Origin of the sequence: Pseudomonas sp. TWR1-1-4, from assembly GCF_049897165.1 — a bacterium.
GTDB lineage: Bacteria > Pseudomonadota > Gammaproteobacteria > Pseudomonadales > Pseudomonadaceae > Aquipseudomonas > Aquipseudomonas canadensis.
In genome coordinates, this window is the sequence record NZ_JAFCVS010000007.1 from 168666 (window position 1) to 225779 (window position 57114).

52 protein-coding genes (2 of these 52 running past the window's edge) are annotated in these 57114 nt (G+C 59.3%); 34 read left to right on the forward strand and 18 right to left on the reverse strand.

The features are described from left to right. From ACP7C6_RS22800 to ACP7C6_RS22820, 5 genes are all read right to left on the reverse strand, one after another. Nucleotides 1–247 carry the start of an ABC transporter substrate-binding protein gene (locus tag ACP7C6_RS22800; protein WP_028618825.1) on the reverse strand. The gene continues 1358 nt to the left of window position 1, outside the view, so 247 of the gene's 1605 nt are visible here — the first part of the coding sequence; the start codon lies at nt 245–247; its stop codon lies beyond the left edge, outside the window. 304 nt (nt 248–551) lie between these two features. After that, nucleotides 552–2180 (reverse strand): ABC transporter substrate-binding protein, encoded by a 1629-nt coding sequence (locus ACP7C6_RS22805; protein WP_028618826.1) that lies wholly within the window; start codon nt 2178–2180, stop codon nt 552–554. A gap of 258 nt (nt 2181–2438) precedes the next feature. Beyond that, on the reverse strand, nt 2439–4040 hold the full coding sequence (locus tag ACP7C6_RS22810) for an ABC transporter substrate-binding protein (protein WP_028618827.1): 1602 nt from the start codon (nt 4038–4040) through the stop codon (nt 2439–2441). 145 nt (nt 4041–4185) lie between these two features. Further along, nucleotides 4186–6882, reverse strand: coding sequence for a hypothetical protein (locus ACP7C6_RS22815; protein WP_426109283.1), 2697 nt, complete (start codon nt 6880–6882; stop codon nt 4186–4188). Between the two features lie 1145 nt (nt 6883–8027). After that, nucleotides 8028–8738 (reverse strand): SIMPL domain-containing protein, encoded by a 711-nt coding sequence (locus tag ACP7C6_RS22820; protein ID WP_028618829.1) that lies wholly within the window; start codon nt 8736–8738, stop codon nt 8028–8030. A gap of 205 nt (nt 8739–8943) precedes the next feature. Between ACP7C6_RS22820 and ACP7C6_RS22825 the strand changes: the two genes are divergently transcribed. The 3 genes from ACP7C6_RS22825 (at nt 8944) to ACP7C6_RS22835 (ending at nt 12594) form a co-directional block, all read left to right on the forward strand. Then, nucleotides 8944–10206 carry an ATP-binding protein gene (locus tag ACP7C6_RS22825; protein ID WP_016976240.1) on the forward strand — a complete coding sequence of 421 codons (1263 nt, stop codon included), beginning with the start codon at nt 8944–8946 and terminating at the stop codon, nt 10204–10206. Then, nucleotides 10199–10759 (forward strand): response regulator transcription factor, encoded by a 561-nt coding sequence (locus tag ACP7C6_RS22830; protein WP_003171731.1) that lies wholly within the window; start codon nt 10199–10201, stop codon nt 10757–10759. Before ACP7C6_RS22825 ends, ACP7C6_RS22830 begins: the two co-directional genes overlap by 8 nt. 110 nt (nt 10760–10869) lie before the next feature. Beyond that, nucleotides 10870–12594, forward strand: coding sequence for an ABC transporter ATP-binding protein/permease (locus ACP7C6_RS22835; RefSeq protein WP_028618830.1), 1725 nt, complete (start codon nt 10870–10872; stop codon nt 12592–12594). Nucleotides 12595–12698: 104 nt separating this feature from the next. Here ACP7C6_RS22835 and ACP7C6_RS22840 read toward each other — a convergent pair whose 3' ends face one another. Continuing rightward, nucleotides 12699–13136 (reverse strand): YhcB family protein, encoded by a 438-nt coding sequence (locus ACP7C6_RS22840; RefSeq protein ID WP_003171734.1) that lies wholly within the window; start codon nt 13134–13136, stop codon nt 12699–12701. Between the two features lie 147 nt (nt 13137–13283). Here ACP7C6_RS22840 and ACP7C6_RS22845 point away from each other — a divergent pair, with 147 nt between their 5' ends. From ACP7C6_RS22845 to zapE, 3 genes are all read left to right on the forward strand, one after another. Continuing rightward, on the forward strand, nt 13284–13913 hold the full coding sequence (locus ACP7C6_RS22845; RefSeq protein WP_122554843.1) for an alpha/beta hydrolase: 630 nt from the start codon (nt 13284–13286) through the stop codon (nt 13911–13913). A 24-nt stretch (nt 13914–13937) separates the two neighbouring features. Continuing rightward, nucleotides 13938–15293 (forward strand): tryptophan--tRNA ligase, encoded by a 1356-nt coding sequence (locus ACP7C6_RS22850; protein ID WP_028618832.1) that lies wholly within the window; start codon nt 13938–13940, stop codon nt 15291–15293. A 79-nt stretch (nt 15294–15372) separates the two neighbouring features. Beyond that, the gene (zapE, locus tag ACP7C6_RS22855; protein ID WP_016976236.1) at nt 15373–16467 is read left to right on the forward strand and encodes a cell division protein ZapE; all 1095 of its coding nucleotides are present in this window, start codon (nt 15373–15375) and stop codon (nt 16465–16467) included. Nucleotides 16468–16535: 68 nt separating this feature from the next. Here zapE and ACP7C6_RS22860 read toward each other — a convergent pair whose 3' ends face one another. Then, a complete protein-coding gene (locus ACP7C6_RS22860; protein ID WP_174890977.1) occupies nt 16536–17456 on the reverse strand; it encodes a GlxA family transcriptional regulator in 921 nt (306 codons plus the stop codon). Between the two features lie 220 nt (nt 17457–17676). Between ACP7C6_RS22860 and ACP7C6_RS22865 the strand changes: the two genes are divergently transcribed. Next, nucleotides 17677–18813, forward strand: a complete 1137-nt coding sequence (locus tag ACP7C6_RS22865) for an acyl-CoA dehydrogenase family protein (RefSeq protein WP_068932276.1) — start codon at nt 17677–17679, stop codon at nt 18811–18813. A 123-nt stretch (nt 18814–18936) separates the two neighbouring features. On the opposite strand, the gene ACP7C6_RS22870 is transcribed toward ACP7C6_RS22865, so the two are convergent. Continuing rightward, nucleotides 18937–19977, reverse strand: a complete 1041-nt coding sequence (locus ACP7C6_RS22870) for an NADP(H)-dependent aldo-keto reductase (RefSeq protein ID WP_305383537.1) — start codon at nt 19975–19977, stop codon at nt 18937–18939. 248 nt (nt 19978–20225) lie between these two features. On the opposite strand from ACP7C6_RS22870, the gene rplM reads away from it, so the two are divergent. The 8 genes from rplM to ACP7C6_RS22910 all read left to right on the forward strand — a co-directional run bounded on the left by rplM (nt 20226) and on the right by ACP7C6_RS22910 (nt 26023). Further along, on the forward strand, nt 20226–20654 hold the full coding sequence (rplM, locus tag ACP7C6_RS22875) for a 50S ribosomal protein L13 (protein ID WP_003188508.1): 429 nt from the start codon (nt 20226–20228) through the stop codon (nt 20652–20654). A 14-nt stretch (nt 20655–20668) separates the two neighbouring features. Then, nucleotides 20669–21061, forward strand: a complete 393-nt coding sequence (rpsI, locus tag ACP7C6_RS22880; RefSeq protein WP_002555064.1) for a 30S ribosomal protein S9 — start codon at nt 20669–20671, stop codon at nt 21059–21061. A 266-nt stretch (nt 21062–21327) separates the two neighbouring features. Continuing rightward, nucleotides 21328–21921 (forward strand): ubiquinol-cytochrome c reductase iron-sulfur subunit, encoded by a 594-nt coding sequence (gene petA / locus ACP7C6_RS22885; protein WP_016976232.1) that lies wholly within the window; start codon nt 21328–21330, stop codon nt 21919–21921. After that, nucleotides 21921–23132, forward strand: coding sequence for a cytochrome b (locus tag ACP7C6_RS22890; RefSeq protein WP_003171746.1), 1212 nt, complete (start codon nt 21921–21923; stop codon nt 23130–23132). The genes petA and ACP7C6_RS22890 overlap by 1 nt, the downstream gene beginning before the upstream one ends. Then, nucleotides 23132–23911 carry a cytochrome c1 gene (locus ACP7C6_RS22895; protein WP_010213166.1) on the forward strand — a complete coding sequence of 260 codons (780 nt, stop codon included), beginning with the start codon at nt 23132–23134 and terminating at the stop codon, nt 23909–23911. Before ACP7C6_RS22890 ends, ACP7C6_RS22895 begins: the two co-directional genes overlap by 1 nt. 149 nt (nt 23912–24060) lie before the next feature. Next, nucleotides 24061–24678 (forward strand): glutathione S-transferase N-terminal domain-containing protein, encoded by a 618-nt coding sequence (locus ACP7C6_RS22900; protein WP_016971566.1) that lies wholly within the window; start codon nt 24061–24063, stop codon nt 24676–24678. Nucleotides 24679–24695: 17 nt separating this feature from the next. Beyond that, nucleotides 24696–25115, forward strand: a complete 420-nt coding sequence (locus ACP7C6_RS22905) for a ClpXP protease specificity-enhancing factor (protein ID WP_016976231.1) — start codon at nt 24696–24698, stop codon at nt 25113–25115. 158 nt (nt 25116–25273) lie between these two features. Then, nucleotides 25274–26023 (forward strand): FadR/GntR family transcriptional regulator, encoded by a 750-nt coding sequence (locus tag ACP7C6_RS22910; RefSeq protein ID WP_016976230.1) that lies wholly within the window; start codon nt 25274–25276, stop codon nt 26021–26023. A gap of 86 nt (nt 26024–26109) precedes the next feature. Here the strand turns inward: ACP7C6_RS22910 and ACP7C6_RS22915 are convergent, their stop codons facing one another. Next, entirely contained in the window at nt 26110–27267 is a 1158-nt protein-coding gene (locus ACP7C6_RS22915) for a phosphatidylcholine-hydrolyzing phospholipase (RefSeq protein ID WP_028618836.1), read from the reverse strand. A gap of 234 nt (nt 27268–27501) precedes the next feature. On the opposite strand from ACP7C6_RS22915, the gene kdgD reads away from it, so the two are divergent. The 5 genes from kdgD (at nt 27502) to ACP7C6_RS22940 (ending at nt 34103) form a co-directional block, all read left to right on the forward strand. Further along, a complete protein-coding gene (gene kdgD, locus ACP7C6_RS22920) occupies nt 27502–28413 on the forward strand; it encodes a 5-dehydro-4-deoxyglucarate dehydratase (RefSeq protein ID WP_016976228.1) in 912 nt (303 codons plus the stop codon). A 54-nt stretch (nt 28414–28467) separates the two neighbouring features. Further along, nucleotides 28468–29913, forward strand: a complete 1446-nt coding sequence (locus tag ACP7C6_RS22925) for an aldehyde dehydrogenase family protein (RefSeq protein ID WP_049710003.1) — start codon at nt 28468–28470, stop codon at nt 29911–29913. Between the two features lie 167 nt (nt 29914–30080). Further along, nucleotides 30081–31445: an MFS transporter gene (locus ACP7C6_RS22930; RefSeq protein ID WP_028618838.1), complete on the forward strand. Its 1365-nt coding sequence runs from the start codon at nt 30081–30083 to the stop codon at nt 31443–31445. A gap of 11 nt (nt 31446–31456) precedes the next feature. After that, nucleotides 31457–33010, forward strand: coding sequence for a galactarate dehydratase (garD, locus tag ACP7C6_RS22935; RefSeq protein WP_028618839.1), 1554 nt, complete (start codon nt 31457–31459; stop codon nt 33008–33010). A 151-nt stretch (nt 33011–33161) separates the two neighbouring features. Further along, nucleotides 33162–34103: an AEC family transporter gene (locus ACP7C6_RS22940; protein ID WP_028618840.1), complete on the forward strand. Its 942-nt coding sequence runs from the start codon at nt 33162–33164 to the stop codon at nt 34101–34103. A gap of 43 nt (nt 34104–34146) precedes the next feature. Here ACP7C6_RS22940 and ACP7C6_RS22945 read toward each other — a convergent pair whose 3' ends face one another. From ACP7C6_RS22945 to gatC, 6 genes are all read right to left on the reverse strand, one after another. Further along, nucleotides 34147–34524, reverse strand: coding sequence for a carboxymuconolactone decarboxylase family protein (locus tag ACP7C6_RS22945; RefSeq protein WP_028618841.1), 378 nt, complete (start codon nt 34522–34524; stop codon nt 34147–34149). After that, nucleotides 34521–35567 (reverse strand): calcium/sodium antiporter, encoded by a 1047-nt coding sequence (locus ACP7C6_RS22950; RefSeq protein WP_028618842.1) that lies wholly within the window; start codon nt 35565–35567, stop codon nt 34521–34523. Before ACP7C6_RS22950 ends, ACP7C6_RS22945 begins: the two co-directional genes overlap by 4 nt. 58 nt (nt 35568–35625) lie before the next feature. After that, on the reverse strand, nt 35626–35997 hold the full coding sequence (locus ACP7C6_RS22955) for a septal ring lytic transglycosylase RlpA family protein (protein ID WP_028618843.1): 372 nt from the start codon (nt 35995–35997) through the stop codon (nt 35626–35628). Nucleotides 35998–36141: 144 nt separating this feature from the next. Continuing rightward, nucleotides 36142–37587 (reverse strand): Asp-tRNA(Asn)/Glu-tRNA(Gln) amidotransferase subunit GatB, encoded by a 1446-nt coding sequence (gene gatB, locus ACP7C6_RS22960; protein WP_028618844.1) that lies wholly within the window; start codon nt 37585–37587, stop codon nt 36142–36144. 10 nt (nt 37588–37597) lie between these two features. Then, complete coding sequence (gatA, locus tag ACP7C6_RS22965; RefSeq protein ID WP_033899331.1) at nt 37598–39049, reverse strand: Asp-tRNA(Asn)/Glu-tRNA(Gln) amidotransferase subunit GatA; 1452 nt, start codon at nt 39047–39049, stop codon at nt 37598–37600. A gap of 16 nt (nt 39050–39065) precedes the next feature. After that, nucleotides 39066–39353 (reverse strand): Asp-tRNA(Asn)/Glu-tRNA(Gln) amidotransferase subunit GatC, encoded by a 288-nt coding sequence (gene gatC / locus ACP7C6_RS22970; protein ID WP_010213142.1) that lies wholly within the window; start codon nt 39351–39353, stop codon nt 39066–39068. A gap of 210 nt (nt 39354–39563) precedes the next feature. Between gatC and mreB the strand changes: the two genes are divergently transcribed. From mreB to tldD, 8 genes are all read left to right on the forward strand, one after another. Continuing rightward, nucleotides 39564–40601: a rod shape-determining protein MreB gene (gene mreB / locus ACP7C6_RS22975; RefSeq protein WP_002555108.1), complete on the forward strand. Its 1038-nt coding sequence runs from the start codon at nt 39564–39566 to the stop codon at nt 40599–40601. 140 nt (nt 40602–40741) lie between these two features. Beyond that, complete coding sequence (gene mreC / locus ACP7C6_RS22980; protein ID WP_308908873.1) at nt 40742–41842, forward strand: rod shape-determining protein MreC; 1101 nt, start codon at nt 40742–40744, stop codon at nt 41840–41842. Next, complete coding sequence (gene mreD / locus ACP7C6_RS22985; protein ID WP_016976217.1) at nt 41842–42330, forward strand: rod shape-determining protein MreD; 489 nt, start codon at nt 41842–41844, stop codon at nt 42328–42330. Before mreC ends, mreD begins: the two co-directional genes overlap by 1 nt. A gap of 50 nt (nt 42331–42380) precedes the next feature. After that, nucleotides 42381–42977 carry a Maf family protein gene (locus tag ACP7C6_RS22990; protein WP_311894567.1) on the forward strand — a complete coding sequence of 199 codons (597 nt, stop codon included), beginning with the start codon at nt 42381–42383 and terminating at the stop codon, nt 42975–42977. 70 nt (nt 42978–43047) lie between these two features. Continuing rightward, complete coding sequence (gene rng, locus ACP7C6_RS22995) at nt 43048–44505, forward strand: ribonuclease G (RefSeq protein WP_010213134.1); 1458 nt, start codon at nt 43048–43050, stop codon at nt 44503–44505. A gap of 76 nt (nt 44506–44581) precedes the next feature. Next, the gene (locus tag ACP7C6_RS23000) at nt 44582–48397 is read left to right on the forward strand and encodes a YhdP family protein (RefSeq protein WP_311894569.1); all 3816 of its coding nucleotides are present in this window, start codon (nt 44582–44584) and stop codon (nt 48395–48397) included. A 48-nt stretch (nt 48398–48445) separates the two neighbouring features. Further along, entirely contained in the window at nt 48446–49294 is an 849-nt protein-coding gene (locus tag ACP7C6_RS23005; RefSeq protein ID WP_426109284.1) for a carbon-nitrogen hydrolase family protein, read from the forward strand. 16 nt (nt 49295–49310) lie between these two features. Continuing rightward, nucleotides 49311–50753 (forward strand): metalloprotease TldD, encoded by a 1443-nt coding sequence (gene tldD, locus ACP7C6_RS23010; RefSeq protein ID WP_010213129.1) that lies wholly within the window; start codon nt 49311–49313, stop codon nt 50751–50753. Between the two features lie 47 nt (nt 50754–50800). On the opposite strand, the gene yjgA is transcribed toward tldD, so the two are convergent. After that, on the reverse strand, nt 50801–51322 hold the full coding sequence (yjgA, locus tag ACP7C6_RS23015) for a ribosome biogenesis factor YjgA (RefSeq protein ID WP_005784816.1): 522 nt from the start codon (nt 51320–51322) through the stop codon (nt 50801–50803). A gap of 108 nt (nt 51323–51430) precedes the next feature. Between yjgA and pmbA the strand changes: the two genes are divergently transcribed. The 6 genes from pmbA (at nt 51431) to ACP7C6_RS23045 (ending at nt 56688) form a co-directional block, all read left to right on the forward strand. Then, nucleotides 51431–52777 carry a metalloprotease PmbA gene (pmbA, locus tag ACP7C6_RS23020; RefSeq protein ID WP_028618850.1) on the forward strand — a complete coding sequence of 449 codons (1347 nt, stop codon included), beginning with the start codon at nt 51431–51433 and terminating at the stop codon, nt 52775–52777. A 150-nt stretch (nt 52778–52927) separates the two neighbouring features. Continuing rightward, nucleotides 52928–53323: a hypothetical protein gene (locus tag ACP7C6_RS23025; RefSeq protein ID WP_028618851.1), complete on the forward strand. Its 396-nt coding sequence runs from the start codon at nt 52928–52930 to the stop codon at nt 53321–53323. Beyond that, a complete protein-coding gene (locus ACP7C6_RS23030; RefSeq protein WP_068936530.1) occupies nt 53316–54692 on the forward strand; it encodes a class II fumarate hydratase in 1377 nt (458 codons plus the stop codon). The genes ACP7C6_RS23025 and ACP7C6_RS23030 overlap by 8 nt, the downstream gene beginning before the upstream one ends. Before the next feature lie 27 nt (nt 54693–54719). Further along, nucleotides 54720–55148 (forward strand): hypothetical protein, encoded by a 429-nt coding sequence (locus ACP7C6_RS23035; protein WP_028618853.1) that lies wholly within the window; start codon nt 54720–54722, stop codon nt 55146–55148. A gap of 1 nt (nt 55149) precedes the next feature. Next, nucleotides 55150–55761: a superoxide dismutase gene (locus ACP7C6_RS23040; protein ID WP_028618854.1), complete on the forward strand. Its 612-nt coding sequence runs from the start codon at nt 55150–55152 to the stop codon at nt 55759–55761. A gap of 33 nt (nt 55762–55794) precedes the next feature. Continuing rightward, nucleotides 55795–56688 (forward strand): ZIP family metal transporter, encoded by an 894-nt coding sequence (locus ACP7C6_RS23045; RefSeq protein ID WP_426109285.1) that lies wholly within the window; start codon nt 55795–55797, stop codon nt 56686–56688. 98 nt (nt 56689–56786) lie between these two features. On the opposite strand, the gene ACP7C6_RS23050 is transcribed toward ACP7C6_RS23045, so the two are convergent. Together ACP7C6_RS23050 and rapZ are read right to left on the reverse strand one after the other, a co-directional pair. Beyond that, nucleotides 56787–57059, reverse strand: coding sequence for an HPr family phosphocarrier protein (locus ACP7C6_RS23050; RefSeq protein WP_305383565.1), 273 nt, complete (start codon nt 57057–57059; stop codon nt 56787–56789). 16 nt (nt 57060–57075) lie between these two features. Then, a protein-coding gene (gene rapZ / locus ACP7C6_RS23055; RefSeq protein ID WP_028618857.1) for an RNase adapter RapZ crosses the window boundary here: on the reverse strand, nt 57076–57114 show its end. Its footprint extends 819 nt past the window's final position; only the last 39 of its 858 coding nucleotides appear in the window; its start codon lies off the right edge, out of view — the gene reads right to left on this strand; its stop codon occupies nt 57076–57078.

Consider the following 57114-nt stretch of genomic DNA (forward strand, 5'->3'; position numbering starts at 1 on the left):
AAATATCCCACTTGGTTGCCAGCGCAGGTACGACACCGGTCTCGCCCTTTTCAAACTCAACCAGGCGGTTGTACAGCGGTTCGGCCGCATCGTTATCGGTGGCGGTGGTGTATTGCGCGGTGTCAAAGCCTGCCGGGCTGCCTTCCGAGCAGAACACCAGGCTCTTTTTGTCGGCGGCATAGCCCATCGTGGCCGCAGCCAACAGGCTGGTGCCAAAAATTGCGGATAGAACGGTGGTATGGCGCATGACGATCCCGATCCTTGTTTGTAATTGTCATCAGCGAGCAACCCCCCTGGCGTACGGCCAGGGGAACATCACTGATCCCACACGCAGCAAGTGCCTTTCCGTGTTAGCAGCCTCTGCTGTCCTACGACGTTATGGGTCTCGGACTTCGCAGTAAATGCGCCAAATCGGATTGACCTTGTAGGCAACGGCGTCGCGCTTCGCAGTTCATTGCTGTAGGACGCAACGATTACGGGCGTGGTCTGTTTCCTATGGTCCAGGCGGATGCAATAACGGCGACGTTAGGAAACGTCGCCGTCAATGATCCTTACTTGCCGCTGACGCTCACGCCGTAGAAGGAGTTCAAGCCAAACGGGCTGATCTTGAAGTCCTGCACGGTGGAACGCATGGGTTGATACACCGTCGAGTGCGCGATAGGTGTCATCGGGACAGCATCTTTGAGGATGTGTTGCGCCTGCTTATACAGCTCGGTGCGTTTGGCGACGTCCGACGTAGCCTTGGCTTCTTTTACGATGCCGTCGAATTTCTTGTCGCACCATTTGGAGAAGTTGTTACCAGACAGCGAATCACAGCCGAACAGCACGTTCAGCCAGTTGTCCGGGTCACCATTGTCACCGCTCCAGCCAATGATCATGGCCTGGTTCTCGCCACCTTTGGAGCGTTTGATGTACTCGCCCCACTCGTAGCTGGTGATCTTCACGTTGAGACCGATCTTCTTCCAGTCGTTCTGCAGCATTTCAGCCATCAGCTTGGCGTTCGGGTTGTACGGACGCTGAACCGGCATGGCCCACAGAACGATTTCGGTCCCTTCCTTGACGCCGGCTTCCTTGAGCAGCGACTTGGCTTTCTCAGGGTCGTACTTGGCGTCCTTGATGGTGGTGTCATACGACCATTGGGTCGGTGGCATGGCGTTGACGGCCAGTTGGCCGGCGCCCTGGTAGACGGAGTCGATGATTTGCTGCTTGTTCACCGACATGTCCAGCGCCTGGCGTACGCGCAGGTCAGCCAGTGGGTTTGGCTGGTCGCTGCCCTTGATCTTGTCCATGACGTTGTAGGCGATGTAGCCCAGGTTGAAACCGGCTTGGTGCGGCAGTTTCAGGTCCTTGTCATCGCCCAGCGCCTTGAGGTCGGCTGGACGTGGGAACAGGGTTATCTGGCATTCGTTTTTCTTCAGCTTCTGGATACGCACCGACGGGTCGGTGGTGATGGCGAAGATCAGGTTGTCGATCTTCACGTCGTCAGGTTTCCAGTAGTCCTTGTTGCCGGTGTAACGGATGTTCGAGTCTTTCTGGTAGCTCTTGAACACGAACGGGCCAGTGCCGATCGGCTTCTGGTTGATGTCGGCAGGCTTGCCTTCCTTGAGCAGTTGGGCGGCGTATTCAGCCGACTGGATCGACGCGAAGCTCATCGCCAGGTTCTGGATGAAAGCGGCGTCCACCGTACCAAGGGTGAACTTGACGGTGTGTTCGTCGACTTTTTCGATGTTCTTGATGTTGGTGTCCATCCCCATGTCCGTGAAGTACGGGAACTCGGTGGGGTAGGCTTTGCGGAACGGATCGTCTTTGTTGATCATGCGGTTGAACGTGAACAGCACGTCATCGGCATTGAAGGTACGGGTCGGCTTGAAGTACGAGGTGGTGTGGAACTTGACGCCATCACGCAGGTGGAAGGTGTAGGTCAAGCCATCCGGGGACACGTCCCAGCTGGTGGCCAGCCCAGGAATCACAGCGGTGCCGCCGCGTTCGAACTGGGTCAGGCGGTTGAACATGGTTTCGGCCGAGGCATCGAAGTCTGTTCCGGTGGTGTACTGGCCTGGGTCGAAACCGGCCGGGCTCCCTTCGGAGCAGAACACCAGGTTAGTCGCCGCTTGGGCGAAAGGAGCTGCGGCCATAAGGCCAGCGCTAACAATTAACGGAATGACTGCGTGTTTAAGCATGTTGGCCTCATGATTTGTTGTCATTTTTGGTGGTGAGGGCGACCTCGTGAGTCGGCCTGCGGATACTTATGCAGGCGCCATACCCATTGCAAGATGCTGAACCGTTGCGAGGGTGAAACAGTGGTACGAACGTACAGGAATGTCGCAATTATGAAAGTTTGTACATATTTGCGCATATTTCGAGGGTTTTTTCGGTGCAGAAGGCGCACCAAAAATGACCAACCGAGGCGTCTAGCGCACTCGGTTGGGGCGTTGCTGTTACTTATCTAGACTCACGCCGTAGAACGGTGTCAGCCCAAAGGGGCTGATCTTGAAGTCTTTCACTTCCTTACGCAGCGGCTGGAAAACCGTCGAGTTCGCAATAGGCGTTATAGGTACTTGTTCCTTAAGGATTTTCTGAGCCTGTTGATACCACTTGATGCGCTGCTCGCGGTCATTGCTGACCTTGGCTTGCTGCACCAGCTTGTCGTAGGCCGGGTTACACCATTTGGCGTAGTTGCTGCCCTTGACCGCAGCACAACTGTAGAGCACGCCGAGCCAGTTATCCGGGTCACCATTGTCGCCGGTCCAACCATAAATCATGGCGTCGTGCTCACCGTTTTTGGCCCGCTTGATGTACTCGCCCCATTCATAGCTGACGATATTGGCCTTGATGCCAATCTTTTCCCAATCCTGCTGGATCATCTGTGCCGACATCCGCGCGTTCGGGTTGGAGGCGCGTTGCACGGTCATGGCCCACAGGTTAATGGTAGTGCCGGGTGCAACCCCTGCTTCTTTTAGTAGCGCTTTGGCCTTTGTCGGGTCGTAGGGCGCGTCCTTAATGCTGGGGTCATAAGACCACTGCGCAGGCGGCAATGCGTTTTGCGCCAATTGTCCGGCGCTCTGGTACACGGCCTTGATGATTGCCGGCTTGTCGATCGCCATGTCCAGCGCCTGGCGCACCTTGAGCTGGTCCAACGGCGGATGGGTCACGTTGTAGGCCAGGAAACCCAGGTTGAAACCGGCTTGTTGCAGTACACGCAGGTTCGGGTCCTGTTTCATCACCTCGATATCCGCAGGGCGCGGGTAGCCGCTGACCTGGCATTCGCCGGCCTTGAGCTTTTGCAGGCGCGACGCCGCATCTGGCGTGATGGCGAACACCAGGTTGTCGAGCTTCACATCTTCGGGTTTCCAATACTGTTTATTGGCCACGTAGCGGATCTGCGAATCCTTCTGGTAGCGCTTGAACACAAACGGCCCGGTGCCTACCGGTTTCTGGTTGATCTCTTCGGCCTTGCCTTGCTTGAGCAGTTGCGCGGCGTATTCGGCGGACTGCACCGAGGCGAAGCTCATGGCCAGGTTCTGCACAAACGACGCATCGACGTTGTTCAGATTGAAGCGCACGGTGTGTTCGTCGAGTTTGTCGACGCGCTTGATCGTGGTGTTCAAGCCCATGTCGGTGAAGTACGGCGACTCGGAAGGGTAGGCCTGGCGAAACGGGCTTTGCGCATCCAGCAGGCGATTGAAGGTAAACAGCACATCATCCGCGTTGAAGTCGCGGGTAGGGGTGAAGAAATCGGTGGTGTGGAACTTGACACCATCGCGCAGGTGGAAGGTGTAGGTCAGGCCGTCTTGGGAGATGTCCCAGCTCGTCGCCAGGCCAGGTTCGACTTCGGTGCCGCCGCGCTTGAACTGGGTCAGGCGGTTGAACACGGTTTCGGCCGAGGCATCGAAGTCGGTGCCGCTGGTGTACTGGCTGGGGTCGAAACCGGCAGGGCTGGCTTCGGAGCAATAGACCAGGGTGCTGGCGGCGTGGGCCATTGGCATAAAAGCCAGTAGACCCGCGGCGAGGAGGAGCGGTTTTAAGGCGATTCTTTCCATGGAGACCCCTGAAGTGGCAGGCCTGTATAAACGGCCCAAACGAAAACGGCGGTCACGCAGGTTACCGCCGTTCTGGTTTGTCAGGTAGGGGGAGTTCTCACTTGCGATGTCGGTCTCCTCCCACTCAATGCAGTCCAGTATGTGTTCATATATGTGTTGGAGTAGTTATTTCTATTTGGGTGGGGGCGGATCTGTCGATTGTGTAAGCATTACCCTGCAACTCATTACTTTCACGTATTGTGAATATTCGCGTGCTGGTTATATCTAAATCCCGATTGGGAACCATGCCGTCTTCTGTTTGGAGTTTAAGCACCCATTGGGTAGTGGCCTTGACAGTGTGAGTATTGAGTGCCGGATCATATTCTATCGTAAAATATTTTCTGCCTGCAGAAACGCTGTAGTCCTCTTTCAACGTGGGTGGTGTTAGTTCTACGAAGGCCGGGAACGAAGCCCCTTGGTGAGCAACTTCTGATATACGGGCTCTAAGCTCAGCGTCCGGAATCGTCTCTTCAAATCTTTCAAGCCTTCTTTTTATGGTTTCATCCGCTGACGCTGATTTAAAATCCAGTTCAATTCGTACGGTATTGCCGTTTTCTCTTTTTATGATCGAGTACGTTTCTCGATTCAAGTCAGGCGCAAAGCTTGTAGAGTACCCAGTGTCGGGTTGGGCTTTCTCACCTTCTGTAACGGCGAAATTACCGTCATCGATAACCCAGGAAATGCTGAGCTTTCTTTTTATTTTTGAACCTTCCTCATATACGTCGTCGTTGAATGCATATTGTTTGTTTTCATCTAAATTCAAGTAGTCGTCAAACTTTTCGGCGCCGGAAATTTTCGAGCCTTTGGAATCAATAAAGCGTTCTGAGAACTTTGGAGTGTTTGTTGATTCATGACTGGGAGTTGGCGAAGCAGTGTGTTGCCATGGCCATCTCGCTCCACCTTCTTCCCCTCTTCTATTCCATACACCCATTTTGTCAGGTTTGGCAATAATAGTGCTGCTCACCAACTTTGATCGGTCTTGCGGGTCTGGTACACGAAGCAAGAAATGCTCCCCGTCCCCACCATCAGGCTCATAGGCGGCCAAATACGTTTTCCCTTTATACTGCACTTCTTGCATCCCTGGATAGAATGCAGAGGGGGTGGGAGTAGGATCTACTTTAGGCACGTCCTGCGTTCCGACTGACGCGGCATCGGTATCGTTCGACGTTTTGCGGGCGTGTGCGAGCTCAAAGTCGCGCGTCTCTGAATTGTAATTCCAGCGGTAGTTCTTAGCGGTGGCAGAGGCGGTGGGTAGTTCGCCTATCTCAGCCTCTACCCCAACAGGTGCAAGTTCATGCGCCAATTGCAAGCCTGATATCACCGCTGCGGCATTGCCGCCGACGCGATCATTGGCGGTCATGCCATAGATGGAATCATGGATACCGAAGACAAGATTTCCCGTGTTGCCGACGAGGGGTATGTAACCAAAGGTATTGCCCCACAAGTCCTTCGCGAACTTCCAGTTTTGTTGCGATGAACCAAATACCTCGGTCTGGTCGGACCATACTGCGTTTTTGGCATTCACTTCCTGATATTTGCCTTCAAGACCGGAGCCCAGATTGCCGAATTTCAACAGATAAGCGCTACCTCGCGACTCGGTATAGTTAAATGTCTCCCTCACTGGCACCGCTTTATCGGCGAGGAGGCTGGAGCGTCCTTGGTAGGTGGCATGTGGGTCTACAATTAAATTATTGAGAACATCACAGGCCCTTGGCCAATGAACATCGTGGCCGCCTTGCCTGTCTCTGGCGTTAAAACTGCGCTGCAAATTATCTCGGTTGTTTTTTGCCCAGTTGGCAAAATCGCGGTCACCCTGTATCTCATGGGCTGCGCCGTTCTTCAAATCCAGCATCACGCCCTTATTGGGTCTATGTTCATCATTACCATCAAAGGGGGTGTAGGGAATAAATGCATAGCCTGACAGCGGGTAGCCATAGATATTGGGGATAATGACTTGTCCACTCGTTTGCAGTGTGTGCTTTACGGCCTGTTGCCCAGCAGAACTTAGCTTTTCAAAACTATCTTTATTATTTGCCAGGCTCTGCAGAATTCCACGTACAACATAGGCGTCTGCTTGCCCCGAGCGTTTCGCCAGTGCTCCCGAATCGTCCCGCATGGGCTTTGATACTTCATTTTCCCATTGATTTTGAAGGTTCTTACCCTGCGCCTCCAAGTCCGCGACCTTGCTCCGGTCTTTATTCTCAATTTCCATAAACTGGAAGTCGATCGGTCCCCCTCGCTCTACTTTGTCGTGCGCAAGAGCACCCGCCGCAATTTCCCATGCAAAGTAAGTGCGTTTGTCGGTGTTTGTCAGTGTTTCGGGTTTTCCCTTCCCTACGTAGGAAGTGAAGGTGACCGTGATTTTTTCATGCGGGTCGTATCCAGCCGCCAGCAACCCGCCGCTAAAGTAGCCAGCAGGCTCGAGGAACTGGCGAACCTTCTGGAATTTGATATTGCGTTCGCCTTCGCTACCGCTTTCTATGTTATTGATCTGTGATACAACACGACCGGAATAGGCATTAATACGCTGCGTCCGTTCCTGTTGTGTATAGTTCGGTGTGGGCGCGGAAGTGGTGGCCGATCCATAAATGACCTCCTTGGAGAAATCAAGTTCGTTCTCCGGTGCAGGGGCTGCAATCGGTTTTCGATCCACTGAAACGTTCGCCTCTATCGAATGAGTATTTTTTGCTAAAGGCGAGGCATCAACTTCCCACTTGTAACGATTATGTGCGGGAGCGAGGGTGGTTGGTATTGGAGTGCTGGTGACTGCAAGTGGCGGTAGGGATGACGGATGATTATTCATTATCGGCTCATTAAGTTATGGGTTTCATGAGGTTAAATATTTGGCGCGTTGTATCATGATGCGTTGGTTTATTTTGCGATTGCGCCATCCATAGCCATAGTTGCGTCAAGCCGAACTTTATTTCCGTATTCTGCCAAGGCTGTTTGGATTTATTGGTGACTTTGATTTATGAGTGGATTCTTAATGGTTGGGTGGTTGGGTAAGTAGTAATGGTTCCGCTTTATGCCTTTGATAAAAACGGGAATTTCATTCCTGATATGTATATTGCCGGATGTGACGTACCGACAGTAATAAAAAAAGGCGCAAGCCCGTGGGGGCGCCTTTGCCCTGTTTAAAAAGATGCTGTAATATTTTGATCACGCCGTCGATGCTCAGGGAGATGCAGTCTCCGGTCGCCTCTACTCATAAATATAGTTTCAAGGCTGAGGGGTGAATGTCACAGGCTTATAGGTGAAGGCCCACCACTTACGTGGGCTCCGATAGGGGGTGGTCTTCGCCGGTCTGAAACGTGCAATTTTTTCATCTCATCAATGACATATTTCTCAGTCTCGACTTTAGCGAATTTTGTGATAGTAGAACTAAGGGAGGTGCCTTGCCTTTGCAGGGTTTGGTTATAAGTTTTTCTACTTTGTCAGTGGTGGCTGATTACCAACTGTCCGAGTTGTGCGTCGGTGGGCATAAAATTAGTGATGGGAGGTGGCAGCACAACGGGCTTATGGTCACGCGAGGCTCGCTTTATCATCGAGTGTTCAAGGTTGTTGACTGGGTGCGAGCTAAAAGGACTGACAATGAGTGCGTCTTCGCACAACTTGAATAATGAGTTTGATGAACGTTGCTGCGTAATGGTTTATTGTTTTGGTGGGGCGCGAAATTTATATAAGTGAGGCGTAAAACCAATATTGGTGGCAGGTTTGCTTAGTGGGGTGTTTCTACGTTCGTGTCGTTAGGCTTGTGTAGCGTTACACGCACTTGGGTGGCCGTAGGCGTGCAGGCAGTTCCATTATGTGTTTATGCTCTCTACAACAAATAGTGTGAAAAAATGCAACCTGCAGTGAGGGCGTGACTTGAATCGAGAGTTAGTTCAGGCGGGTTATAAAAAACGGCGCCAGCTTTCAAGGCTGCGCCGTTTTTTGTCTCCGGGAACGTTACTGGAGCACTTCAATGACGCCATCGGCGCTCATGCTGACTTGGCTGGTGCCGGCTTCGACTTCAGGCGTCGGTGCCGAATCTGCCATGGCTGCTTTCATCATCATGCCGCCGCGAGCGTAAGGCATCGGGTAGCCATTGGTGTTGAAGTTCAGATTAACGATCTTGTACCCCTTGCCGCCCAGTGCATCGGTGGCCAGTTGTGCGCGTGCTTTAAACGCGGCGACCGCGTCCTTGAGCAATGCGTCTTCGCTGGCCTTGCGCGTGGCGTCGGCGATGGCGAAGTCCATGCTGTCCATCTTCAGAGTGTTCAACAGCTCGCCGGTGAGCTTGGAGAGTGCCGGGAAGTCTGCGCTTTCCAGGCGCAGTTCGGCGCGCTCACGCCAGCCGGTGATCTTCTGGTTTTTGCTGTCGTAGATCGGGTAGCTGTTGCGGCTGCCTTGGCGCAGGGTCACGCCTTTGACTTCGCGCGCCTGGCCGAGCGCCTTGTTCATGGTGGTGGTGATTTCAGCGGCGAGCTTGGCTGGGTCGCTGTTCTGGGATTCGGTGTACAGCGTCACGATCATCTTGTCGCGGGCCACCTCCTGGCTGACCTCGGCGCGCAGGGAAATCTGGTTGTAGTTCAGTGCCTCAGCGGCCAGTGCTGGCAGGCTGACCAGCGTGCCGACGCTAAGGGTGAGGGCGGCTGCACTGCGAGTGAAACGAGACATGGAAGCTCCTTGAGATAGTCGTGTTGGGTATGACTGTAGACGGTGGCATCGGGTTCTTCGGGTTTACACATTAGCTACAAGTTGTGATGAGGCCGACGAACGGTCGTTGGTCCGGCCTGCGGCAAAGAGCCACACACGCCGTGCCAGCCGGCCTGCTTCGTTTATACTCCTGCCGATCCGCCTGCAGCGCTCACCGGGAGAGCACATGCTCGCCGCCGTAAAACTGACTTCCGCCACTCGCCAGAACCTCTGGCGCCTGACGTTCATCCGTACCCTGGTCCTGGCCGCACAGGCTGGCTCCGTCGGGCTCGCCTATTGGTTCGACCTGCTGCCGCTGCCGTGGCTGCAACTGGGCGTGACCCTCGGTTTCTCCACCGTGCTTTGTGTGTTTACCGCGATCCGATTGCGTACCACCTGGCCAGTCACCGAGCTGGAATACGCCCTGCAATTGGCCTGCGACCTGTTTATCCATAGTGTGTTGCTGTATTTCTCCGGTGGTTCTACCAATCCGTTTGTTTCGTATTACCTGGTGCCACTGACCATCGCTGCCGTGACCTTGCCGTGGCGCTACTCGGTGGTGCTGTCGGGTATCGCCTTGACCCTCTACACCCTGCTGCTGGCGCGGTTCTACCCGCTGCAAACCTTCCCGATCGCTCGGGAAAACCTGCAGATCTACGGGATGTGGCTGAGTTTTGCGCTGTCCGCTGCGGTAATCACCTTCTTCGCCGCCCGCATGGCCGAAGAACTGCGCCGCCAGGAAGAACTGCGCGCCATTCGCCGTGAAGAAGGCCTGCGCGACCAGCAACTGTTGGCCGTCGCCACCCAAGCCGCCGGCGCCGCCCATGAGTTGGGCACACCCTTGGCCACCATGAGCGTGCTGCTCAACGAAATGACCCAGGACCACCACGACCCGGCGCTGCAAGAAGACCTCGGTGTGCTGCGTGAACAGGTCAAGCAGTGCAAGCAGACCTTGCAGCAACTGGTGCGCGCCGCCGAAGCCAATCGCCGCCTGGCGGTGGAAATGCAGGACGTGACCCAGTGGCTCGACGAAGCCCTGAACCGCTGGCACCTGATGCGCCCCGAAGCCAGCTACCGCTTCCACCTGCTGGGCCAGGGCAGCGTGCCGCGCATGGCGCCGCCACCGGACCTGACCCAAGCCCTGCTCAACCTGCTGAACAACGCCGCCGACGCCTGCCCTGAAGGCCTGGGCGTACAGTTGGATTGGGACGCCGAAGACGTGACCATCAGTATTCGAGACCACGGCGCGGGCGTACCGTTGGCCATTGCCGAGCAGATCGGCAAACCCTTCTTTACCACCAAAGGCAAAGGCTTCGGCCTCGGCCTGTTTTTGAGCAAGGCCAGCGTGACCCGCGCGGGCGGCTCAGTGAAGCTCTATAGTCATGAGGAAGGTGGCACGCTCACCGAGCTGCGCCTGCCCCGTGTCGCACGAGGAGATATCGATGAGTGACGAGATCCAAGTCGAAGGCGAAGAACTGCCGCACCTGTTGCTGGTAGATGACGACGCCACCTTTACCCGCGTGATGGCGCGCGCCATGAGCCGTCGCGGTTTCCGCGTCAGCACCGCAGGGTCGGCCGAGGAAGGCCTGACCATCGCCCAGGCCGACCTGCCGGACTACGCCGCGCTCGACCTGAAGATGGACGGCGACTCCGGCCTGGTGCTGCTGCCCAAGCTGCTGGAACTCGACCCGGAAATGCGCGTGGTGATCCTCACCGGTTACTCCAGCATCGCCACCGCCGTCGAGGCGATCAAGCGCGGCGCCTGTAACTACCTGTGTAAGCCGGCGGATGCCGATGACGTACTGGCCGCCTTGCTCTCCGAGCACGCCGACCTGGACACCCTGGTGCCGGAAAACCCAATGTCGGTGGACCGACTGCAGTGGGAACACATCCAGCGCGTGCTGACTGAGCACGAAGGCAACATCTCCGCCACTGCCCGCGCCCTGGGCATGCACCGCCGTACCTTGCAGCGCAAGTTGCAGAAGCGCCCGGTACGCCGCTGAGGCTGATCTGAACAACAGCTGAACAATCTGCTTCAGGCCGCACGGAGCCTCGAACCGATCAACTATGATCGGTTCGAACGCCTGTCACATTTTCTTACAGAGCCTGAACGATGAATCAGAACGCTGAGTATTCCGCGGTCAACGACGCGGTGCGTGGGCAATTTTTACGGCGGGTGTGGGGGTTGATCACGCCTTACTGGCGCAGCGAAGAAAAGGCTAAGGCCTGGCTGCTGCTGTTGGTAGTGCTGGGGTTGTCGCTGTTCAGTGTCGCCGTGTCGGTGTGGTTCAACAGCTGGAACCGTGATTTCTACAACGCGCTGGAAAACAAAGACTACGACGCCTTTACCCATCTGCTGATGTACTTCAGCGTGATTGCGGTGGTGTCGATCGTGACCGGCGTGTTCACCTCCTACCTGCAACAGATGCTCACCATCCGCTGGCGCCGCTGGCTGACGGAAACCTATTTCGCCCAGTGGCTGGGCCACAAGAATTACTACCACCTGGAATACGGTGGTTACACCGACAACCCCGACCAGCGTATCTCCGAAGACCTCAATGCCTTTACCAGCAGCACCCTCACGTTGGGCTTGGGCTTTATCGCCAACCTGGTGAGCCTGGTGTCGTTCTCGGTGATCCTGTGGGGCGTGTCTGGCAGCATCGAAATCTGGGGCATTACCATTCCCGGCTACATGTTCTGGGCGGCGCTGATCTACGCGGTGATTGGCAGTTGGTTGACCCACTTGATCGGTCGAAAACTGATCGGCTTGAGCAATCGCCAACAACGCTTTGAGGCTGACTTGCGTTTCAGCCTGGTGCGTGTGCGGGAGAATGCGGAAAGCATCGCGCTGTTCAATGGCGAGCCCAACGAACATCAGCAATTGAGCGCACGGTTCGGACGGGTGTGGAGCAACTTCTGGAACATCATGCAGCTCAAGAAGCGCCTGAATTTTTTTACTAGCGGTTACTCCCAGATTGCGATCATCTTTCCCTTTGTGGTCGCGGCGCCACGTTACTTTTCCGGCAAGATCGAATTGGGCGTGCTCATGCAGGTGGCCCAGGCGTTTGGCAGTGTGCAGGGCAGCCTGAGCTGGTTTGTCGACGCCTATACGCTGTTGGCCAGTTGGCGCGCTACGTGTGATCGTCTGCTGAGTTTCGGCCAGGCTATGCAGGACAACGAAAGCCGCACCATGGGCATTGGTTTGCAGCATCAGGGCGACGATTTGCAGGTCAAGGACCTGAGCCTGGACCTGGCGGACGGTCGGCATTTGTTGCAAGGCGCCGACCTGACGGTGGCGGAAGGCGAGCGTCTGATGCTCAGTGGGCGTTCCGGCAGTGGTAAGTCGACCTTGCTACGCGCCATGGGCAACCTGTGGCCCAACGGCCACGGCAATATCCGCCTGCCGGCCGAACGTTATCTGTTCCTGCCGCAAAAACCTTACCTGCCGATTGGCACGCTAAAGGCGGTATTGAGTTATCCACAGGCCGACAGCGTTTACCCGGCCGAACGTTATGCACAGGTCCTGGAAACCTGCCGCCTGCCGCATCTGGTGGGCCGGCTGGAGGAGGCCAATCACTGGCAACGCATGCTCTCGCCGGGCGAACAGCAACGCCTGGCCTTTGCCCGCGCGTTGCTGTTCGCGCCGCAATGGCTGTACATGGACGAAGCCACGTCGGCCATGGATGAAGAGGATGAAGCGACGCTGTATCAGGCGCTGATCGATCAGTTGCCGGGGCTGAGCATCGTCAGCGTCGGCCATCGCAGCAGCCTCAAGCGCTTCCATGGGCGGCATGTGCGGATCGAGGGTGGGATGTTGCAAGAACAGCCGCTGGCCTGACGCGGTCCCTGTAGGAGCCGGCTGCGGTGTATGAGGGATCGTGACCCAACAAAAAGCCCGGCTGATCATCGATCAGCCGGGCTTTTTAGTGTTTGAAGAGTGAGTTACTTCTTCAAACCGTAATGCTCATCCAGCATGCCGGGGGCGTTCGGCGTCTTTGGCGCGTAGTCCCGTGGTGGCTCCTGGTTTTCCCGGGGTGGGGTCAGGCGTTCCCGTGGGGTTTGCGGTGCATCGGAATGCAACGCGGCCAGCAGGCGCTGGCGGGTGATGTCGTCGAGGGCCAGGCGGTTGGCGCCATCGGCGAGGTGATCCTGTACTTCCTGGTAGCTCTGGGTGAGCTTCTTGACCAGGGTCGCGGTGCTGTTGAAGTGGGTAACAACCTCGTTCTGATAACTGTCAAAACGTTCCTGAATGTCGTCCAACTGACGCTGCGTGCGGTTAGGCGCGGCATTCGGCAGCAAGCGAGCAACCAGGAAACCAATGGCGACACCGGCAACCAGGGCAAGAGTCGGCAACAACCAAACTAAGAGCGAGTGTTCCACGAGTCCTTCCTCTATAAACGGCTTTGCTTTACGTTAACGGCTCAAACCTGCGCTGTATACCGCGATTAAGCTCGCAATGATGCCAAGCACAGACTTTTAGCTAGACGAGTCGACCCTTTGTGAGGTCACGGAGTTCATTCCTTGCTCATGCGTGAAACCCCCGTTTTGATCGATGGCCCGGTAGGCCAACTGGAAGCCCTGTACCTGGATCACCCCGAGCCACGTGGCCTGGCGCTGATCTGCCACCCGAACCCGGTGCAGGGTGGGACCATGCTCAATAAAGTGGTATCGACCCTGCAACGCACCGCCCGCGATGCCGGTTTGATTACCTTGCGTTTCAATTACCGTGGTGTTGGCGCGAGTGCCGGCACCCACGACATGAGCACCGGTGAAGTGGATGACGCCGAAGCGGCCGCCACCTGGCTGCGGGAAAAACACCCGGACTTGCCGATCACCTTGCTCGGCTTTTCCTTCGGTGGTTACGTCGCTGCCAGTCTCGGCGGTCGCTTGGAAGCCAAGGGTGAAAAATTGTCACATTTGTTCATGGTTGCCGCAGCGGTGATGCGTCTGCGCGATACCGATGCGCTGCCACTGGGTTGCCCACTGACCCTGATCCAACCGGAAACCGACGAAGTGGTCGACCCACAGACCGTCTACGACTGGTCTGCAGCCCTGAAACGCCCCCATGAGCTGCTGAAAGTGGCAGAATGCGGACACTTTTTTCACGGCAAGCTCACCGATCTGAAGGATCTGGTGCTGCCGCGACTTTCGAATTGATAGCAGTCTGATAAGCGATTACCCATGACGACTCGTACCCGTATCCTCACCGGCATCACCACCACCGGCACGCCGCACCTGGGCAACTACGCCGGTGCGATCCGCCCGGCGATCCTCGCCAGCCAGGACGCCAATGCCGACTCCTTCTATTTCCTGGCCGACTACCACGCCCTGATCAAGTGCGATGACCCGCAGCGCATCCAGCGCTCGCGCATGGAAATCGCCGCGACCTGGCTGGCCGGTGGCCTGGATGTGAACCGGGTGACCTTCTACCGCCAGTCCGACATCCCGGAAATCCCCGAGCTGACCTGGCTGCTCACCTGCGTTGCCGCCAAGGGCCTGCTCAACCGCGCCCATGCGTACAAGGCCTCGGTGGACAAGAACGTGGAAGCCGGCGAAGACCCGGATGCGGGCATCAGCATGGGCCTGTACAGCTACCCGGTGCTGATGGCGGCGGACATCCTGATGTTCAACGCACACAAGGTGCCGGTCGGTCGCGACCAGATCCAGCACGTGGAAATGGCCCGCGACATCGGCCAACGCTTCAACCACCTGTTCGGCAACGGTAAAGAATTCTTCACCATGCCCGAGGCGTTGATCGAAGAAAGCGTCGCTACCTTGCCGGGCCTGGATGGCCGCAAGATGTCGAAAAGCTACGACAACACCATCCCGTTGTTCACCAGCGCCAAGGACATGAAGGACGCGATTTCGCGCATCGTCACCGACTCCCGCGCGCCGGGCGAAGCCAAGGACCCGGACAATTCACACCTGTTCACCCTGTACCAGGCGTTTGCCAGCAAGGCCCAGGAAGAAGAGTTCCGCGCCGAGCTGCTGCAAGGGCTGGGCTGGGGCGAGGCGAAAAACCGTCTGTTCCAACTGCTGGATGGCCAATTGGGCGAGGCCCGCGAGCGTTACCATCAACTGATGTCGCGCCCATCGGACATGGAAGACCTGCTGCTGATCGGCGCCAAGAAAGCGCGTGCGGTGGCCGCGCCGTTCCTGGCTGAACTGCGTGAGGCGGTGGGCCTGCGTTCGTTCGTCAATCAAGCCGCAGCGCCAGTCGCGACCAAGAAGAAAGCCGCAAAAGCCGCGCGCTTCGTGAGCTTCCGCGAGGACGACGGCAGCTTCCGCTTCCGCCTGCTGGCGGCCGATGGTGAGCAACTGTTGTTGTCGCGCAATTTTGCCGACGGCAAGGCGGCGGGTGCGGTAACCAAGCAACTGCAAAACGGCGACGCCCTGGACGTACGCACCGAAGCCTTGGGCTTCAGCGTTTGGCTGGACGGTGCCGTGGTAGCCGACAGCGCCGAGTTCGTTGACGCCGCTTCCCGCGACGCGGCCATCGAAGCCTTGCGCGTTGCGTTGACCCCCCTCGAGGATTAACCCGACCAAGGGTTGATTGCCATTATCCGGGGCCGTCGTTACAGTGACGGCCCGTTTTTGTTGCCTTGCTAACGAAATTATGACGCCCCTAGAACGATATCAAGCTGATCTGAAACGCCCTGAATTCTTCCATGACGCGGCCCAGGAAAATGCGGTGCGTCATTTGCAGCGCCTGTACGACGACCTGCTCGCGGCCTCGCAAAGCAAGCCAGGGATGTTCAGCAAGCTGTTTGGCAAGAAAGACCACACCCCGGTCAAAGGCCTGTACTTCTGGGGCGGTGTAGGGCGCGGCAAAACTTATTTGGTCGACACCTTCTTCGAAGCGCTGCCGTTCAAGGAAAAGGTGCGGACGCACTTTCACCGCTTCATGAAGCGCGTGCACGAAGAGATGAAGACCCTGCCGGGCGAGAAAAACCCGCTGACCATCATCGCCAAGCGTTTCTCCGAAGAGGCGCGGGTGATCTGCTTCGATGAATTCTTCGTCTCCGACATCACCGACGCCATGATCCTCGGCACCCTGATGGAAGAGCTGTTCAAGAACGGCGTGACCCTGGTCGCCACCTCGAACATCGTGCCCGACGGCTTGTACAAGGACGGCCTGCAACGCGCGCGCTTCCTGCCGGCCATCGCGCTGATCAAGCAGAACACCGAAATCGTCAACGTCGACAGTGGCGTCGACTACCGCCTGCGCCATCTGGAGCAAGCGGAGCTGTTCCACTTCCCGCTGAACGAAGCGGCCCACGAAAGCCTGAAAAAGAGCTTCCGCGCCCTCACGCCGGAATGTACCCAGGCGGTGGAAAACGACAAGCTGATGATCGAGAATCGCGAAATCATCGCGTTGCGTACTTGCGATGACGTGGCCTGGTTCGAATTCCGCCAACTGTGCGACGGCCCGCGTAGCCAGAACGACTACATCGAGCTGGGCAAGATCTTTCACGCGGTGATCTTGAGCGGTGTGGAGCAGATGAGCGTCACCACCGACGACATCGCGCGCCGCTTCATCAACATGGTCGACGAGTTCTACGACCGTAACGTGAAGCTGATCATCTCGGCGGAAGTCGAGTTGAAGGACCTGTACACCGGCGGGCGCCTGAACTTCGAGTTCCAGCGCACCTTGAGCCGGTTGCTGGAAATGCAGTCCCACGAATTCCTGTCGCGTGGGCACAAGCCGTAAGAACGATGTAGATCAAATGTGGGAGCGAGCAAGCCCGCTCCCACATTTTTTACCGCGTTCAACCTTATCTATGCGGCCTGCTGAAACTGCTGGCGATACTGGTTCGGTGACAACTCCGTGTGCTGCCGGAACAGCCGCGCAAAGAAACTCGCATCGTCGTAACCCACCTCATAACTGATGGTCTTGATGCTCTTGCGGCTGCCCGAGAGCAGGCCCTTTGCCGTCTCGATGCGCAGCCGTTGCAGGTAATGTAGCGGCTTGTCACCGGTAGCGGTCTGGAAGCGGCGCATGAAGTTGCGGATGCTCATGCCGTGTTCCCGGGCCACGTCTTCGAAGCGGAATTTGTCGGCGAAGTGTTCTTCGAGCCAGTGCTGGATCTGCAGGATGATCACATCCTGGTGCAGCTTCTGCCCGCCAAACCCGATGCGTCCCGGTGAATAGCTGCGCTGCACTTCATAGAGGATATCGCGGGCCACGGCCTGGGCGATGTTGGCGCCGCAGAAACGTTCGATCAGGTAGATATAGAGGTCGCACGCCGAGGTGGTGCCGCCGGCGCAATACAGGTTGTCGGCGTCGGTGAGGTGCTTGTCCTGGTTGAGTTGGACCTTGGGGAAGCGTTCGCTGAAGGCGTTGAAGAAGCGCCAGTAGGTGGTCGCTTCCTTGCCGTCGAGCAGGCCGGCTTCGGCCAGCCAGAACACCCCGGTGGCTTCGCCGCACAATACGGCGCCGCGTGCGTGTTGCTCACGCAACCAAGGCAGCACTTGTGGGTAGCGAGTGCACAAGGCGTCGAAGTCATCCCAGAAGGCCGGTAGCACGATGATGTCGGCGTCTTCCAGGCCGCCGTCCACCGGCATGATTACATCACTGAAGCTGCGTACCGATTGCCCGTCGGGGCTGACCAGGCGCGATTCGAACGCGGGAGTCAGGCCCAATCCTTGTTGCTTGCCGTAACGCAGGCTGGCGAGGTGGAAGAAATCCTTGGCTTGCATGAGGGTTGAAGCGAATACCCGATCAATGGCCAAAATGCTGACGCGCCGCAACGGCGTGGAGATTTGGTTAGACATAATTTCATTTATTCTTATAGGGGAAAGTGGTCACCAGACGGCTGGATCGTCTTATTTTTTGTCGCATGTGTCCAGTGTCCCGTGCTGCCTTCGGGGCATAGTCTCTGTGGGCTCGTCCTTGTCCGACAATCCACGCAGGTGACCCATGATTCCCAGAACCTTGTTCAGTCCGGAACACGAACTCTTCCGCGAGAGCGTGCGCACCTTCCTCGAAAAAGACGCCGCGCCGTTCCATGGGCAGTGGGAGAAACAGGGCTACATCGACCGCAGCTTATGGAGCAAGGCGGGGGAGGCGGGGATGCTGTGTTCCCACCTGCCAGAAGAATATGGCGGGCTGGGCGCGGACTTTTTGTACAGCGCGGTGGTGATCGAGGAGATCAGCCGGCTGGGGCTGACCGGCATCGGTTTTTCCCTGCATTCGGATATTGTTGCGCCATATATCCTGCATTACGGCAGTGAGGCGTTGAAACACAAATACCTGCCCAAGCTGATCTCCGGTGAAATGGTCACGGCCATTGCCATGACCGAGCCGGGCGCTGGTTCCGACCTGCAAGGGGTGAAAACCACGGCAGTGCTGGACGGCGATGACTACGTGATCAATGGCTCCAAAACCTTCATCACGAACGGCTATCTGGCCGAGCTGGTGATCGTGGTGGCCAAGACCGATCCCAAGGCGGGCGCCAAAGGCACCAGCCTGTTCCTCGTGGAGGCCGACACGCCGGGCTTCGACAAGGGCAAGCGCTTGGAAAAGGTGGGCATGAAGGCCCAAGACACCTCGGAGCTGTTCTTCCAGGATGTGCGGGTGCCCAAGGAAAACCTGCTGGGCCAGGCGGGCATGGGCTTCGCTTACCTGATGCAGGAGTTGCCGCAGGAGCGGCTGACGGTTGCGATTGGTGCCTTGTCGTCAGCCGAGGCGGCGCTGGAGTGGACCCTGACCTACACCCGCGAGCGCAAGGCGTTCGGCAAGGCGATCGCGGACTTCCAAAACACCCGGTTCAAGCTGGCGGAGATGGCCACCGAGATTCAGATCGGCCGCGTATTCGTCGACAAATGCATGGCGCTGCATCTGGAAGGCAAGCTGGATGTGCCCACGGCGGCGATGGCCAAGTACTGGGCCACGGACCTGCAATGCAAGGTGCTCGATGAGTGCGTGCAGTTGCACGGCGGCTACGGCTTTATGTGGGAATACCCGATTGCACGGGCGTGGGCGGATGCACGGGTGCAGCGCATTTATGCGGGGACCAACGAGATCATGAAGGAAATTATTGCTAGGGCGCTGTAATCTGCGGTGCTGCTGATGGCCGCTTTCGCGAGCAAGCCCGCTCCCACAGTTGACCGCATTCTCATGCTGGAACTCGGTCAACCGTGGGAGCGGGCTAGCCCGCGAAAGCGGCTTGAAGATCAATCAAGGCGCTGGGTTCGGATGATCCTTTTGAATCGCCTCAATCCCGTCCAGCACCTCTTTCGACAATTTCAGCTCGGCACTGGCAATGTTGCTATCCAGTTGCTCCAGCGACGTCGCACCAATGATATTGCTGGTCACAAACGGCTGCTGCGTCACAAACGCCAATGCCATCTGCGCCGGGTCCAGGCCGTGCTCCCGTGCCAACGCCACATAACGGCTGCATGCCGCTTCCGACTGCGGGTTGAAGTAACGGCTGAAGCGGCTGTATTCGGTCAGCCGTGCCTTGGCCGGACGCGCACCGTTTTCATACTTGCCGCTGAGCATGCCGAACGCCAGTGGCGAATACGCCAGCAAACCGCACTGTTCACGGATCGCGACTTCCGCCAGGCCCACTTCAAAGCTGCGGTTGAGCAGGTTGTAGGGGTTCTGGATCGACACCGCGCGGGTCCAGCCACGGGTTTCAGCCAGGGCCAGGAATTTCATGGTGCCCCACGGCGTTTCGTTGGACAGGCCGATGTGGCGGATCTTGCCGGCCTTCACTTGTTCGTCCAGCGCTTCGAGGGTTTCTTCCAGCGGGGTGAGGTCGTCTTCGTCCTTGTGCTTGTAGCTCAGTTGGCCGAAGAAGTTGGTGCTGCGTTCCGGCCAGTGCAGTTGGTAGAGGTCGATCCAGTCGGTCTGCAGACGTTTGAGGCTGGCATCCAGGGCGTCGACGATGTGCTTGCGGTTGTGGCGCAGGTGGCCATCGCGGATGTAGTCGATGGTGTTGCCGGGGCCGGCGATCTTGCTGGCCAGGATCCAGTCGGCACGGTCGCCACGGCTTTTGAAGTAATTGCCGATGTAGCGCTCGGTGGTGGCATAGGTGTCGGCCTTGGGCGGCACCGGGTACATTTCGGCCGTGTCGAGGAAGTTGATCCCCGCACCCTTGGCCCGCTCGATCTGCGCGAAGGCCTCTGCCTCGCTGTTCTGCTCGCCCCAGGTCATGGTGCCCAAGGCTATCGCGCTCACGTTCAGATCCGTACGGCCCAGCTGTCGATAATCCATCGGGTACTCCTTCAGGGAAAACAATCATAAAAGCAGGTTGAATTTTTTTTCGCAATCTGCATAATTGCCCACCTCTTTCTGCAGTGGAAGTGATGCGCCGCCTGCCGAAGAATCTTGCCGTTGAACGGACGCGCCGACCCGAGCCCCCGATAGCGTCTGTATCCGGCTGCCTTTGACTTGTCAAAGTACGCACTATTCAGTAAGATCCGCCGTCTAATTTACAGGGCGGCCCCTGAGGCTATTAAAGAATGACAACTTTTACTGCAAAACCGGAAACAGTTCAGCGCGACTGGTTTGTCGTCGACGCCGCTGGTCAGACCCTGGGTCGTCTGGCCACTGAAGTCGCCAGCCGTCTGCGTGGCAAGCACAAGCCTGAGTACACCCCTCACGTTGATACCGGTGACTACATTGTCATCATCAACGCTGAGCAGGTTCGTGTAACCGGCAACAAAGCAAGCGACAAAATGTACTACCGTCACTCCGGTTTCCCAGGCGGTATCAAGTCTTCCAACTTCGAAGGCCTGATTGCCAAGAAGCCTGAAGCCCCGATCGAAATCGCGGTCAAAGGCATGCTGCCTAAGGGCCCACTGGGTCGCGATATGTTTCGCAAGCTGAAAGTCTATGCGGGCGCTGTACACCCTCATGCTGCTCAGCAGCCCCAAGAACTGAAGTTTTAACGGAATAGTTCATTATGTCGGCGACTCAAAATTACGGCACTGGCCGTCGCAAAACCGCAACCGCTCGCGTTTTCCTGCGTCCGGGTACTGGTAACATCTCGATCAACAACCGCTCCCTGGACAACTTCTTCGGCCGCGAAACTGCCCGCATGGTAGTTCGTCAGCCGCTGGAACTGACCGAGACCGTTGAAAAGTTCGACATCTACGTCACCGTTATCGGTGGCGGTGTAAGTGGTCAAGCTGGCGCAATCCGCCACGGTATCACTCGCGCTCTGATGCAGTACGACGAAACCCTGCGTGGCGCTCTGCGCAAAGCTGGCTTCGTGACTCGCGATGCCCGTGAAGTTGAACGTAAGAAAGTCGGTCTGCGTAAAGCGCGTAAGCGTCCGCAGTACTCGAAGCGTTAATTCGCTTTACGTTCCACAAAAACGCCCAGCCTCCTCACGGAGCTGGGCGTTTTTTATTGCCTGCGATTTATGCATAAAAATCGCCGTGACAACTTGCCACATCCGTAGACCCCCTATACTACAAGGCCTGGAGGCTGAGCCCCCGGCAATTCCCTTGTCAGACGTGGGGCTTTTCATTACCATTCGGCAAAATTTTTATAAGTAAAGATTCAACACTTAGTAGACGCCTGATTTAACAGGCCAAAAAGCTGATGGGAGAGGACTGAATGAGCAATGACGGCGTGAATGCAGGCCGGCGTCGCTTCTTGGTAGCAGCCACATCCGTGGTGGGTGCTGCAGGAGCGGTGGGGGCTGCGGTCCCGTTCGTGGGGTCATGGTTTCCCAGTGCCAAGGCGAAAGCCGCAGGTGCACCGGTGAAGGTGAATATCAGCAAGATCGAGCCAGGGCAGCAGATGATTGCTGAATGGCGCGGCCAGCCGGTCTTCATTGTTCGTCGTACTGAGGAAATCCTGGGGAATCTCAAAAAGATTGAAGGCCAGTTGTCTGACCCCAAATCCGAGAAGTCCGACCAACCCGCCTACGCCAAGAACGAAGTGCGTTCGATCAAGCCGGAGATCCTGCTGCTGGTCGGTCTCTGTACTCACCTGGGGTGCTCGCCTACGTTCCGCCCGGAAGTGGCCCCTGTCGATCTGGGCAAGGATTGGGTCGGCGGTTATTTCTGTCCGTGCCACGGCTCGCACTACGACCTTGCTGGTCGCGTCTACAAGTCCCAGCCCGCTCCCCTGAACCTGCCGGTTCCTCCGCACACCTACGAAACTGACGACCTCATTGTCATTGGCCTCGATAAGGAGAACGCGTGATGAGCAAGTTCATGGATTGGGTGGATGCGCGCTTCCCCGCCACTAAAATGTGGGAAGACCATCTCAGCAAATATTACGCGCCGAAAAACTTCAACTTCTTCTACTTCTTCGGCTCCCTGGCGCTGCTGGTGCTGGTCAACCAGATCGTCACCGGCGTTTGGTTGACGATGAGCTACACCCCGTCGGCGGAAGAGGCGTTTGCCTCCGTCGAGTACATCATGCGGGACGTAGAGTACGGCTCGATCCTGCGCCTGTTGCACTCTACCGGCGCCTCGGCGTTCTTTATCGTCGTCTACCTGCACATGTTCCGGGGCCTGCTCTACGGCTCCTACCAGAAGCCTCGTGAGCTGGTGTGGGTGTTCGGCATGCTGATCTACCTGGCGCTGATGGCCGAAGCCTTCATGGGTTACCTGCTGCCGTGGGGCCAGATGTCGTACTGGGGCGCCCAGGTGATCATCTCGCTGTTCGGTGCGATTCCGGTGATCGGCAACGACCTGACGCAGTGGATCCGTGGTGACTACCTGATCTCGGGCATCACCCTGAACCGCTTCTTCGCCCTGCACGTGGTGGCCTTGCCGATCGTGATCCTGGGCCTGGTGGTACTGCACATCCTGGCGCTGCACGAAGTGGGTTCCAACAACCCGGATGGCGTGGACATCAAGAAGCACAAGGACGAAAACGGCATCCCGCTGGATGGCATTCCGTTCCACCCTTACTACACCGTGAAAGACATTGTCGGCGTGGTGGTGTTCCTCTTCGTGTTCTGCTCGATCGTGTTCTTTTTCCCGGAGATGGGCGGGTATTTCCTGGAGAAGCCTAACTTCGAACAGGCCAACGCCTTCAAGACACCTGAGCACATTGCCCCAGTCTGGTACTTCACGCCGTTCTACGCGATCTTGCGGGCGATCCCGGACAAGCTCATGGGCGTGATCGCCATGGGCGCGGCCATCGCGGTGCTGTTCGTGCTGCCTTGGCTCGACCGAAGCCCGGTCAAGTCCATGCGCTACAAGGGCTGGCTGAGCAAGATCTGGCTGTGGGTGTTCTGCATTGCGTTCGTGATCCTGGGTGTGCTGGGCGTACTGGCGCCGACCCCTGAGCGTACGTTGCTGTCGCAGGTCTGCACCTTCCTGTACTTCGCCTACTTCATTCTGATGCCGTTCTACACCCGGCTCGAGAAGACCAAACCGGTTCCGGAAAGGGTGACTGGCTGATGAAAAAGTTATTCGTTGCATTGATGCTTGCGGCCTTGCCGCTACTGTCCTTCGCTGCCGAGCACGGCGGACCGGAACTGGAAAAAGTCGATATCGACGTATCGGACAAGGCTGCCATGCAAGACGGCGCACGCACGTTCGCCAACTACTGCATGGGCTGTCACAGCGCCAAGTTCCAGCGTTACGAGCGGGTTGCCGATGACCTCGGCATCCCCCATGAAATGATGCTCGAGAAGCTGGTGTTCACCGGCGCCAAGATCGGCGACCACATGACCATCGGCATGAAGCCTGCGGACGCCAAGACCTGGTTCGGCGCAGCACCGCCTGACTTGACCCTGGTGGCTCGTGTACGCGGCACCGACTGGCTCTATGGCTACCTGAAATCCTTCTACGAAGACCCGGCACGTCCGTATGGCGTGAACAACCGTGTGTTCCCGAACGTCGGCATGCCTAACGTTCTGGTCGGCCTGCAAGGCAAGCAAGTGGTAGGATGCAAGCAGATCCAGGTCGTTGAAGACGGCAAGAAGCAATACGATCCGTTGACCGGCACGCCTTTGACTCATGAAGCGTGCGATCAACTGAAGATAGAAACCCCAGGTTCGTTGACAGACGAGCAGTTCGACGAGAAGGTCAAGAACCTTGTGACCTTCCTGGCCTACTCGGCCAACCCGGTCAAACTGGAGCATCAGCGCATCGGCACCTATGTGTTGCTGTACCTGGCCTTCTTCTTCGTATTCGCCTATCTGCTCAAACGCGAATACTGGAAGGATGTGCATTGATCCAACCGTAAGCAATTGCTGTTAATCTTGCGCGCCCAGCGGCATCTCTGAATACGTAGCGACCTGGTTGAACCGGTTGTTACAGAGATGCTCTCTGGGCGCGCTCGTTTTTGAGCTTTCGATAATTTCAACAAGCGAGGAGGACCGCCATGGGCGTGACCAATCGGTTGGCCTGTTACTCCGACCCCGCCGACCACTATTCCCACCGAGTACGCATCGTGCTCGCAGAGAAGGGTGTCAGCGCCGAGATCATCAGTGTGGAGGCGGGCCGTCAGCCGCCAAAACTGATCGAAGTGAACCCTTACGGCAGCTTGCCCACCCTGGTCGATCGTGACTTGGCGTTGTGGGAGTCAACCGTGGTGATGGAATACCTGGATGAGCGTTACCCGCATCCGCCTTTGCTGCCGGTGTACCCGGTGGCGCGTGCCAACAGCCGCCTGCTGATCCATCGGATCCAGCGTGACTGGTGCGGGCTGGTGGATGTGATTCTGGATTCGCGTACAAAAGAAGCGGTTCGGGTGCAGGCGCGTAAGGAATTGCGCGAGAGCCTGACCGGCGTTTCGCCATTGTTCGCCGATAAGCCTTTTTTCCTCAGTGAGGAACAAAGTTTGGTGGATTGCTGCCTATTACCGATACTCTGGCGCTTGCCGATTCTCGGTATTGAACTGCCGCGGCCTGCCAAGCCGCTGCTTGATTACATGGAGCGCCAGTTTGCGCGTGAGGCTTTCCAGGCAAGTCTGTCTGGTGTCGAACGCGATATGCGCTAAGGCTTAAGGAGCCGCTGATGAACTCCAGTCGACCCTACTTGGTCCGCGCGCTCTATGAGTGGATTGTGGACAACGATTGCACCCCGCACATGCTGGTCAATTCCGAGTTTCCTGCGGTTCAGGTACCGGAGGGTTTTGCCAGTGATGGGCAAATTGTGTTGAACGTATCGCCGAGTGCCGTGCGCCACCTGCACATGGACAACGAAGCCGTGAGCTTCGAAGGGCGTTTTGGCGGCGTGCCGCATACGCTGTTCGTGCCGATTGGCGCCATCCTCGGCATCTATGCCCGGGAGAACGGCCAAGGCATGGTGTTCGATCTGGAGTCGCCTTTCGAGGGTGACGAATCGATCGAAAACGAAGACGGCGATGACCAGCCGCCACCGGATTCCGAGCCACCGCGCCCTAGCGGTCGGCCGAGTCTTAAAGTGGTGAAGTAATGAGCTTCCCCTCTGGGGCGAGCTGAAAAAATACCTCGACGTGTGTCGGGGTATTTTTTTGCGCGAAGGATAGGGATGAAAGTCGCGCCTGGACGGTGATCGTACAACCACCATGGGCTATGATGCGTGCTCAAGCTCACCGAGAAAGATGATCCATCATGGAAAACGCCAACACCGCCCCTCGTCTTCCCCGCAAGCGCCGCAGCCTTGCCCAGGAATTGGTCACGGTGTTGTCCGAGCAGATCCGCGACGGCCAGCTCAAGCGAGGCGACAAGTTGCCCACCGAGTCGGCGATCATGGACGCCCACGGGGTGAGCCGAACCGTAGTGCGAGAAGCGATCTCGCGCTTGCAGGCGGCGGGGCAGGTGGAAACCCGCCATGGCATCGGCACCTTTGTGCTGGACACGCCAAGCCCGAGCGGTTTCCGTATCGACCCGGCCACCGTGGTGACCCTGCGTGATGTGCTGGCGATTCTGGAGTTGCGGATCAGCCTGGAAGTTGAGTCCGCAGGTCTGGCCGCGTTGCGCCGCAGCGACGAGCAACTGGCCGCCATGCGTGCGGCGCTCGATGCCCTGAATGAAAGCGCAGCTCACGCCGGTGACGCGGTGGCCTCCGACTTTGCATTCCACCTGGAAATTGCCCTGTCCACCGGCAACCGCTACTTCACTGACATCATGACCCACCTGGGCACCAGCATCATTCCACGCACCCGCCTGAATTCGGCGCGCCTGGCCCATGATGACCAGCAGCACTATATGGGGCGCTTGAGTCGTGAGCATGAAGAGATTTATGAAGCGATTGCGCGTCAGGATTCGGATGCGGCGCGGGCGGCCATGAGGTTGCATTTGACCAATAGCCGCGAGCGGCTGCGCCATGCCCATGAAGAGGCAGAAGCGCAGCGCGGTTGAAGGCTGCACCGACCCTGTAGGAGCCCGGCTTGCCGGCGATAGCGTCCAAAAGATCGTCATCGCCGGCAAGCCGGGCTCCTACTGCGTCAGTTGGCGGGTTGGTTTGGCTTGTAGTCCTTGAGCAGCAGGTAAGTGCTCCACCCCCACCAATCATTCGTCCAGTGCTTGTCGTTCAGGTCATTCACGTCCTTGCGACGCAGCACCTTGTCGCCCTCCATTTTGAACAACGGCGAGAAGTTGTTCGCCGGGTTCTGCGCAGCATTCAAATCGGGCACATACAACGGCGCCTTGAAATTGGCCGGGGAGGGCGCGACACCACTGATAAAGGTGTCGAAAATCTCATCCGCCGAAGCTTGCACTGCGCGTTTGACTTGCACGCGGTTGTCCGCATCGATGGCGTCGAAGTAGCGTTTGTCTCCATACGCGTGCCATTGATCGCCCATGGCGTTACGCACCTTGAGCCCGAACTTGCTGTCTTCGTCATGCATGAAGCGGCTGATCAGCGAGCCCAGCTCACCTGGCGTCACCACAGCTGCCAGTTGTTTACGCGGTACACGCAGATGGCCGGCCGAGAACAGATCGGTCAAAAAGTGATCAGCAAAACTGTTCATGGCGTACGCCAGTTCCAGCGCTTGGTCGGTGCCGGTCTGGTGAGCCACGACGGCTTGTTGCAGCGCCGCCGTATGCCCCGCCAGATAGGCCGACAGCGCCCATTCGCCAAAGTGGTCGGCATTGTCCGCTGCCAGTTTCAGGTAACGTCCCAACGGAATCAGCGCCGAAACTGCGCTGCCACCGCCGGTGATGCGATTCCATTCCTCGGACAACGTATCACCCAAGGCGTCGTAGGCTTCATGAGCTTGTTTGCCATCCTTGATCGCCTGCTTGACCGCATTGATCTCCTTTTGCATCACCGCGAGGATCTTGTGCGCTTCTTCCCGCGAGGCGGGCAGTACGGCGAGCGTATTGAAGGCTGCGGTAAAGCGTTGCACACGCTCGGCGGGGGAGGCGCCATCGCTGATCGGTTGACCGGGGATGCCATAGAAATCACCCCCTAGGGCGATTACTTGGCCGTAGGTCAGCGCCAGCCCATTGGGCAGGTGCAGCTCGACTTGGTGTGCGGGAATCGCCGGGGCATCCTTGACGAAGCGCAACAGGGTTTCATCGCCGATGGCAGTGTGTTCACCGCCTTCGAAGCGCAAGATAGGTGGGTTCTTTTCGGGTGCTGCGAGTTCAAGACCTGACATGTTAGCTCCTTGCTATGTCGTAGGAATCTTCCGTAATGACTGTATGCATATACAGTTAAATCGAGAATAGAGGAAAAATTTCCTACGTCAAGAAGGTGCGCATTCAAAGCGGCCACAATGAAGTCTGATGAATTGCAGTTGACGAATCTTTTTATAGTTGTACGATGACGTACGACATCACCAAAACCAACAACAACCTTTCAATAGAAAGTCTTCGCCCAGGGTGTTCGAATAATGAATCCACAAGAACTGAAGTCCATCCTTTCCCACGGTCTGCTGTCTTTCCCGGTGACCGATTTCAACGCCCAGGGTGACTTTCACCAGGCGGGTTACATCAAGCGTCTGGAATGGCTGGCCCCTTACGGCGCCACCGCCTTGTTCGCAGCCGGCGGTACTGGTGAGTTTTTCTCCCTCGCTGCCAGTGAATATTCCCAGGTGGTGAAAACCGCCGTTGATACCTGCGCCACCAGCGTGCCGATCCTGGCCGGTGTCGGTGGTTCGACCCGCCAAGCCATCGAGTACGCCCAGGAAGCCGAACGTCTCGGCGCCAAAGGCCTGCTGCTGCTGCCGCACTACCTTACCGAAGCCAGCCAGGACGGGGTTGCCGCCCACGTTGAGGCCGTGTGCAAATCGGTCAAGATCGGTGTGGTGGTCTACAACCGTAACGTCTGCCGCTTGACCGCGCCGCTGCTGGAACGCCTGGCCGAGCGCTGCCCGAACCTGATCGGCTACAAGGATGGCCTGGGTGATATCGAGTTGATGGTGTCGATCCGTCGCCGCCTCGGTGATCGTTTCAGTTACCTCGGCGGCCTGCCGACTGCAGAGGTTTACGCCGCTGCCTACAAGGCCCTGGGCGTACCGGTGTACTCCTCGGCGGTGTTCAACTTCATCCCTAAAACTGCGATGGACTTCTACCACGCGATAGCCAAGGACGATCACGCCACCGTTTCCAAGATCATCGACGACTTCTTCCTGCCGTACCTGGACATCCGTAACCGCAAGGCCGGGTATGCCGTGAGCATCGTCAAGGCCGGTGCAAAAATCGCCGGCTACGACGCAGGCCCGGTGCGTACGCCGCTGACCGACCTGCTGCCGGAAGAATATGAAGCCCTGGCCGCGCTGATCGACAAGCAAGGCGCGCAATAACCTATTTACAAGGCCGCTGAGAAATCAGCGGCCTTTTGCGTCAGGAGAAGATTCGTGTCCCAAGCCCAACGTTTTGACAACTACATTAATGGCCAGTGGGTGGCCGGTGCCGACTACTGCGTCAACCTCAACCCGTCGGAGTTGTCCGATGTCATTGGCGAATACGCCAAGGCGGATGTTGCCCAAGTCAACGCCGCTATCGACGCAGCCCGCGCAGCATTCCCGGCCTGGTCCACTTCCGGGATCCAGGCGCGCCATGACGCGCTGGATAAAGTCGGCAGCGAAATCCTCGCGCGCCGCGAAGAACTCGGTACCCTGCTGGCCCGTGAAGAGGGCAAGACCCTGCCCGAAGCCATCGGCGAAGTGACCCGCGCCGGTAACATCTTCAAGTTCTTTGCCGGTGAGTGCCTGCGCCTGTCCGGCGACTACGTGCCGTCGGTTCGTCCGGGCGTCAACGTCGAAGTCACCCGTGAAGCCCTGGGGGTGGTCGGCCTGATCACGCCGTGGAACTTCCCGATCGCCATCCCCGCCTGGAAAATCGCCCCGGCCCTGGCCTACGGCAACTGCGTCGTGATCAAGCCGGCTGAACTGGTGCCGGGCTGCGCTTGGGCACTGGCGGAAATCATTTCCCGTGCGGGCTTCCCAGCCGGCGTGTTCAACCTGGTAATGGGCAGCGGTCGCGTGGTTGGCGACGTGCTGGTCAACAGCCCAAAAGTTGATGGCATCAGCTTCACCGGTTCTGTCGGTGTCGGTCGTCAGATCGCCGTCAGCTGTGTGTCGCGCCAGGCCAAAGTGCAGTTGGAAATGGGCGGCAAGAACCCGCAGATCATCCTCGATGACGCCGACCTCAAGCAGGCTGTCGAGCTCTCGGTACAGAGCGCGTTCTACTCCACCGGCCAGCGTTGCACGGCCTCCAGCCGCTTGATCGTCACCGCCGGTATCCACGACCAGTTCGTCGCGGCCATGGCCGAACGCATGAAGTCGATCAAGGTCGGCCACGCGCTGAAAAGCGGCACCGACATCGGCCCAGTGGTTTCCCAGGCGCAGTTGGATCAAGACCTCAAGTACATCGACATCGGCCAGAGCGAAGGTGCGCGGTTGGTCAGCGGTGGCGGCCTGGTCACCTGTGACACCGAAGGCTACTACCTGGCGCCGACGCTGTTTGCCGACAGTGAAGCGGCCATGCGCATCAGCCGTGAAGAGATCTTCGGGCCGGTGGCCAACGTTGTGCGTGTTGCGGACTACGAAGCGGCGCTTGCCATGGCCAACGACACCGAGTTCGGTTTGTCGGCGGGCATTGCCACGACGTCGCTCAAGTACGCCAACCACTTCAAGCGCCACTCCCAGGCCGGGATGGTGATGGTCAACTTGCCGACTGCCGGTGTGGACTATCACGTTCCGTTCGGTGGCCGTAAGGGTTCATCCTACGGGTCGCGCGAGCAAGGTCGCTATGCGCAAGAGTTCTACACCGTGGTGAAGACCAGCTACATCGGTTCGTAATACGGCGCACCTAACTCCTGTAGGAGCCGGCTTGCTGGCGATGGAATCAACACGGTGTTTCTGAACCACCGCAGTGATGCCATCGCTGGCAAGCCAGCTCCTACAGAGGCGCCGAGCAACAGACAAAAATTACCCGCAAAAAAAATAATTAGTGGGAGTACTTCTTCATGCAAGCGACCAAGCCGACCCATGTCCGCTATTTGATCCTGCTCATGCTGTTCCTGGTGACCACGATCAATTACGCCGACCGGGCCACCATCGCCATCGCAGGCTCCAGCCTGCAAAAAGACCTCGGCATCGACGCGGTCACCCTCGGTTACATCTTCTCTGCATTCGGTTGGGCCTACGTGGCCGGGCAAATTCCCGGTGGCTGGCTGCTGGACCGGTTCGGCTCCAAGAAAGTCTATGCGCTGAGCATCTTCACCTGGTCACTGTTCACCGTGCTGCAAGGCTACGTCGGTGAGTTTGGTGTCTCCACCGCCGTGGTTGCGCTGTTTATGCTGCGCTTTATGGTCGGTCTGGCCGAAGCGCCTTCGTTTCCCGGAAATGCCCGGATTGTCGCGGCGTGGTTTCCTACGGCTGAGCGCGGTACGGCTTCAGCGATCTTCAACTCGGCGCAGTACTTCGCCACGGTGCTGTTTGCGCCGCTGATGGGCTGGATTGTCTACAGCTTCGGCTGGCAGCACGTGTTTATCGTGATGGGTGTGATCGGCATCATTTTCTCGCTGATCTGGCTGAAAGTTATCCACAGCCCGCGCCAGCACCCGATGATCAACGAAGCCGAGTTCAATCACATCGCCGCCAATGGCGCGATGGTCGATATGGATCAGGACAAAGGCAAGGGTAAGAAAACCGACGGTCCGAAGTGGGATTACATCCGCCAGTTGCTGACCAACCGCATGATGCTCGGCGTGTACCTTGGCCAGTATTGCATCAACGGTATCACCTACTTTTTCCTCACATGGTTCCCGGTGTACCTGGTGCAGGACCGTGGCATGACCATCCTCAAGGCCGGTTTCATCGCTTCGTTGCCGGCGATCTGCGGGTTTATCGGCGGCGTGCTAGGCGGGGTGATTTCGGATTATCTGCTGCGCAAGGGGCATTCCCTGACCTTCGCCCGCAAGGCGCCGATCATTGGGGGCCTACTGATCTCCAGCAGCATCGTGGCCTGCAACTACGTGGATATCGAGTGGATGGTGGTGGGCTTCATGGCCTTGGCCTTCTTCGGTAAAGGCGTTGGCGCACTGGGCTGGGCGGTAGTCTCCGACACCTCGCCGAAACAAATCGCCGGCCTCAGTGGCGGCTTGTTCAACACCTTCGGTAACCTCGCGTCGATCACTACCCCTATTGTGATCGGCTACATCATCAGCACCACCGGCTCGTTCAAATGGGCCCTGGTGTTCGTCGGCGCCAATGCGCTGGTGGCGGTGTTCAGCTACCTGGTCATCGTTGGGCCGATCAAACGTGTAGTCCTCAAAGAGCCGCCTGCCAAGGGGCCTGAGTTGACCAACCTAACCGAAGCGCATTCCTGAGGGGCCGTGTGATGCAGTTGATTGAACATGCCGACTCGCCGCGCTCGATTCGTTTGCACGAACGCGACAACGTGGTGATCGTGGTCAATGACCAAGGCGTACCGGCCGGGACCGAATTCCCGGATGGCCTGGTGACCGTGGATTTCATCCCTCAGAGCCACAAGGTGACCCTGGAAGATATCCCCGAGGGCGGCCAGATTATTCGCTATGGCCAGACCATCGGATACGCCCTGGCGCCGATTCCGCGTGGTAGTTGGGTGCAGGAAGATCAACTGCGCATGCCCACCGCGCCGCCGTTGGACAGCTTGCCGCTGTCCACCGAGGTGCCTGAGGCCCAGGCGCCCTTGGAAGGGTTTACCTTCGAGGGTTACCGCAACGCGGATGGTACTGTGGGTACACGCAATATCCTTGGCATCACCACCACGGTGCAGTGCGTCACCGGCGTACTGGACCATGCGGTCAAGCGCATCAAGGACGAATTGCTACCCAAGTACCCGCACGTTGACGACGTGGTAGCGCTGACCCACAGCTACGGCTGTGGTGTGGCGATCACTGCGACCGATGCCTACATCCCGATCCGCACGGTACGCAACCTGGCGCGCAATCCGAACCTGGGCGGCGAAGCCCTGGTGATCAGCCTGGGCTGCGAGAAACTGCAGGCCGGGCAGGTGATGCACGACAACGACAGCTCGGTCGACCTGAGTGAGCCCTGGCTGTATCGGCTGCAGGATTCCAGCCACGGCTTTACCGAGATGATCGAGCAGATCATGGAATTGGCCGAGACGCGCCTGAAGAAACTCGACCAGCGCCGCCGGGAAACCGTGCCGGCGTCGGAGTTGATCCTGGGCATGCAGTGCGGCGGCAGTGATGCGTTTTCCGGTATCACCGCCAACCCGGCGCTGGGCTATGCCTCGGATCTGTTGCTGCGGGCTGGGGCGACGGTGATGTTTTCCGAAGTGACCGAAGTTCGCGATGCGATTTACCTGCTGACCTCTCGCGCTGAAAGCGAAGCCGTTGCCCAGGAACTGGTCCGGGAAATGGATTGGTACGATCGCTACCTGGCCAAGGGCGAGGCGGACCGCAGCGCCAACACCACGCCGGGAAACAAGAAGGGCGGCTTGTCGAACATTGTCGAGAAGTCCTTGGGCTCCATCGTCAAATCCGGCAGCAGCGCGATCAATGGCGTGCTGGGTCCGGGTGAGCGCTTCAAGAGTAAGGGCCTGATCTTTTGCGCAACCCCGGCCAGTGACTTTGTGTGCGGCACCTTGCAACTGGCGGCAGGGATGAACCTGCATGTGTTCACCACCGGACGCGGCACACCTTACGGGCTGGCGATGGCGCCAGTGGTGAAGGTGTCGACGCGTACGGAGCTGGCACAGCGTTGGCCGGACCTGATCGATATCGACGCTGGGCGTATTGCGACTGGGCGGGCGAGCATCGAGGAATTGGGGTGGGAGTTGTTTCACTTCTACCTGGATGTGGCCAGCGGCAAGAAGCAGACGTGGGCGGAGCACCACAAGCTGCACAACGACATCACCTTGTTCAACCCGGCGCCCATTACCTGACTGTGGTGAGCGGGCTTGTCGGATCGCCGCATCGCCCGCGCTGGGTGGCGATCCGACAAGCCCGCTCACTACAAGGATCTAGACCAGACGAAGCGGCCTACACTGGCTTATCATTAGCCACCTAACGACGCTCACCAAGGTTCTCCCCGGCATGCTGGCAATTTTCCTCACGACCCTGACCATCACCGCGCCGGTGTTTGCCATGCTGTTCCTGGGTGTGCTGCTCAAGCGCATCAACTGGATCAATGACAACTTCATCCACACGGCCTCGTCCCTGGTGTTCAACGTCACTATGCCGGCGCTGCTGTTCCTCGGCATCCTGCATGCCGACCTGCACTCGGCGCTCAAGCCAAGCCTTCTGATCTACTTTGCCGTCGCCACCTTGCTCAGCTTCGCCCTGGCCTGGGGTTGGGCAATCTTTAGTTGCCCGCGTGAAGACCGGGGTATCTACACGCAAGGCGCGTTTCGCGGCAATAACGGCGTGATCGGCCTGGCGCTGGCCGCCAGCATGTACGGCGATTACGGCATCTCCCTCGGCGCGATTCTCGCGGCGTTGGTGATCCTGTTCTACAACACCCTGTCGACCATCGTGTTGGCGGTGTACAGCCCGGTGATCAAGTCCGATCCGTGGAGCATTTGCAAAAGTGTGGTGGCCAACCCGCTGATCATCAGCGTGATCGTGGCGGCGCCGTTCGCTTATTTTCAGATTGGCCTGCCTGGCTGGTTGGAAAAATCCATGCAGTATCTGGCGGATACCACCTTGCCGTTGGCCTTGATCTGCATTGGCGGCACCTTGTCCCTGGCAGCGTTGCGCAAGAGCGGCAACAGGGCGCTGAGCGCGAGCTTGATGAAGATGGTCTGGCTGCCAGTGGTGGCGACCTTAGGCGCGTGGTTGCTGGGCTTTCGCGGGCCGGAGTTGGGGATTCTGTTCCTGTACTTCGGTGCGCCGACCGCAGCCGCCAGTTTTGTGATGGCCAGGGCGGCCGAGGGTAATCATGAGCTGGCGGCGGCAATTATCGTGATCACCACCTTGATGGCGGCGGTGACCACGAATATCGGGATCTTCGTGTTGCAGGCAGGAGGTTGGATCTGAGGGTTGTGGTGTCTGTGAGGGCCAATCGCCGGCAAGCCGGCTCCTACGGTGCCTCGTAGGTATCGATCACTTCCTGCGCCGCACGGAATGCATCAATCGCCGCCGGCACACCGGCATACACCGCGCAATGCAGCAACGCCTCGCGGATCTCTTCCACGGTGCAACCATTGTTCAGCGCACCGCGCACATGGCCTTTGAGCTCCTGCGGGCATTTGAGCGCGGTGAGAGCGGCGAGGGTGATCAGGCTGCGGGTTTTCAGCGGCAATCCTTCGCGGTTCCACACGCTGCCCCAGGCATGTTCATTGACGAAATCCTGTAGCGGCTGGGTGAACTCGGTGGCATTGCCCAAGGCGCGGTCGACGAACACATCGCCCATGACCTGGCGACGCATATCAACCCCGGGCTTTTTCTGATCGGTCATTGCGATTCCCTCTTGTGTTGGCGGCGCCAGGCTCGCAGCGTGCTGAACAACAGAAAAGCCACCAGCACTGGCAGGACGTAGTACAGCATCAGTTGTTCAAGCTTGGTGGCCAGGGGCATGCCCGTGGTGAACGCCATTACATGCAGCCCGTACGCCAGGTACAGGCCCAGCAGCACCAGGCCTTCGGCGCGTGTCACGCGGTAGCCGGTGTAGAACACCGGCAGGCACAGCACGACTACGCCGAGCATCACCGGCAGGTCGAAATCCAGGGCATTGGGCGATACCGACAGCGGCGAGGGCGCGAGCAGGGCGGTCAGCCCCAACACGCCGAGCAGGTTGAACAGGTTGCTGCCGATCACGTTGCCCACGGCAATTTCCCGCTCGCCGCGCAGCGCGGCAATCAGCGAGGTCGCCAGGCATGGCAGCGAGGTGCCCACGCCGATCAGGGTCAGGCCGATCACACGTTCCGACAGACCCAGGTCGCCTGCCACATCCACTGCGGCACCCAGCAGTAAATGCCCGGCCAGCACCAGGATCAGTAGCCCACCAACCATCAGCAACACGCTGCTCAGCCAGGGCGCGCGGGCCACGGTGTCCAGCGTGCGTGGGCGACGGGAGTGGCGCGTCTGGTAGTGCAACATGCCGAGGTAGGCGACCAGGGCAACCAGCAGCACCAGGCCGTCAATGGGTGTGAGCTCTTCATTGGCGGCGAGGGTGAACACCAGCAGTGCGGCCAGGATCATCACCGGAATATCCAGGCGCACCAGTTGGCGCGAAACCCGCAGCGGAATGATCAGCGCCGACAGGCCCAGGGTCACCAGGATGTTGAAGATGCTGCTGCCGATCACGCTACCCACGGCGATATCGGTGTTACCGGCCAGAGTGGCTTGCAGGCTGACAGTCATCTGCGGCGCGCTGCTGCCGAAGGCCACGATCGTCAGGCCGATGATCAGCGGACGCACCTTGAGGCTCGCGGCCAGGCGCACGGCGGCGCGCACCAGGATCTCGGCGCCGATGATCAGCAGCACCAGGCCGCTGACCAATTCCAGCAGGCTCCAGGGCGAGAGGGCGGTTAATCCGAAAATGGCGAGGGCTCCGTCTTCAGTTGCTCAAGGCTTGCACGCGAACCCGTGCGGTACCGCTGCCGATCATACCCAGCTGCTCGGCCGCCTTGCGTGAAAGATCGATCAGGCGCCCACGGGTATGCGGACCGCGATCATTGATGCGGACAACCACCGATTTGTCGTTGTCGAGATTGGTGACCTTGACCTGGGTGCCGAACGGCAATTGCCGGTGGGCGGCGGTCAGGGCGTTCTGATTGAAGGGTTCACCGCTGGCGGTCTTTTTGCCATGGTGCCGGGCGCCGTAATAGGAGGCGGTGCCGGTTTCGTCGTAGCCGTTGGGGTTGATGATGCCGCTGGCACAGCCGGTCAAAAGGGAGAACAAGGCCAGGAGGCCGAGTAGACGCTTCATGCAAGGAGTCCCATTACAAATGTTGGAGTTGGCTCGTGTGGGAGCTGGCTTGCCTGCGATGGCTTCACCTCGGTGTCACTGATGCACCGAGGCGCCTGCATCGCGGGCAAGCCCGGCTCCCACAGAAGCCGGGTCCTGCACGTGTCAGCCTTCGAGCTTGCTTTTCAGCAGTTCGTTCACCTGTTGCGGGTTGGCCTTGCCTTTGGAGGCTTTCATCGCCTGGCCCACAAAGAAGCCGAACATCTTGCCGCGCTTGGCTTCGTCTGCCGCACGGTATTGCTCGACCTGCTCGGCGTTGGCCGCGAGCATTTCATCCAATACAGCCGAGATCGCGCCGCTGTCGGTGACCTGCTTGAGGCCACGCTTCTCGATGATCTCGTCCGCGCTGCCTTCGCCTGCGGCCATGGCTTCGAACACGGTCTTGGCGATCTTGCCGGAGATGGTGTTGTCCTTGATGCGCAGCAGCATGCCGCCCAATTGCTCGGCAGTGACTGGGGCTTCGTCGATCTCCAGGCCTTGCTTGTTCAACAGGCTGCCCAGCTCGACCATCACCCAGTTGGCCGCCAGTTTGGCGTCGCCGGCAATGCTCACGACTTTTTCGAAGTAGTTGGCTTGTTCACGGCTGGAGGCCAAGACGCTGGCATCGTAGACCGACAGGCCGAACTGCGCCTGGAAGCGCTCGCGTTTCTGCTGCGGCAGCTCCGGCAGGGTGGCGCGGATGTCATTGAGGAACGAGTCCTCAAGCACCACCGGCAACAGGTCCGGGTCGGGGAAGTAACGGTAGTCGTTGGCTTCCTCTTTGCTGCGCATGGCGCGGGTTTCGTCTTTGTTCGGGTCGTACAGGCGGGTCTGCTGGATGACCTTGCCGCCGTCTTCGATCAGCTCGATCTGGCGACGCACTTCGCTGTTGATCGCCTTCTCGATGAAGCGGAACGAGTTGACGTTCTTGATCTCGCAGCGGGTGCCGAACTCGACTTGGCCCTTGGGACGGATCGACACGTTGCAGTCGCAACGCAGCGAACCTTCTGCCATGTTGCCGTCGCAGATGCCCAGGTAGCGCACCAGTGCGTGGATGGTCTTGACGTAGGCCACGGCTTCCTTGGCGCTGCGCATGTCCGGCTCGGAAACGATCTCCAGCAGCGGCGTGCCGGCACGGTTCAGGTCGATACCGGTCGCGCCCGGGAATTCTTCGTGCAGGCTCTTGCCGGCATCTTCTTCCAGGTGTGCGCGGGTGACGCCGACGCGCTTGATGGTGCCGTCTTCCAGGGGGATGTCCAGGTGGCCTTTGCCAACGATCGGCAGTTCCATCTGGCTGATCTGGTAGCCCTTGGGCAGGTCAGGGTAGAAGTAGTTCTTGCGCGCGAACACGTTGTGCTGGCCGATCTCGGCGTCAATCGCCAGGCCGAACATCACCGCCATGCGCACCGCTTCCTGGTTCAGCACTGGCAGTACGCCGGGCATGCCCAGGTCGACTAGGCTGGCCTGCGTGTTCGGCTCGGAGCCGAACGTGGTGGCGCTACCGGAGAAAATCTTCGATTGGGTGGCGAGCTGGGTATGAATCTCCAGCCCGATCACAACTTCCCATTGCATAGTGTTCTCCTCAGAAGCCGGTAGGGGTGCGAGTGTGCCAGTCGGTGTTCAACTGGTACTGGTGCGCCACATTGAGCAGGCGGCCTTCCTGGAAATACGGGGCGAGCAGTTGCACGCCGACCGGCAGGCCATCGACGAAACCGGCAGGCATGGACAAGCCCGGCAGTCCCGCGAGGTTGGCGGTGATGGTGTACAGGTCTTCGAGGTACGCAGCCACCGGGTCGCCGTTCTTGGCGCCGAGCTTCCAGGCCGGGTTCGGCGTGGTTGGGCCGAGGATCACGTCGACCTGTTCAAAGGCGGCCATGAAGTCGTTCTTCACCAAGCGACGGATTTTCTGCGCCTTGAGGTAGTAGGCGTCGTAGTAACCGGCCGACAGGGCGTAGGCACCGACCATGATCCGGCGCTGAACTTCGGCGCCGAAACCTTCGCCACGGGAGCGTTTGTACAGGTCGGTGAGGTCTTTCGGGTTTTCGCAGCGATAGCCGAAACGCACGCCGTCGAAACGCGACAGGTTGGAGGAAGCCTCTGCCGGTGCGATCACGTAGTACGCCGGAATCGCGTGCTGGTTGTTCGGCAGGCTGATTTCCTTGATCACCGCGCCGAGGCTTTCCAGCGTCTTGACGCTGTTGTGCACCAACTCGGCAATGCGCGGGTCGAGACCGGCGCTGAAGTATTCCTTCGGCACGCCGATGCGCAGGCCCTTGAGCGAGGTGTTCAGGCTGGCGCTGTAGTCCGGCACGGGCTCGTCGATGCTGGTGGAGTCCTGTTTGTCGAAGCCTGCCATGCCTTGTAACAAAATTGCGCAGTCCTCAGCGGTGCGCGCCAGAGGGCCGCCCTGATCGAGACTGGAGGCGTAAGCGATCATGCCCCAACGGGAAACGCGACCGTAGGTCGGCTTCAGGCCGGTGAGGTTGGTGAAGGCCGCAGGCTGGCGGATCGAGCCGCCGGTATCGGTGGCTGTAGCGGCAGGCAGGAAGCGTGCGGCAACTGCGGCGGCCGAACCGCCAGACGAACCGCCGGGCACGTGCTCCAGGTTCCACGGGTTTTTCACCGCGCCGTAGTAGCTCGACTCGTTGGCCGACCCCATGGCGAATTCGTCCATGTTGGTCTTGCCCAGGGTCACGGCCCCGGCGGCAGCCAGCTTGGACACCACGGTGGCGTCATAGGGTGCTTTGAAGTTGTCGAGCATCTTCGAGCCGCAACTGGTGCGAATGCCCTGGGTGCAGAACAGGTCCTTGTGGGCGATTGGAGCGCCCAGCAGTGCGCCATTTTCACCGTTGGCGCGACGTGCGTCGGCGGCCTTGGCCTGGCTCAGGGCCAGCTCTTCGGTGAGGCTGATGAAGCTGTTGACCTTTGGATCGTGCTCGGCGATGCGCGCCAGCAGGGTCTTGGTCAGCTCTTCGGAAGAAAACTTTTTGTCGGCGAGACCGCGAGCGATCTCGGCCAGAGTCATGTGATGCATTGCAGGCTCTTTCCCTTTAGTCGATGACTTTCGGAACCAGGTACAGGCCGTTTTCGACCGCTGGCGCGATGGACTGGTAGGCCTCGCGATTATTACTCTCGGTCACGACGTCTGCGCGCAGGCGCTGGCTGGCTTCCAGCGGGTGAGCCAGGGGCTCGATACCGTCGGTATTCACGGCCTGCATTTGGTCGACCAGCCCGAGAATGCTGTTCAGGGCTGCGGTGGTCTGTGGAAGATCGGCATCATTGAGGCCAAGCGAGGCCAGGTGCGCGATTTTTTCCACGTCGGAGCGTTCAAGCGTCATGGGAATCTCCAGTGGAAAACAGAACGGAGGCTGTCCGTGTGTTAGATTGTCGGAACACTACCGCATTTCTACGGTCTTACGGCCGCGATTGTGGGGTTAGGTGCACAGAAAGTCGGCCAATTTAGCACATTGGCGCCTTGCCCAAAATCCCTGTCGTTGTTAGAGTTTGCCGCACTTTTTTACCCACGCGTTGCCTAGGGTCCCTTTCCCATGTTCAAGAAACTGCGTGGCATGTTTTCCAGCGATCTTTCCATTGACCTGGGCACTGCCAACACCCTTATTTACGTGCGCGAGCGCGGTATCGTCCTGAATGAGCCATCGGTTGTGGCTATTCGGACGCACGGTAACCAGAAAAGTGTCGTTGCCGTCGGCACCGAGGCCAAGCGCATGCTCGGCCGTACACCCGGCAATATTGCCGCCATTCGTCCGATGAAAGATGGCGTGATCGCCGACTTCAGCGTCTGCGAGAAGATGCTGCAGTACTTCATCAACAAAGTTCACGAAAACAGTTTCCTGCAGCCCAGCCCTCGTGTGCTGATCTGCGTTCCGTGCAAATCCACCCAGGTTGAGCGTCGTGCCATCCGTGAATCGGCCCTTGGCGCCGGTGCCCGTGAAGTGTTCCTGATCGAAGAGCCAATGGCTGCTGCGATCGGTGCCGGCCTGCCGGTTGAAGAAGCACGCGGCTCGATGGTGGTGGATATCGGTGGTGGTACCACTGAAATCGCCCTGATCTCCCTGAACGGTGTGGTGTATGCCGAATCCGTACGCGTCGGCGGCGACCGCTTCGACGAAGCGATCATCACGTATGTACGTCGTAACTATGGCAGCCTGATCGGTGAGTCCACCGCTGAGCGCATCAAGCAGGAAATCGGCACCGCCTACCCAGGCGGCGAAGTGCGCGAAGTCGATGTGCGCGGTCGCAACCTGGCCGAAGGCGTTCCACGTGCTTTCACCCTGAACTCCAATGAAGTGCTGGAAGCTCTGCAAGAGTCCCTGGCCACCATCGTTCAGGCGGTGAAAAGCGCGCTGGAGCAATCGCCGCCGGAACTGGCTTCCGACATCGCCGAGCGTGGCCTGGTGCTGACCGGCGGTGGCGCCTTGCTGCGTGACCTCGACAAGCTGCTGGCCCAAGAGACTGGCCTGCCGGTGATCGTCGCCGAAGACCCGCTGACCTGCGTTGCCCGTGGCGGTGGTCGTGCACTGGAAATGATGGATAAACACACCATGGACCTGCTCTCCAGCGAATAAGTCATTGCTGGTTAGCCCATGTTTCGCCCGCAGGCAGCACTTTGCAGTGCTGCCTGTTGGCGTTTATCTTCTTCAATCTGCATCCAGGCCGGTTAGATGCCGTATGAATAAAGAGAACATTTGCCTGGGAGGAGCGGCTTATTAAACCGCTTTTCGCCAAAGGCCCCTCATTGGGCGTGCGCCTGTTGGTGCTGGTCGTGCTTTCGGTCGCGCTGATGGTGGTCGATGCCCGCTTTGCACTGCTCAAGCCCGTGCGCAGCCAAATGTCGCTGGTGTTGATGCAGACTTACTGGATCACCGACCTGCCGCAACGTCTGTACCAGGGCGTGGCCAGCCAATTTGGCAGCCGCACCGAACTGGTCGCCGAAAACGAAAAACTCAAGACCGAAAACCTGCTGTTGCAGGGGCGCATGCAAAAGCTCGCGGCCCTCACCGAGCAGAACGTTCGGCTGCGCGAGTTGCTCAATTCTTCCGCGCTGGTCAACGAAAAGGTCGAAGTGGCCGAGCTGATCGGCATGGACCCCAACCCCTTCACCCATCGCATCATCATCAACAAGGGTGAGCGCGACGGTGTGGTCCTGGGCCAGCCGGTGCTCGACGCCCGTGGCCTGATGGGCCAGGTGGTTGAGCTGATGCCCTACACCTCGCGGGTCTTGTTGCTGACGGACACCACCCATAGCATTCCGGTGCAGGTGAACCGCAACGGCTTGCGGGCGATTGCCAGCGGCACTGGTAACCCGGAACGCCTGGAGTTGCGCCACGTGGCGGACACCGCTGACATCAAGGAAGGCGACCTGCTGGTCAGCTCTGGCCTGGGTCAGCGTTTCCCGGCGGGTTACCCGGTGGCGACGGTGAAGGAAGTGATCCACGATTCCGGCCAGCCGTTCGCCATTGTGCGTGCGGTGCCGACTGCCGCCCTGAACCGCAGCCGGTACTTGCTGCTGGTGTTCAGCGACAACCGTACGCCGGAAGAGCGCGCCAACGACGCCGCTCAGGCCCAGGAAGCAGAAGACAAGCAAAACGGTACAGCGCCGATCGTTCCGGCGACTGTGCCCAAGCCGGCATTCGTAGGACCACCGGCACCGACGGCGGCTCCGGCAGCGCCTGTGGCCACTCCGGTCAAGCCGGCCGCTCACAACACGCGTCCCGTCAAGCCAACCGTGACTAAACCACCGGCCGCGACCCCGGCTGCCAAGCCTGCGGCGACTGTCCCGGCAACCACGCGGCAGAGGGAGGAATAATGGCCAGTACTCATTCGCGCAACGGCTGGATCGTCTGGCTGACCTTTGCTATCGGTATGCTGCTGAGCGTTTCGCCCTTGCCGCAGTTCATGGAAATTCTGCGCCCGCTTTGGCTGGCGCTGTTGCTGGCCTTCTGGTCGCTGAACCTGCCGCATAAAGTCGGCATGGTCACGGCGATGTTCCTGGGCTTGGCGGAGGATGTGCTCTATGGCACCTTGCTGGGTCAGAATGCGTTGATCCTGACCCTGATCACTTTCCTGGTGCTGTCGTTGCAGCAGCGCCTGCGGATGTTCCCCATGTGGCAGCAGTGCTTGGTGATCCTGGTGATCTTCGGCCTGGCACAGCTGGTTCAGCTGTGGCTGAGCGCCTTGACCGGTAACCGTCAGCCAACCCTGGCGCTGGTGCTACCGGCCCTGGTCAGTGCCTTGCTGTGGCCATGGATCAGCTTCGGTCTGCGTGGGTTGCGTCGTCGCTATAAAATCAATTGAATGGATTGCGAGGCTCTGCCTGGTTATCGAACCCTACAGGGAGAGTCTGCATGAATTCGCTTTACCTGGCCTCGGGCTCCCCGAGGCGGCGTGAATTGCTGACGCAGATCGGTGTGCCTTACACCGTGGTCAGCGCGGCTATTGATGAAACCCCTCTTACAAATGAATCCGCCGTTTCCTACGTCGAGCGCCTTGCGCGCGGCAAGGCAGCGGCGGGTTTCGCTGCGCTCGAGAATAGCTCCGGTGCCTGTGTGCTGGGTGCCGATACCGCCGTGATCGTCGATGGCAAAATCCTCGGCAAGCCCGTGGATCAGGCCGATGCCCTGGCAATGTTGATGGCGCTGGCGGGGCGCGAGCATGAAGTGCTGACCGCCATTGCCCTCACCGACGGCCAACGCTGTGAGACTGTTTGTGTAAGCAGTCGTGTACTGTTTCGCGGGATTTCCGTCGAGGAAGCGACCACCTACTGGCACAGCGGCGAACCCCAAGACAAGGCGGGCGGCTATGCTATCCAAGGGTTGGGCTCGGTCTTTGTCGCCGGGCTCAATGGCAGTTATTCCGCCGTGGTAGGCCTGCCGGTGTGCGAAACCGCGCAACTGCTCGGCCAATTCGGCATACCCTGTTGGCAAAACCTTACCGCGCGCTGAACGCCGTATTCCAGCGCCCAGCCTTAAGCGATCGGTCACTATTGTGAAAACGCCTGAACGAGACCCAGCCATGAGTGAAGAGATTCTGATCAATATCACGCCGATGGAATCGCGCGTGGCGGTGGTAGAGAACGGTGTTCTGCAAGAAGTGCACGTTGAGCGCACCCAGAAGCGCGGGATCGTCGGCAATATCTACAAAGGCAAGGTGGTGCGGGTTTTGCCGGGGATGCAGGCGGCATTCGTCGACATCGGCCTGGACCGTGCCGCGTTTATCCATGCTTCGGAAATTTCCCTGCGCGAAGGGCCAGCGGTAGAAAGCATCAGTGCCCTGGTGCACGAAGGGCAGAGCCTGGTGGTGCAAGTCACCAAGGACCCCATCGGCTCCAAAGGCGCGCGCCTGACCACTCAATTATCGATTCCGTCGCGTTACCTGGTGTACATGCCGCGCACCGCCCATGTCGGCATTTCCCTGAAGATCGAAGACGAAGCCGAGCGCGAGCGCCTGAAAAAGGTGGTCAGCGACTGCGTGGCGGCCGAAGGCATCAAGGAAGCGGGCGGCTTCATCCTGCGCACCGCCGCCGAAGGCGCCGGCGCCGATGAGATCCTTATGGACATCCGCTACCTGCGGCGCCTGTGGGACCAGATCGGTGCCCAGATCAAGACCATCGGCGCGCCCAGCGTGATCTACGAAGACCTCGGCCTGGCCCTGCGTACGCTGCGCGACCTGGTCAGTCCGAAGATTGAGAAAATTCGCATCGACTCGCGGGAAACATTCCAACGCACCACGCAATTTGTTGCCGAGCTGATGCCTGAAATTGCCGACCGCCTGGAACACTATCCTGGCGAGCGGCCGATCTTCGACCTGTATGGCGTTGAAGACGAAATCCAGAAAGCCTTGGAACGCAAGGTGCCGCTCAAGTCCGGTGGCTACCTGGTGGTGGACCCGGCGGAAGCCATGACCACCATCGATGTCAACACCGGCGCGTTCGTGGGCCATCGCAACCTCGAAGAAACCATCTTCAAGACCAACCTCGAAGCGGCCACCGCGATCGCGCGCCAACTGCGCCTGCGTAACCTGGGCGGCATCATCATCATCGACTTCATCGACATGGAAGATGAAGAACACCAGCGCCAGGTGCTGCGTACCCTGGAGAAACAGCTGGAACGCGATCACGCCAAGACCAACATCATCGGCATCACCGAGCTGGGCCTGGTGCAAATGACGCGCAAGCGCACCCGCGAAAGCCTGGAGCAAGTGCTGTGCGAGCCGTGCAGCAGTTGCCAGGGCCGCGGTAAATTGAAGACCCCGGAAACCGTTTGCTACGAGATTTTCCGCGAAATCCTGCGAGAAGCGCGAGCCTACCAGGCCGAAGGTTACAGAGTGCTCGCCAACCAGAAAGTGGTCGATCGGCTGCTGGACGAAGAATCCGGTAACGTTGCCGAGCTGGAGGGGTTTATCGGGCGCACGATACGCTTCCAGGTCGAAACCATGTATTCCCAGGAACAATACGACGTGGTGCTGCTCTGATCCCCAATCGTTTTCCTTTTATGAGACAGGCAGGCCTTGATCTGCCGTCCGACTACCACCTTGAGGGTCGCCTGACATGGAGCGTCTGATACGCTTTTTTGCCGCTTTGACCCGTTGGGGCCTGGGCCTCTGTGCCTTGCTGCTGGTACTGGCGGCCGTGTACGTGAGCCTGGGCCGTGAATTGACGCCGCTGGTGGCCGAGTACCGTGCGGAGATCGAAGCCAAGGCCCAGGCCGCGGTGGACATGCCGTTGCATATCGGCAGCCTGGAAGGCCGCTGGAGCGGCTTCGCGCCGGTATTGCTGGCCCATGATGTGATGGTGGGCGAGGGCAGCAGTGCCCTTCGCCTGGACCAGGTCGAAGTGGTGCCGGATATGTGGGCCAGCCTGATGGCCCGAGAAGTGCGCATTGCGCACCTGCAAGTCAGTGGCTTGCAGCTTAGCGTCAAGGAAGACAAGGACGGCAAATGGGCCTTGCAGGGCTTGCCAGTGCAGAACGACCAGCCCGTGGACCCTGAGCAGTTGCTCAAGAACATGCAAAAGGTCAAGCGCGTGTCGTTGCTGGACAGCCAGGTGACCTTGCAGCCGTTTGACCAAGCGCCGGTGACCCTGACGTATGTCGGCCTGAGCCTGCACACCGGCATCACGCGCCAACGCCTGGATGCACGCTTGACGCTGCCCGACGGCCAACCCTTGGCGGTGAGCCTGCGCACGCGTATCCGCGCCAGTCAGTGGAAGGACGGCGAAGTCCAGGCGTACGTGAGCCTGCCGCAAAGCGACTGGGCCAAGTGGATCCCGGCCAAGCTGACCCAGCAATGGAAGCTCACCCAATTCAAAGCTGGCGGTGAACTCTGGCTGACTTGGGCCAAAGGCACCGTGCAAAGCGCGGTGGTGCGCCTCAACTCGCCGCAGGTAAAAGGCAGCTACGCCGACCGCAAACCTGTGCATATCGAGAACCTGGCCCTCACCGCCTACCTGCAACGCAGCGATAGCGGTCTCAAGGTGCTGTTCGACTCGCTGGCGATGAATCTGGGGGAAACCCGCTGGGAATCGCGCCTGCAACTTCAGCAAACCCTGGCCACCGACAAGGATCAGGAGGTCTGGAAGCTCCAGGCCGACCGCCTGGACCTCACGCCGATCACGCCGCTGCTCAATGCCTTGGCGCCGCTGCCGGAGGGTTTCGCCAAGACCATTCAGCACCTCAAGGCCACGGGCCTGCTGCGTAATGTGCTGGTGGATTTCCGTCCTCAAGATACGACGGATCAAAAAGTCAGCTTCGCCGCCAACCTCGAACGCATCGGTTTTGATGCCTACTTTGGCGCACCGGCCGCGCGGAACGTGTCCGGCAGTATCAGCGGTGACCTGGGCCATGGCGAGTTGCGCATGGACAGCAAAGACTTTTCCCTGCACCTCGATCCGATCTTTGCCAAGCCGTGGCAGTACATCCAGGCCAATGCTCGCCTGACGTGGAAGCTCGACAAGGAAGGCTTCACCCTGATCGCCCCGTACATCAAGGTGCTGGGTGAAGAGGGCAATGTCGCCGCTGATTTCCTGATTCGCCTGCATTTCGACCACAGCCAGGAAGACTATATGGACCTGCGGGTCGGCATGGTCGATGGCGATGGGCGCTTCACCCCCAAATACCTGCCGGCGGTGTTGAGCCCGGCGTTGGATGAGTGGCTGCGTACGGCGATTCTCAAGGGCGCGGTGGACCAGGGCTTTTTCCAGTATCAGGGTTCGCTGAACCACGACGCGCTGCCGGCCTCACGCAACATCAGCCTGTTCTTCAAGGTGCATGATGCCGAACTGGCGTTCCAGCCGGGCTGGCCGCATGTGAGCAAGGTCAATGGCGAAGTGTTTGTCGAGGAGAGCGGCGTACGCATCCTGGCCAGCAAGGGCCAGTTGCTCGACACCAAGGTCAAGGACGTCTACGTCAATATCCCCCACGCGCCGGCGGGCAAGGACAGTCATCTGTTGCTGACCGGCGGGTTTGCCGGTGGTTTGGGCGACGGTTTGAAAATCCTCCAGGAAGCGCCGATCGGCACCGCATCGACCTTTGCCGGGTGGAAGGGTGAGGGCGACCTGCAAGGCAGCCTTGACCTGGATGTACCGTTGGCGAAAGGCACCGAGCCGAAGATTGTGGTGGACTTCAAGACGGACAAGGCACGGCTGCAATTGGCCGAACCGACCCTGGACCTGACCCAGCTCAAGGGCGATTTCCGCTTCGACAGCGCCAAAGGCCTCAGTGGCCAGAACATCACGGCCCAGGCGTTTGACCGGCCGATCACGGCGCAGATCGTTGCCGATGGCAAGCCGGGCAATATCAGTACGCGTGTGTCTGCCAAGGGCCAGGTGACGGTCAAGCGGCTGACGGACTGGTTGAAAGTCAGCCAACCTTTGCCGGTGTCCGGCGATATTCCCTACCAGTTGCAACTGACCCTGGACGGTGCCGATAGCCAACTGATGGTCAGCTCCAACCTGAAGGGCGTCGCCGTGGACCTGCCGGCACCGTTCGGCATGCCCGCCAGCCAGGGGCGTGACAGTGTGTTCCGCATGACCTTGCAGGGGGCCGAGCGGCGTTATTGGTTCGACTACGGCGAGCTGGCCAACTTCACCTTCGCTGCGCCGCCGGACAAATTCAATGAGGGGCGCGGTGAGCTATTCCTCGGGGATGGCGATGCTGTGTTGCCAGGGGCCAAGGGCTTGCGCATACGTGGCGTGCTGTCTGAACTCGATATCGACCCGTGGAAGAAACTGGTTGACCGCTACGCGGGCAACGATCCGGGCGGCAGCGCCAAGCAGTTGCTCAGCGGCGCTGACTTCAAGGTGGGTAAGCTGACCGGTTTTGGCAGCCAGTTTGATCAGGTCAATCTACAGCTGGACCGCAAGCCTGCGGCGTGGGGCCTGCAATTCGACAGTCAGCAGGCCAAGGGCACCGTCAACCTGCCGGACGCCAAGGGCGCACCGATTGCGGTCAACCTTCAATATGTGAAGCTGCCAGCGGTGGATCCGACGGTGCAGGCTGATGAAAACGCACCGGACCCCTTGGCGAGCATCGACCCCAAGGACATTCCGGCGCTGGATATCGCCATTGATCAGCTTTTCCAGGGCCCGGATCTGATAGGTGCCTGGTCGCTGAAAATCCGCCCGACCGCCAAAGGCTTGGCTTTCAATAACCTCGACCTCGGCCTCAAAGGCATGCAGCTCAAGGGCGCGGGTGGTTGGGAAGGGACGGCTGGCGACAGTAGCAGTTGGTACAAGGGGCGCCTGGATGGCAAGAATATCGGCGATGTGCTCAAGGGGTGGGGTTACGCGCCCACCGTCACCAGCCAGGATTTCCACCTGGATGTGGATGGTCGCTGGCCCGGTTCGCCTGCCTTTGTCGGGCCCAAGCGTTTCTCCGGCAGCCTGGATGCAGCGTTTCGCGATGGCCAGTTCGTTGAAGTGGAAGGCGGCGCCCAGGCGCTGCGGGTGTTTGGCCTGCTGAACTTCAACTCCATTGGGCGCCGTCTGCGCCTGGACTTCTCGGACTTGCTCGGCAAGGGCTTGAGCTACGACCGTGTGAAGGGCTTGCTGGCGGCGAGCAACGGGGTATTCGTGACCCGTGAGCCGATCACCATGACCGGGCCTTCGACTAACCTGGAACTCAACGGCACCCTGGACCTGGTCGCAGACCGTGTCGACGCCAAGCTGCTGGTCACCCTGCCGGTGACCAATAACCTGCCGATCGCCGCGCTGATCGTAGGCGCGCCCGCGATCGGCGGTGCGTTGTTCCTGATCGACAAGCTGATCGGTGACCGTGTTGCGCGCTTTGCCAGCGTGCAATACAAGGTCGAAGGCCCGTGGAAGGACCCGAAAATCACCTTCGACAAGCCATTTGAAAAACCAAACTGAGAGCCTGTGGAGTAGCATGGCCGCATGCCCATTAAGGAGAGACGGTCCATGTCCTTTGCGGTAATTCAAATGGTCAGCCAGAGCGATGTGCTGGCCAACCTGGCCCAGGCCCGGCGCTTGCTGGAACAAGCCGCAGCGGGTGGGGCGAAGCTGGCGGTATTGCCGGAAAACTTTGCCGCCATGGGCCGCCGCGACGTGGCCGACATCGGTCGCGCCGAAGCTCTGGGCAAAGGCCCGATCCTGCCGTGGTTGAAACAGACCGCCCGCGACCTCACCTTATGGATAGTGGCTGGTACTTTGCCGCTGCCGCCAAAGGACCAGCCGAACGCCAAGTCCAATGCCTGCTCGTTGCTGGTCGATGATCAGGGTGAAATCGTTGCCCGTTACGACAAGCTGCACCTGTTCGATGTGGATGTTGCCGATGCCCGCGGTCGTTATCGCGAATCTGACGACTATGCTTTCGGAGGCAATGTGGTGGTAGCGGACACGCCCGTCGGTCGGTTGGGCCTGACGGTTTGTTACGACCTGCGCTTCCCCGAGCTCTACAGCGAATTGCGTGCGGCAGGGGCTGAGTTGATTACAGCGCCTTCGGCGTTTACGGCGGTGACCGGCGCGGCGCATTGGGATGTGCTTATTCGCGCACGCGCCATCGAGACCCAGTGTTACCTGCTGGCGGCGGCTCAAGGCGGTGTGCATCCGGGGCCACGGGAAACCTATGGTCATGCGGCGATTGTCGACCCTTGGGGGCGTGTGCTGACACAACAGGATCAAGGCGAAGCAGTGTTGCTGGCCGAACGCGATAGCAGTGAACAGGCGTCGATACGGACGCGCATGCCGGTGGTCAACCATCGGCGCTTTTTCTCGCAGGGCGCACAGCGACCTGCTTCGGAACGATGAATTTAAGGCCATACCTATGAGCGAGTTGTTGTCCTCAGTCAGTGATCACCTCCTGGCGCCCGGTGGCGTGACCATCGAAAGCTTGCAAACCGTACTCGGCGACTTGGCCGGGCCGGGCATCGACGCGGCTGACCTGTATTTCCAAGGGCAGATTTCCGAGTCCTGGGCGCTGGAAGACGGCATCGTCAAGGAAGGCAGTTTCAACCTCGACCAGGGTGTGGGCGTGCGTGCGCAGTCCGGTGAAAAAACCGGTTTTGCCTACAGCAACGCGATCACCCTGGAAGCCTTGGGCCTGGCGGCGCGGGCCGCACGTTCGATCTCCCGGGCCGGGCAAAATGGCACGGTGCAGGCATTCAGCACCCAGGACGTGGCGCAGTTGTACGCGCCGGATAACCCCCTGGAAGTGATCAGCCGTGCGGAAAAGGTCGAGCTGCTCAAGCGTATCGACGCCGCCACCCGTGCCCTCGACCCGCGTATCCAGCAGGTTACCGTGAGCATGGCTGGTGTGTGGGAGCGCATCCTGGTGGCGTCCACCGATGGCGGCCTGGCGGCGGATGTGCGGCCGCTGGTGCGTTTCAACGTCAGCGTGATCGTCGAACAGAACGGTCGCCGCGAACGCGGTGGTCATGGCGGCGGCGGGCGTACCGACTACCGTTATTTCCTCACCGACGACCGTGCCATGGGTTATGCACGTGAAGCGCTGCGCCAGGCGTTGGTCAACCTTGAAGCCATTCCTGCCCCGGCCGGCACTTTGCCGGTGGTGCTGGGTTCGGGTTGGTCCGGCGTGCTGCTGCACGAAGCGGTCGGTCATGGCCTGGAAGGTGACTTCAACCGCAAAGGCAGTTCGGCCTATAGCGGGCGGATGGGTGAAATGGTGGCGTCCAAACTCTGCACCATCGTCGATGACGGCACCCTGGCCGGGCGTCGTGGCTCGCTGAGCGTCGACGACGAAGGCACCCCAACCGAGTGCACCACCCTGATCGAAAACGGTGTGCTCAAGGGCTACATGCAAGACAAGCTCAACGCTCGCCTGATGGGCGTGGCGCGTACGGGTAACGGCCGTCGCGAATCCTACGCGCACCTGCCGATGCCGCGCATGACCAACACCTACATGCTCGGTGGCGAAAGCGACCCGGCCGAGATCATCGCTTCGGTGAAGCGCGGCATCTACTGCGCCAACCTCGGTGGCGGCCAGGTGGATATCACCAGCGGCAAGTTCGTGTTCTCCACCAGCGAGGCTTACCTGATCGAAGACGGCAAGATCACTGCACCGGTCAAGGGTGCGACATTGATCGGTAACGGTCCGGAAGCCATGAGCAAGGTGTCGATGGTCGGCAACGACCTGTCGCTGGACAGCGGCGTGGGTACCTGCGGGAAAGACGGACAGTCAGTGCCGGTGGGTGTCGGCCAGCCAACGCTGAAGATTGATGCGATCACCGTGGGTGGCACGGGGTCGTAAGAAAGACGGAGCTTCGGGTGGCGAGAACCGCCACCCGGGGAAGAGGATCAGCGCAGGCCGCGTTGAGTCTCGTCCAGCTCACGGATGTACTTGAAGATTTTACGGCTGGTGGCCGGCGCCTTGTTATGCGCCTGCTCGTGCTGGGCCTGACGGATCAGGGAACGCAGTTGCTGGCGGTCCGCGTCCGGGTAGTCCATCACGAATTTCTCCAGCACGGCGTCATCGCCCGCGATCAGGCGGTCACGCCAACGTTCCAGGTTATGGAAGCGTTCGTTGTACTGTCGAGTAGAGGCATCGGTTTGATCGAGCAAGGTCAGAATGGCGTCGATGTCCTGATCGCGCATGAGTTTGCCGATAAACGAGATGTGCCGTTTACGCGCGATATTCGCGGTGTGCTTGGGCGCATCGGCCAGGGCACGACGCATTTCGTCGGTCAGTGGCAGTTTTGCAATCAAGTCTTTTTTGAGCGTTGTAAGGCGCTCGCCAAGGTCAACCAGAGCATGCAGCTCACGTTTGACCTGGGTTTTGCTTTTCTCCCCATCGAGGGAGTCGTCGTAAGAATCAACCATGGTGGCAGTCCGCAAAGAAACGCCGCCATGATAACCAGTCGGGGGCCGCTTGTCCGGCCCGGTCGCTCGATGGCCTTAACCGAAAGCAGAATTTGAGTGGAGAAAACCATGAGTGCAGCCCAAAGCGTCGGTCCGCAAGCGTTACCGGCACTGCAGGAACAAGTCGAGCAGATCCTTGCCGAGGCCAAGCGCCAGGGGGCCAGTGCCTGTGAAGTGGCCGTGTCGCTGGAGCAGGGGCTGTCGACGTCGGTGCGCCAGCGGGAAGTGGAAACCGTTGAGTTCAACCGCGACCAGGGTTTTGGTATTACCTTGTATGTCGGGCAGCGCAAAGGTTCGGCCAGTACGTCGGCCAGCGGTCCGGAAGCCATTCGCGAGACGGTGGCGGCTGCGCTGGCAATCGCCAAGCACACCTCCGAAGACGAAAGCTCGGGCCTGGCCGACAAGGCGCTGATGGCCAAGGACCTGCAGGATTTCGATCTGTTTCACGCTTGGGACATCACACCCGAACAGGCCATCGAACGGGCGCTGATCTGCGAAGCTGCTGCATTCGACGCTGATGCCCGCATCAAGAACGCAGATGGCACCACGTTGAGCACGCACCAGGGTTGCCGCGTGTATGGCAACAGCCATGGCTTTATCGGTGGCTACGCGTCCACCCGCCATAGCTTGAGCTGCGTGATGATCGCCGAGGCTGACGGCCAGATGCAGCGCGATTATTGGTACGACGTCAGCCGTCAGGGCGAATTGCTGTCGGACCCGATCAGCATTGGTCAGCGCGCGGCGCAGCGTGCAGCGAGCCGCCTGGGCGCGCGCCCGGTGCCAACCTGTGAAGTGCCGGTACTGTTTTCGGCAGAACTGGCGGGTGGGTTGTTTGGCAGTTTCCTGGGGGCGATTTCCGGTGGCAACTTGTACCGTAAGTCCTCGTTCCTGGAGGGGGCGATTGGCCAAAAGTTGTTCCCAGAGTGGCTGACCATCGATGAGCGCCCGCACTTGATGCGCGCCATGGGCAGTACGTCGTTCGACGGTGATGGCCTGGCGACGTATGCCAAACCGTTCGTCGAGAAGGGCGAGTTGGTGTCTTACGTACTGGGCACGTACGCCGGTCGCAAGCTGGGCCTGCCAAGCACCGCGAACTCCGGAGGCGTACACAACCTGTTCGTCACCCACGGCGATGAAGACCAAGCTGCGCTGCTTCGGCGCATGGGGCGTGGCTTGCTGGTGACCGAGCTGATGGGCCATGGCCTGAACATGGTCACCGGTGATTACTCGCGTGGCGCGGCGGGTTTCTGGGTGGAAAACGGCGAGATTCAGTTTGCCGTCCAGGAAGTGACCATCGCAGGCAATATGCGCGACATGTTCAAGCAGATCGTCGCCGTGGGTAATGATCTGGAACTGCGCAGCAACATTCGCACAGGCTCGGTGTTGATCGAGCGGATGACTGTCGCCGGCAGCTAATCCTCCCGAAGCTTTACTCCAAAAGGCGCGCCATCTGTCAGATGGCGCGCCTTTTTTGTGGGCGTTTTGGCAGGCGGATCAATCTGCCGCTATTGTTTTGATTCTCAATATCATTTAATAATAAATATCATTACCGGATGAGTGTGGATCATGAGTTCTGTCCTGCATGAGGATCCTTACCTGGAGAGCTGGCGCTGGATGAGTCGCCAGATTCGCTGCGGCCTCGACCCCAACGAGCCGCGCCTGATCGAACATTACCTCAATGAGGGTCGATACCTGGCGTGCTGCACCGCGACCCATCCGTGGACGATCGCAGAAACCTCATTCCGCCTGCTGCTCGATACCGCCAGCGACATCGCGCTGCCCTGGCATTGGCGCTCCATGTGCCTGGATCAGGCGTGGCGTCCATTACGCGACTTGGAAAAACTCTCTCACTGCGCCTGCCGCCTCAAGCGCTGGCAGTCCTTTGCGTGGCAATTGGCGACCTGCGAATTGCTGCCCTCCCTTTCTGTTTCTGACCTGGTGCAAGGATCTAACGATGAGTAACACCCGTATCGAACGCGACAGCATGGGCGAACTGCAAGTGCCGACCGAGGCCTTGTACGGTGCGCAAACCCAGCGCGCGGTGAACAATTTCCCGATCAGTCATCAACGCATGCCGGCGCAATTCATCCGCGCCCTGATCCTGGCCAAGGCCGCCGCCGCCAAGGTCAACGTCGACCTCAAGCAAATCAGCGTAGGGCAGGGCAAGGCCATCGTCGATGCCGCCCAAGGTTTGTTGGAAGGCGATTTTATGCAGCACTTTCCGGTGGATATCTTCCAGACCGGCTCCGGCACCAGTTCGAACATGAACGCCAATGAAGTGATTGCGACCCTGGCCACCCGTTTGCTCGGTGAGCCGGTCAACCCCAACGACCACGTGAACTGCGGCCAGAGCAGCAACGACATCATCCCGACCACGATCCACGTCAGTGCCGCGCTGGTACTGCATGAGCAAACACTGCCGGCCCTGCTGCATTTGGTGCAAGTCATCGAACAAAAAGCCGAAGAGGTTCACCCGTTCATCAAGACCGGCCGCACGCACCTGATGGATGCCATGCCCGTACGCATGAGCCAGGTGCTCAACGGTTGGGCTCAGCAGCTCAAGGCTAGTATCGGCCACCTGCAGGACCTTCTGCCGAGCCTGCAAGCGCTGGCTCAGGGCGGTACGGCAGTCGGTACCGGGATCAACGCACATCCGGAATTCGCGGCGCGTTTCAGCCAGCAGCTGAGCAGTCTGACCGGTGTGAAATTCACGCCCGGCAAGAACCTGTTCGCTCTGATTGGCTCGCAGGACACCGCCGTCGCAGTCTCCGGCCAGTTGAAGGCTACCGCCGTGTCGCTGATGAAAATCGCCAACGACCTGCGCTGGATGAACTCCGGCCCGCTCGCCGGCCTGGGTGAAATCGAGCTGGAAGGCTTGCAGCCGGGTTCTTCGATCATGCCCGGCAAGGTCAACCCGGTGATTCCGGAAGCCACGGCGATGGTCGCCGCACAGGTCATCGGCAATGACACGGTGATCACCGTCGCCGGTCAGTCAGGCAACTTCGAGCTGAACGTGATGCTGCCGATCATTGCGCAGAACCTGCTCAGCAGCCTGGAATTGCTGGCCAATTCCAGCCGTTTGCTGGCCGATAAAGCCATCGCCAGTTTCAAGGTCAACGAAGCCAAGCTCAAGGAAGCGTTGTCGCGCAACCCCATCCTGGTGACCGCACTCAACCCGATCATCGGTTACCAAAAGGCCGCTGAAATCGCCAAAAAAGCCTATCAACAGGGCCGTCCGGTGATTGATGTTGCCCTCGAACACACCGACTTGCCGCGCAGCCAACTGGAGGTCCTGCTGGATCCGGAAAAGCTCACGGCCGGCGGCGTGTAATCACCGACCCTGCTTTGGAGGCTCACCATGGAGCACTGGAAACGCACGATCGAACGGGCCAATCGCTGCTTTATGGCGGGCGAGTTGGTTGACGCTCGCGAGGCCTACTTGCAAGCCTTGGCCCTTGCCCAAGTGTTGTTCGAACGCTGGGCGGACGCCGACGAAGCAGTGGCGGCTTGCGTCATTTCCCATCACAACCTGGCGGACCTGCACCTGCGGCTGAACCAGCCGGAGGAAAGCGCGGAATACCTGTGCGCTATCCATCAGCGCCTGCTGCAGACCATGCAGGACCCGCGTCTGAGTCCGCAATTGCGCGAAGCGGCGCTGCGCCAGAGCAGCAAAACCTACGTCGAGCTATTGAATTTCATCAGCGATCACGGTGAGTACCCGCGCACCCATCGCCTGTTGGGTGGTGCTGCGGTGCAACCCGCCACTCCTCATTACGGAGCACATTGATATGACTTATACCTTGCCTGCATTGCCTTACGCCTACGACGCCCTGGAACCGCATATCGATGCGCAAACCATGGAAATCCACTACACCAAGCACCACCAGACCTACATCAACAATCTCAACGCCGCCGTCGAGGGCACCGAGTTCGCTGGCTGGCCGGTCGAGAAGCTGGTCTCCAGCGTGCAGCAACTGCCGGAAAAACTGCGTGCAGCCGTGATCAATCAGGGCGGTGGTCATGCCAACCACTCGCTGTTCTGGGCGGTGATGTCGCCCAAAGGTGGCGGCAAACCCGATGGTGCGCTGGGCAAGGCCATTGAGGAGCAATTGGGCGGTTTCGACAGCTTCAAGGAGGCGTTCACCAAGGCCGCATTGACCCGTTTCGGCAGTGGCTGGGCCTGGCTGAGCGTCACTCCGCAGAAGACCCTGGTGGTGGAGAGCAGCGGTAACCAGGACAGCCCGCTGATGAACGGCAATACCCCGATCCTCGGCCTGGACGTCTGGGAGCATGCCTACTACCTGCTGTACCAGAACCGCCGCCCGGAATACATCAATGCCTTCTACAGTGTCATTAATTGGTCGGAAGTCGCCGCACGCTATCAGGCTGCCGTGGCCTGACACTCACCTTCATAACAAGATCTAAGGCCGACTATGGGCACTGAAACACTGGCGATCAGCAGCGGGCGAATGTTTCGTTATGCGCTTGGCTCGCTGCTGCTATTGGCAGGTACCGCATTGCTGGTGGCCCACGGGCTGGCTTGGCTGAACCTGGAACCACGCATTCTGCGCGCCCTGCAGGGGGGATCCCTCTGTGCGCTCGGCACGGCGCTCGGCGCGGTACCTGTGCTGGTTATTCGACGCATGCCGGTGGCATTGAGCGATACGCTGCTGGGCTTTGGGGCTGGCGTCATGCTGGCGGCGACGGCGTTTTCGCTGATCGTGCCGGGCATTGCCGCAGCTGAAGGCCTGGGGCTTTCGCCCTGGGGCGCCAGCGGTTTGATCAGTTTTGGCATCATATTGGGTGCTTTCGGGCTGTATCTGGTGGACCGCAAGGTCTCCGGTGCCAGCCCGGAAATGCTGGTGGGCACGCCGGAAAAACCGGTGATTCCGCCGCGTATCTGGCTGTTTGTGTTTGCCATCATCGCCCACAACATCCCGGAAGGTATGGCGGTGGGCGTCTCGGCAGGCGGCGGCATGCCGGATGCCGACAGCCTGGCCATGGGCATTGCCTTGCAGGACGTGCCTGAAGGGCTGGTGATTGCGTTGGTGTTGGCCGGGGCCGGGATGTCGCGGGTCAAGGCGTTCCTGATCGGCGCGGCGTCAGGCCTGGTGGAGCCGGTATTTGCCGTGCTATGTGCCTGGTTGGTAAGCCTGGCCGAGGTGCTTCTGCCGCTAGGCTTGGCCTTGGCAGCCGGTGCGATGCTGTTGGTGGTGACTCACGAAGTGATCCCCGAGTCGCGACGTAATGGTCACGAAAAACTCGCCAGCCTAGGGCTGTGCGTCGGGTTCTGCTTGATGATGGTGATGGACACGGCCTTGGGGTAAACCGCTCCCTTGTAGGAGCCGGCTTGCCGGCGATCAATCCTGAGACGAGCGGTGCGCTTGGCGACGCCATCGCCGGCAAGCCGGGCTCCTACAGAGCGTTATTCGCCTTCGTCGAAGTAGTTGTTGATCAGCGCCACCAGGGCGTCCATCGCTTCCTGCTCCTGCTCACCTTCGGTCTTCAAGTGAATCTTGGTGCCTTTGCCCGCCGCCAGCATCATCATCGCCATGATGCTTTTGCCGTCGACCATCGTTTCCGGTGAGCGACCGGCGCGCACCTGGCAGGGAAACTTCCCGGCCACGCCCACGAATTTAGCCGAAGCGCGGGCATGCAGGCCCAGTTTGTTGATGATTTCAATTTCCAGAGCGGGCATCGCGGGGGTGTTCCTTTCAGCTAAGGTCGCGGTGGCGGACCTGGACATTCTTGAG

Bases quoted from the DNA above. Each gene is read 5' to 3' on its own strand.
- ACP7C6_RS22805 (WP_028618826.1), bottom strand. From the start codon at position 2,180: ATGCTTAAACACGCAGTCATTCCGTTAATTGTTAGCGCTGGCCTTATG.
- ACP7C6_RS22810 (WP_028618827.1), bottom strand. From the start codon at position 4,040: ATGGAAAGAATCGCCTTAAAACCGCTCCTCCTCGCCGCGGGTCTACTG.
- ACP7C6_RS22815 (WP_426109283.1), bottom strand. From the start codon at position 6,882: ATGAATAATCATCCGTCATCCCTACCGCCACTTGCAGTCACCAGCACT.
- ACP7C6_RS22820 (WP_028618829.1), bottom strand. From the start codon at position 8,738: ATGTCTCGTTTCACTCGCAGTGCAGCCGCCCTCACCCTTAGCGTCGGC.
- ACP7C6_RS22825 (WP_016976240.1), top strand. From the start codon at position 8,944: ATGCTCGCCGCCGTAAAACTGACTTCCGCCACTCGCCAGAACCTCTGG.
- ACP7C6_RS22830 (WP_003171731.1), top strand. From the start codon at position 10,199: ATGAGTGACGAGATCCAAGTCGAAGGCGAAGAACTGCCGCACCTGTTG.
- ACP7C6_RS22835 (WP_028618830.1), top strand. From the start codon at position 10,870: ATGAATCAGAACGCTGAGTATTCCGCGGTCAACGACGCGGTGCGTGGG.
- ACP7C6_RS22845 (WP_122554843.1), top strand. From the start codon at position 13,284: ATGCGTGAAACCCCCGTTTTGATCGATGGCCCGGTAGGCCAACTGGAA.
- ACP7C6_RS22850 (WP_028618832.1), top strand. From the start codon at position 13,938: ATGACGACTCGTACCCGTATCCTCACCGGCATCACCACCACCGGCACG.
- zapE (WP_016976236.1), top strand. From the start codon at position 15,373: ATGACGCCCCTAGAACGATATCAAGCTGATCTGAAACGCCCTGAATTC.
- ACP7C6_RS22860 (WP_174890977.1), bottom strand. From the start codon at position 17,456: ATGCAAGCCAAGGATTTCTTCCACCTCGCCAGCCTGCGTTACGGCAAG.
- ACP7C6_RS22865 (WP_068932276.1), top strand. From the start codon at position 17,677: ATGATTCCCAGAACCTTGTTCAGTCCGGAACACGAACTCTTCCGCGAG.
- ACP7C6_RS22870 (WP_305383537.1), bottom strand. From the start codon at position 19,977: ATGGATTATCGACAGCTGGGCCGTACGGATCTGAACGTGAGCGCGATA.
- rplM (WP_003188508.1), top strand. From the start codon at position 20,226: ATGACAACTTTTACTGCAAAACCGGAAACAGTTCAGCGCGACTGGTTT.
- rpsI (WP_002555064.1), top strand. From the start codon at position 20,669: ATGTCGGCGACTCAAAATTACGGCACTGGCCGTCGCAAAACCGCAACC.
- petA (WP_016976232.1), top strand. From the start codon at position 21,328: ATGAGCAATGACGGCGTGAATGCAGGCCGGCGTCGCTTCTTGGTAGCA.
- ACP7C6_RS22890 (WP_003171746.1), top strand. From the start codon at position 21,921: ATGAGCAAGTTCATGGATTGGGTGGATGCGCGCTTCCCCGCCACTAAA.
- ACP7C6_RS22895 (WP_010213166.1), top strand. From the start codon at position 23,132: ATGAAAAAGTTATTCGTTGCATTGATGCTTGCGGCCTTGCCGCTACTG.
- ACP7C6_RS22900 (WP_016971566.1), top strand. From the start codon at position 24,061: ATGGGCGTGACCAATCGGTTGGCCTGTTACTCCGACCCCGCCGACCAC.
- ACP7C6_RS22905 (WP_016976231.1), top strand. From the start codon at position 24,696: ATGAACTCCAGTCGACCCTACTTGGTCCGCGCGCTCTATGAGTGGATT.
- ACP7C6_RS22910 (WP_016976230.1), top strand. From the start codon at position 25,274: ATGGAAAACGCCAACACCGCCCCTCGTCTTCCCCGCAAGCGCCGCAGC.
- ACP7C6_RS22915 (WP_028618836.1), bottom strand. From the start codon at position 27,267: ATGTCAGGTCTTGAACTCGCAGCACCCGAAAAGAACCCACCTATCTTG.
- kdgD (WP_016976228.1), top strand. From the start codon at position 27,502: ATGAATCCACAAGAACTGAAGTCCATCCTTTCCCACGGTCTGCTGTCT.
- ACP7C6_RS22930 (WP_028618838.1), top strand. From the start codon at position 30,081: ATGCAAGCGACCAAGCCGACCCATGTCCGCTATTTGATCCTGCTCATG.
- garD (WP_028618839.1), top strand. From the start codon at position 31,457: ATGCAGTTGATTGAACATGCCGACTCGCCGCGCTCGATTCGTTTGCAC.
- ACP7C6_RS22940 (WP_028618840.1), top strand. From the start codon at position 33,162: ATGCTGGCAATTTTCCTCACGACCCTGACCATCACCGCGCCGGTGTTT.
- ACP7C6_RS22945 (WP_028618841.1), bottom strand. From the start codon at position 34,524: ATGACCGATCAGAAAAAGCCCGGGGTTGATATGCGTCGCCAGGTCATG.
- ACP7C6_RS22955 (WP_028618843.1), bottom strand. From the start codon at position 35,997: ATGAAGCGTCTACTCGGCCTCCTGGCCTTGTTCTCCCTTTTGACCGGC.
- gatB (WP_028618844.1), bottom strand. From the start codon at position 37,587: ATGCAATGGGAAGTTGTGATCGGGCTGGAGATTCATACCCAGCTCGCC.
- gatA (WP_033899331.1), bottom strand. From the start codon at position 39,049: ATGCATCACATGACTCTGGCCGAGATCGCTCGCGGTCTCGCCGACAAA.
- gatC (WP_010213142.1), bottom strand. From the start codon at position 39,353: ATGACGCTTGAACGCTCCGACGTGGAAAAAATCGCGCACCTGGCCTCG.
- mreB (WP_002555108.1), top strand. From the start codon at position 39,564: ATGTTCAAGAAACTGCGTGGCATGTTTTCCAGCGATCTTTCCATTGAC.
- mreD (WP_016976217.1), top strand. From the start codon at position 41,842: ATGGCCAGTACTCATTCGCGCAACGGCTGGATCGTCTGGCTGACCTTT.
- ACP7C6_RS22990 (WP_311894567.1), top strand. From the start codon at position 42,381: ATGAATTCGCTTTACCTGGCCTCGGGCTCCCCGAGGCGGCGTGAATTG.
- rng (WP_010213134.1), top strand. From the start codon at position 43,048: ATGAGTGAAGAGATTCTGATCAATATCACGCCGATGGAATCGCGCGTG.
- ACP7C6_RS23000 (WP_311894569.1), top strand. From the start codon at position 44,582: ATGGAGCGTCTGATACGCTTTTTTGCCGCTTTGACCCGTTGGGGCCTG.
- ACP7C6_RS23005 (WP_426109284.1), top strand. From the start codon at position 48,446: ATGTCCTTTGCGGTAATTCAAATGGTCAGCCAGAGCGATGTGCTGGCC.
- tldD (WP_010213129.1), top strand. From the start codon at position 49,311: ATGAGCGAGTTGTTGTCCTCAGTCAGTGATCACCTCCTGGCGCCCGGT.
- yjgA (WP_005784816.1), bottom strand. From the start codon at position 51,322: ATGGTTGATTCTTACGACGACTCCCTCGATGGGGAGAAAAGCAAAACC.
- pmbA (WP_028618850.1), top strand. From the start codon at position 51,431: ATGAGTGCAGCCCAAAGCGTCGGTCCGCAAGCGTTACCGGCACTGCAG.
- ACP7C6_RS23025 (WP_028618851.1), top strand. From the start codon at position 52,928: ATGAGTTCTGTCCTGCATGAGGATCCTTACCTGGAGAGCTGGCGCTGG.
- ACP7C6_RS23030 (WP_068936530.1), top strand. From the start codon at position 53,316: ATGAGTAACACCCGTATCGAACGCGACAGCATGGGCGAACTGCAAGTG.
- ACP7C6_RS23035 (WP_028618853.1), top strand. From the start codon at position 54,720: ATGGAGCACTGGAAACGCACGATCGAACGGGCCAATCGCTGCTTTATG.
- ACP7C6_RS23040 (WP_028618854.1), top strand. From the start codon at position 55,150: ATGACTTATACCTTGCCTGCATTGCCTTACGCCTACGACGCCCTGGAA.
- ACP7C6_RS23045 (WP_426109285.1), top strand. From the start codon at position 55,795: ATGGGCACTGAAACACTGGCGATCAGCAGCGGGCGAATGTTTCGTTAT.
- ACP7C6_RS23050 (WP_305383565.1), bottom strand. From the start codon at position 57,059: ATGCCCGCTCTGGAAATTGAAATCATCAACAAACTGGGCCTGCATGCC.